At 72.8% G+C, this 57131-nt stretch carries 46 protein-coding genes and 1 pseudogene (1 of these 47 running past the window's edge); 19 read left to right on the forward strand and 28 right to left on the reverse strand.

All coding sequences use genetic code 11. The annotated features are described in order from the left end of the window. Both manB and E6U81_RS24620 read right to left on the reverse strand, forming a co-directional pair. A pseudogene (manB, locus tag E6U81_RS41195) lies at positions 1-139 on the reverse strand (phosphomannomutase/phosphoglucomutase); the annotation flags it as partial. A 77-nt stretch (positions 140-216) separates the two neighbouring features. Continuing rightward, positions 217-591 carry a DUF3499 domain-containing protein gene (locus tag E6U81_RS24620; protein ID WP_136232276.1) on the reverse strand — a complete coding sequence of 125 codons (375 nt, stop codon included), beginning with the start codon at positions 589-591 and terminating at the stop codon, positions 217-219. 186 nt (positions 592-777) lie between these two features. Between E6U81_RS24620 and E6U81_RS24625 the strand changes: the two genes are divergently transcribed. Beyond that, positions 778-1161: a metallopeptidase family protein gene (locus tag E6U81_RS24625; protein ID WP_030659882.1), complete on the forward strand. Its 384-nt coding sequence runs from the start codon at positions 778-780 to the stop codon at positions 1159-1161. A gap of 33 nt (positions 1162-1194) precedes the next feature. On the opposite strand, the gene E6U81_RS24630 is transcribed toward E6U81_RS24625, so the two are convergent. The 3 genes from E6U81_RS24630 to E6U81_RS24640 form a co-directional block, all read right to left on the reverse strand. Next, on the reverse strand, positions 1195-2679 hold the full coding sequence (locus E6U81_RS24630) for a DUF5719 family protein (RefSeq protein ID WP_136232277.1): 1485 nt from the start codon (positions 2677-2679) through the stop codon (positions 1195-1197). Beyond that, positions 2676-6323, reverse strand: a complete 3648-nt coding sequence (locus E6U81_RS24635) for a glycosyltransferase family 2 protein (RefSeq protein WP_136232278.1) — start codon at positions 6321-6323, stop codon at positions 2676-2678. Before E6U81_RS24635 ends, E6U81_RS24630 begins: the two co-directional genes overlap by 4 nt. A 238-nt stretch (positions 6324-6561) precedes the next feature. Next, positions 6562-6825, reverse strand: coding sequence for a WhiB family transcriptional regulator (locus E6U81_RS24640; protein ID WP_003983763.1), 264 nt, complete (start codon positions 6823-6825; stop codon positions 6562-6564). A 628-nt stretch (positions 6826-7453) separates the two neighbouring features. Here E6U81_RS24640 and E6U81_RS24645 point away from each other — a divergent pair. The 3 genes from E6U81_RS24645 to E6U81_RS24655 all read left to right on the forward strand — a co-directional run bounded on the left by E6U81_RS24645 (position 7454) and on the right by E6U81_RS24655 (position 10383). Continuing rightward, complete coding sequence (locus tag E6U81_RS24645) at positions 7454-7999, forward strand: cysteine dioxygenase family protein (RefSeq protein ID WP_136232279.1); 546 nt, start codon at positions 7454-7456, stop codon at positions 7997-7999. Between the two features lie 129 nt (positions 8000-8128). Beyond that, entirely contained in the window at positions 8129-9088 is a 960-nt protein-coding gene (gene cofD, locus E6U81_RS24650; RefSeq protein WP_136232280.1) for a 2-phospho-L-lactate transferase, read from the forward strand. Beyond that, on the forward strand, positions 9085-10383 hold the full coding sequence (locus E6U81_RS24655) for a coenzyme F420-0:L-glutamate ligase (protein ID WP_136232281.1): 1299 nt from the start codon (positions 9085-9087) through the stop codon (positions 10381-10383). Before cofD ends, E6U81_RS24655 begins: the two co-directional genes overlap by 4 nt. A gap of 507 nt (positions 10384-10890) precedes the next feature. Here E6U81_RS24655 and E6U81_RS24660 read toward each other — a convergent pair. Beyond that, positions 10891-11889, reverse strand: a complete 999-nt coding sequence (locus tag E6U81_RS24660; RefSeq protein ID WP_136232282.1) for a DNA-3-methyladenine glycosylase — start codon at positions 11887-11889, stop codon at positions 10891-10893. Positions 11890-11926: 37 nt separating this feature from the next. Beyond that, positions 11927-13312: an N-acetylmuramoyl-L-alanine amidase gene (locus E6U81_RS24665; protein ID WP_136232283.1), complete on the reverse strand. Its 1386-nt coding sequence runs from the start codon at positions 13310-13312 to the stop codon at positions 11927-11929. A 139-nt stretch (positions 13313-13451) separates the two neighbouring features. Between E6U81_RS24665 and E6U81_RS24670 the strand changes: the two genes are divergently transcribed. From E6U81_RS24670 to E6U81_RS24685, 4 genes are all read left to right on the forward strand, one after another. Next, on the forward strand, positions 13452-14201 hold the full coding sequence (locus E6U81_RS24670) for a TIGR03089 family protein (protein WP_136232284.1): 750 nt from the start codon (positions 13452-13454) through the stop codon (positions 14199-14201). A 174-nt stretch (positions 14202-14375) separates the two neighbouring features. After that, on the forward strand, positions 14376-15617 hold the full coding sequence (locus E6U81_RS24675) for an LCP family protein (RefSeq protein ID WP_136232285.1): 1242 nt from the start codon (positions 14376-14378) through the stop codon (positions 15615-15617). A gap of 223 nt (positions 15618-15840) precedes the next feature. Continuing rightward, positions 15841-17568: an LCP family protein gene (locus E6U81_RS24680; protein ID WP_136232286.1), complete on the forward strand. Its 1728-nt coding sequence runs from the start codon at positions 15841-15843 to the stop codon at positions 17566-17568. Positions 17569-17629: 61 nt separating this feature from the next. Next, positions 17630-19324 (forward strand): LCP family protein, encoded by a 1695-nt coding sequence (locus E6U81_RS24685; protein ID WP_240803998.1) that lies wholly within the window; start codon positions 17630-17632, stop codon positions 19322-19324. Between the two features lie 74 nt (positions 19325-19398). Here E6U81_RS24685 and E6U81_RS24690 read toward each other — a convergent pair whose 3' ends face one another. Next, positions 19399-20424 (reverse strand): glycosyltransferase family 2 protein, encoded by a 1026-nt coding sequence (locus tag E6U81_RS24690; RefSeq protein ID WP_136232287.1) that lies wholly within the window; start codon positions 20422-20424, stop codon positions 19399-19401. Positions 20425-20727: 303 nt separating this feature from the next. Between E6U81_RS24690 and E6U81_RS24695 the strand changes: the two genes are divergently transcribed. Next, positions 20728-22110 carry an LCP family protein gene (locus E6U81_RS24695; protein ID WP_136232371.1) on the forward strand — a complete coding sequence of 461 codons (1383 nt, stop codon included), beginning with the start codon at positions 20728-20730 and terminating at the stop codon, positions 22108-22110. 39 nt (positions 22111-22149) lie between these two features. Here the strand turns inward: E6U81_RS24695 and E6U81_RS24700 are convergent, their stop codons facing one another. Continuing rightward, positions 22150-22686, reverse strand: a complete 537-nt coding sequence (locus E6U81_RS24700) for an acyl-CoA thioesterase (RefSeq protein WP_136232288.1) — start codon at positions 22684-22686, stop codon at positions 22150-22152. A 106-nt stretch (positions 22687-22792) separates the two neighbouring features. Between E6U81_RS24700 and E6U81_RS24705 the strand changes: the two genes are divergently transcribed. After that, positions 22793-24115, forward strand: coding sequence for an LCP family protein (locus tag E6U81_RS24705; RefSeq protein ID WP_136232289.1), 1323 nt, complete (start codon positions 22793-22795; stop codon positions 24113-24115). A 54-nt stretch (positions 24116-24169) separates the two neighbouring features. Here E6U81_RS24705 and E6U81_RS24710 read toward each other — a convergent pair whose 3' ends face one another. Next, positions 24170-25252: an NDP-sugar synthase gene (locus E6U81_RS24710; protein ID WP_136232290.1), complete on the reverse strand. Its 1083-nt coding sequence runs from the start codon at positions 25250-25252 to the stop codon at positions 24170-24172. Positions 25253-25602: 350 nt separating this feature from the next. Continuing rightward, positions 25603-26760 carry an acyl-CoA dehydrogenase family protein gene (locus E6U81_RS24715; RefSeq protein WP_030387007.1) on the reverse strand — a complete coding sequence of 386 codons (1158 nt, stop codon included), beginning with the start codon at positions 26758-26760 and terminating at the stop codon, positions 25603-25605. A 203-nt stretch (positions 26761-26963) separates the two neighbouring features. Here E6U81_RS24715 and E6U81_RS24720 point away from each other — a divergent pair, with 203 nt between their 5' ends. Continuing rightward, positions 26964-28307, forward strand: a complete 1344-nt coding sequence (locus E6U81_RS24720; RefSeq protein WP_136232291.1) for a UDP-glucose/GDP-mannose dehydrogenase family protein — start codon at positions 26964-26966, stop codon at positions 28305-28307. Between the two features lie 133 nt (positions 28308-28440). Here E6U81_RS24720 and E6U81_RS24725 read toward each other — a convergent pair whose 3' ends face one another. From E6U81_RS24725 to E6U81_RS24740, 4 genes are all read right to left on the reverse strand, one after another. Next, positions 28441-29514, reverse strand: coding sequence for a membrane dipeptidase (locus E6U81_RS24725; protein ID WP_136232292.1), 1074 nt, complete (start codon positions 29512-29514; stop codon positions 28441-28443). A 152-nt stretch (positions 29515-29666) separates the two neighbouring features. Beyond that, positions 29667-30845, reverse strand: coding sequence for a dipeptidase (locus E6U81_RS24730; protein WP_136232293.1), 1179 nt, complete (start codon positions 30843-30845; stop codon positions 29667-29669). Further along, positions 30842-31378 (reverse strand): 5-(carboxyamino)imidazole ribonucleotide mutase, encoded by a 537-nt coding sequence (purE, locus tag E6U81_RS24735; RefSeq protein ID WP_031150900.1) that lies wholly within the window; start codon positions 31376-31378, stop codon positions 30842-30844. The genes E6U81_RS24730 and purE overlap by 4 nt, the downstream gene beginning before the upstream one ends. Further along, positions 31375-32565 (reverse strand): 5-(carboxyamino)imidazole ribonucleotide synthase, encoded by a 1191-nt coding sequence (locus E6U81_RS24740; protein WP_136232372.1) that lies wholly within the window; start codon positions 32563-32565, stop codon positions 31375-31377. Before E6U81_RS24740 ends, purE begins: the two co-directional genes overlap by 4 nt. Before the next feature lie 146 nt (positions 32566-32711). Between E6U81_RS24740 and E6U81_RS24745 the strand changes: the two genes are divergently transcribed. Next, positions 32712-33254 carry a GtrA family protein gene (locus E6U81_RS24745; RefSeq protein WP_240804000.1) on the forward strand — a complete coding sequence of 181 codons (543 nt, stop codon included), beginning with the start codon at positions 32712-32714 and terminating at the stop codon, positions 33252-33254. A gap of 20 nt (positions 33255-33274) precedes the next feature. Here the strand turns inward: E6U81_RS24745 and E6U81_RS24755 are convergent, their stop codons facing one another. Then, positions 33275-34540 (reverse strand): ATP-binding protein, encoded by a 1266-nt coding sequence (locus E6U81_RS24755; protein ID WP_136232294.1) that lies wholly within the window; start codon positions 34538-34540, stop codon positions 33275-33277. Between the two features lie 172 nt (positions 34541-34712). Beyond that, on the reverse strand, positions 34713-35390 hold the full coding sequence (locus tag E6U81_RS24760) for a response regulator transcription factor (RefSeq protein WP_136232295.1): 678 nt from the start codon (positions 35388-35390) through the stop codon (positions 34713-34715). A gap of 497 nt (positions 35391-35887) precedes the next feature. Between E6U81_RS24760 and E6U81_RS24765 the strand changes: the two genes are divergently transcribed. Beyond that, positions 35888-37408, forward strand: a complete 1521-nt coding sequence (locus tag E6U81_RS24765; RefSeq protein ID WP_136232296.1) for an oligopeptide:H+ symporter — start codon at positions 35888-35890, stop codon at positions 37406-37408. Positions 37409-37471: 63 nt separating this feature from the next. On the opposite strand, the gene E6U81_RS24770 is transcribed toward E6U81_RS24765, so the two are convergent. The 8 genes from E6U81_RS24770 to hutU form a co-directional block, all read right to left on the reverse strand. Beyond that, on the reverse strand, positions 37472-38788 hold the full coding sequence (locus E6U81_RS24770) for a hypothetical protein (RefSeq protein ID WP_240804002.1): 1317 nt from the start codon (positions 38786-38788) through the stop codon (positions 37472-37474). Then, positions 38785-39933 (reverse strand): hypothetical protein, encoded by a 1149-nt coding sequence (locus E6U81_RS24775; RefSeq protein ID WP_240804003.1) that lies wholly within the window; start codon positions 39931-39933, stop codon positions 38785-38787. The genes E6U81_RS24770 and E6U81_RS24775 overlap by 4 nt, the downstream gene beginning before the upstream one ends. Continuing rightward, a complete protein-coding gene (locus E6U81_RS24780; protein ID WP_136232297.1) occupies positions 39930-40970 on the reverse strand; it encodes a hypothetical protein in 1041 nt (346 codons plus the stop codon). Before E6U81_RS24780 ends, E6U81_RS24775 begins: the two co-directional genes overlap by 4 nt. Positions 40971-40987: 17 nt before the next feature. Then, positions 40988-41674: an LPXTG cell wall anchor domain-containing protein gene (locus E6U81_RS24785; protein WP_136232298.1), complete on the reverse strand. Its 687-nt coding sequence runs from the start codon at positions 41672-41674 to the stop codon at positions 40988-40990. A gap of 113 nt (positions 41675-41787) precedes the next feature. Then, positions 41788-42969 (reverse strand): imidazolonepropionase, encoded by a 1182-nt coding sequence (hutI, locus tag E6U81_RS24790; RefSeq protein ID WP_136232299.1) that lies wholly within the window; start codon positions 42967-42969, stop codon positions 41788-41790. Between the two features lie 211 nt (positions 42970-43180). After that, positions 43181-44521, reverse strand: coding sequence for a formimidoylglutamate deiminase (locus E6U81_RS24795; protein ID WP_136232300.1), 1341 nt, complete (start codon positions 44519-44521; stop codon positions 43181-43183). Beyond that, positions 44512-45702: an allantoate amidohydrolase gene (locus tag E6U81_RS24800; RefSeq protein WP_136232375.1), complete on the reverse strand. Its 1191-nt coding sequence runs from the start codon at positions 45700-45702 to the stop codon at positions 44512-44514. Before E6U81_RS24800 ends, E6U81_RS24795 begins: the two co-directional genes overlap by 10 nt. A gap of 11 nt (positions 45703-45713) precedes the next feature. After that, entirely contained in the window at positions 45714-47378 is a 1665-nt protein-coding gene (gene hutU, locus E6U81_RS24805; protein WP_136232301.1) for a urocanate hydratase, read from the reverse strand. A gap of 105 nt (positions 47379-47483) precedes the next feature. On the opposite strand from hutU, the gene E6U81_RS24810 reads away from it, so the two are divergent. Continuing rightward, on the forward strand, positions 47484-48836 hold the full coding sequence (locus E6U81_RS24810; RefSeq protein WP_136232302.1) for a diaminopimelate decarboxylase: 1353 nt from the start codon (positions 47484-47486) through the stop codon (positions 48834-48836). 5 nt (positions 48837-48841) lie between these two features. Here the strand turns inward: E6U81_RS24810 and E6U81_RS24815 are convergent, their stop codons facing one another. Then, on the reverse strand, positions 48842-49399 hold the full coding sequence (locus E6U81_RS24815; RefSeq protein ID WP_136232303.1) for a TetR family transcriptional regulator: 558 nt from the start codon (positions 49397-49399) through the stop codon (positions 48842-48844). A gap of 119 nt (positions 49400-49518) precedes the next feature. On the opposite strand from E6U81_RS24815, the gene E6U81_RS24820 reads away from it, so the two are divergent. Further along, positions 49519-50691: an FAD-dependent monooxygenase gene (locus E6U81_RS24820; RefSeq protein WP_136232304.1), complete on the forward strand. Its 1173-nt coding sequence runs from the start codon at positions 49519-49521 to the stop codon at positions 50689-50691. A gap of 3 nt (positions 50692-50694) precedes the next feature. Here the strand turns inward: E6U81_RS24820 and E6U81_RS24825 are convergent, their stop codons facing one another. Further along, positions 50695-51537 carry a MurR/RpiR family transcriptional regulator gene (locus tag E6U81_RS24825; protein WP_136232305.1) on the reverse strand — a complete coding sequence of 281 codons (843 nt, stop codon included), beginning with the start codon at positions 51535-51537 and terminating at the stop codon, positions 50695-50697. A gap of 142 nt (positions 51538-51679) precedes the next feature. Between E6U81_RS24825 and E6U81_RS24830 the strand changes: the two genes are divergently transcribed. Beyond that, positions 51680-52057 (forward strand): hypothetical protein, encoded by a 378-nt coding sequence (locus E6U81_RS24830; RefSeq protein WP_136232306.1) that lies wholly within the window; start codon positions 51680-51682, stop codon positions 52055-52057. Between the two features lie 349 nt (positions 52058-52406). Here the strand turns inward: E6U81_RS24830 and E6U81_RS24835 are convergent, their stop codons facing one another. Next, positions 52407-53789, reverse strand: coding sequence for a cystathionine beta-synthase (locus tag E6U81_RS24835; RefSeq protein ID WP_136232376.1), 1383 nt, complete (start codon positions 53787-53789; stop codon positions 52407-52409). A gap of 128 nt (positions 53790-53917) precedes the next feature. Here E6U81_RS24835 and E6U81_RS24840 point away from each other — a divergent pair, with 128 nt between their 5' ends. From E6U81_RS24840 to E6U81_RS24850, 3 genes are all read left to right on the forward strand, one after another. Then, a complete protein-coding gene (locus tag E6U81_RS24840) occupies positions 53918-54934 on the forward strand; it encodes an SGNH/GDSL hydrolase family protein (protein ID WP_136232307.1) in 1017 nt (338 codons plus the stop codon). 170 nt (positions 54935-55104) lie between these two features. Next, positions 55105-56325: an acetyl-CoA C-acetyltransferase gene (locus E6U81_RS24845; RefSeq protein ID WP_136232308.1), complete on the forward strand. Its 1221-nt coding sequence runs from the start codon at positions 55105-55107 to the stop codon at positions 56323-56325. 544 nt (positions 56326-56869) lie between these two features. After that, positions 56870-57131: the 5' portion of a hypothetical protein gene (locus E6U81_RS24850; protein WP_136232377.1), read on the forward strand. 554 nt of this gene lie beyond the right edge of the window; only the first 262 of its 816 coding nucleotides appear in the window; the start codon lies at positions 56870-56872; its stop codon lies beyond the right edge, outside the window.

Here is a 57131-nt window from a genome sequence, read left to right on the forward strand (position 1 = left end):
GCCCCACCACGATCGCCGAACCACCCACGACCTCGACGAAAGCACCACCGAACAGCTCCGCCAGCGACTCGTCCCACTCGTCCGGCACAACGCCACGCACGTCATACGCCTTGACGATGTTCGAAAGATCTGCGGCCACTGCCTGCCCTCCTGAGGTTCTGTGCGGTCCGGCCAACCTACCCTGAACCAGCAGCTGTCCCGCAGATGACCCGAGCGTCAGGAATCCGGCGATCTGAGGACGCGCAGGTGTCCGCGACGGGTCTCGCCGGTGGTCTGGCCGCCCTTGCCGGATCCGGCCTGCCCGGGGGCGCGGCCCGGCGGGCGCGCGGCTTCACGGACGGCGTTGGCCAGGGCTTCGAGGTCGTCGCCGCTGGGGCGCGACGGACCGGACCCGTCGGACAGACGGACGACCTCCCAGCCCCGCGGGGCTGTCAGGCGCTCCGAGTGCTCGGCGCACAGGTCGTAGCAGTGGGGTTCGGCGTATGTGGCGAGCGGGCCGAGAACTGCGGTCGAATCGGCGTAGACGTACGTCAGTGTCGCGACGGCAGGGCGGCCGCACGCGGTGCGCGAACAGCGACGTACAAGGCTCACGACGTTGGACGGTACCGCACTCTTGACCGGGCCGCGACGACTCCACCGCTGCTCACTCCCCCGTGTCGTGCTCGGAGCTACCCTGCGGGGGTGACGGACACCCCTCTGCCCCCCTGCCCCGCCGAGCCCCCCGCGGGGGTCCCCGTCGAGCCCAGAACGCGCCGGCGGGACCGGCACGGGCGCGGGATGCGCGGTCCGCTGGCCCCTCCGCAGGTGCCCCTGGCGGCGAGCCGGGCGGAGCTGTTCGGGGATCTCGTACGGGACTCCGTGGAGCGGCTGGAGCGGCGCTGGCCGCAGCTGTCCGAGGTGGAGTTCCTGGTGGGCGACGTGCCGGGGCCGCCGGGCGGTCCGGACGGCGGATGGAACGACGAGGCGGTGCCGCTCGGTGCGGTGTCGGAGTCCCGCCAGGGGCGGCCGGCCCGGATCGTGGTCTTCCGGCGGCCGGTGGAGATCCGTACGAAGACGCGCGACGAGAAGGCGATGCTGGTCCACGAGATCGTGGTGGAGCAGGTGGCGGAGCTGCTCGGCCTCACCCCGGAGACGGTGGACCCCCGCTACGGCCAGGACTGACGAACGGTCCGGCCACGGCGGGGGCCCCGATCGTCACCTGGTCAGGACGGAGAGGTCCTGGACGGCCCTGGGGACCGACACCGTGGAGTGGTCGTCCGAGAAGCCCTGGACGGTGAACATCGCGATGCCGTCGTTCGGGAGGGACAGGGTGCGGGCCGCGTGGACCGGGCCGCCCGAGAGGGTCTCGACGGTGAGGGCGTAGGAGCCCTTCCCGCCGGCGGGGGCCAGGGTCAGCGTCTGCGTGGTGCCCGCCTTGACCGTGACCTCCTGGGAGGCCGGCTCGCCGCCGCCGGTGCCCGGGGACGCCGTCACCTTGACCTTCGCCTCGGCGCCCGGGGCGGTCAGCGACAGCAGGGTGGTGTTCTCCTCGGGCCGGTTGTCGGCGACGGTCGCCCGGGCGCCGACCGGCCCGGTGGCCGGGACGAATCCGAGCTCCTGCTTGGCGCCGCTGCCGCGGACCACGCGTACCGCAGCGACCACCGGGGCGGCCTTCTTGGCGTCTGCCGGGGTCAGCAGCAGCGAGCCGGGCTCGCCGCGGGTCACGTCCTTGAGGTCCACGACCGCCGTCATGCCCGCCTTGACGTGCAGCTGCTCGTTGCCGGCCGGGCTGATGGCGCTGCCCGGTCCGGCCAGGCGCACCTTCAGGTCGGCGTCCTCCTCGCCGGGCACGAAGGCGACCAGCCGTACGGAGGTCGCGTCCGCGGGGATGCCGGGCAGCACCAGCGAGCCGGCCGGGTCGGTGGAGGCGGGCAGCCAGTCGGCGCCCACGTTCTCCTCGGAGACCTGCACGGAGGCGCCCACCCGGCCCGCGCGGGTCGTCACGTGGGCGGTGGCGTCGGCGAGCTGGGTGGCCGGGAGCAGGGAGGAGAGCAGGACGGTCTTGGTGGACTTGGGGTCGACGCGGATGTTCTCGCTGGTGCCCGCGTCGGGCTTGGCCAGGCCGTCGGGGCCGAAGAGCGCGATGTCGACGATGGCGGCCGCGTCGTCGGGGTTGGTGAGGTGGAGGTAGTCCTCGCGCCCCTTGGCGGTGCTGACCCCGGGGAACCAGAAGTCGGTGCCGGGCGCGGTGCAGCCGACGCCGAGGACGCCCCGGGCTCGGCCGACCGAGACCTTGGTGGTCAGCTGCGCCGTCCAGCCGGGGGCGAGGACGCCGTCGGCGCTGCCGGTGAGGGCGGGGGCGTCCGCCCCGTTGGCGGTGGCTCCGACGGGCTTGCCGGGCTCCTTGGGCTCCAGGACGGGTTTGGCGTCCTTGGTCGCGCCGAGCAGCCGGGCCGAGCCCTTGCCCTCCCCGGCGGGGGCGCCGGGCGTGTACGAGGTGTACGTGGTCTCGGCGATGTCCGAGGAGCTGGGGCTGGGGCACACCAGCAGGGACCGCTCCACGGGCATCCGGGCCGAGGCCGCCGCCTTGCCGTCGGAGGCCCCGCCCGCGGGGGCGGGCGCGGTGAGGGCGGCCACGCCGGTGAGGGCGGCCAGCGCCGCCGTCACGGCCGCCAGCGTCAGGGGTGCGCGCTGCTTCACTGCTGGGGGCTCCCGTCAGGACGCGGGTCGTGCTGTGCGTGGACGTCGTGGGGTGGGTACTGCTCGTACGACTCGTAGGGCTCGTACGGGTAGGGGTACTGCTGCTGGTGCTGCTGCTGCGGGTACGGGGTCTCGTAGGCCGGGCCGCCCTGCTGCTGGTCGTACCCGGGGTACTGCTCGTACGGGTACTGCTCCTGGGGCTGCTGGGGCTGCTGCTGGGGGTCGTACGGGTAGCCGCCCTGGTCGCCGTAGGCCGGGTAGGCGTACGGCTCCTCGCCGTACACCGGCTGCGCGGGGATCTGGGCGTAGGGGTCGGCGGCGGCCGCGGTCTCCACGGGGCCGGGTGCGGTGTCCGCCTCGGCCTCGGCGCGGAGCCTGCGGGCGCGGCGGCCCTCGCCGGCCTCGCCCGGACCGGGACGGGACGCGGACGCGGCCTCCTCCTCGGGCAGGTCGTCGTCGAGCTCGGCGCGCCGGCCGGGCAGGGCCATGACCAGCAGGACCAGGGCGAGCAGGCCCTGGGTCCAGTTCCAGGCGGTCCGCAGCAGGGAGGCCTCGTGGACGAGGTCGAGGCGGCCTCCCCCGGTGGGGAGTTCGAAGCCCTGGGCCCAGCCGTCGAGGGTCTTCGCCTTGAGCGGCTTGCCGTCGAGGGTGGCCTGCCAGCCTGCGTCGGCCCGGTCGGCGATGCGCAGGACGCGGCCCGCCTCGCCCGCGGGGATCTTGCCGTGGGCCTCGACCGGGCCCGCGGCGACCGGGATCGGGGCCTCGCCCTGCTTGGCGGAGACGATGACGGCGCGCGGCAGCCAGGGCTCGACGCCCCACAGCGCGGTGCCGTCCTGCTGGTGGCGCCGGCTCAGGCCGGGGGTGGCGTCGAGGACGCGGCGGATGTCCTCGGGGCCGCCGGGGCGGAACATCACGAAGCGGATGGCGTAGGCGCTGAGCTGGCTGGACTGGTCGGCTCCGGAGCCTGCGACGAGGTTGGAGACGACCTTGTCGAGCCGGGGGTCGTCGCCGGTCCGGGCGGTGATCTCGGCGTCGCCGAGGCGGCCGCCGGGGCCGCGGACGAGGCTGTAGGAGACCGTGGCGGGCCCGCCGAGGTCGAGGAGCAGGGTGCGGGTCTGGTTGTCGTCGCCGCCGGCGTCGGCGACGAAGGCCGGTACCTGCACCGGGTCGCGGCGCTGGAGCGGGCCGTCGGCGCCGGCGATCATCCAGGTGGCCGCGGCGATCAGCGGGCCCGCGGCGGCCGCGAGGGCGATGAGTGCGGCCAGCGGCTGGCGCCAGCCGAAGTTGCGGGCGGCGACCCGGTCCTTGGCGCCGTCCGCGCCGACCATGGCGGCGGCGAGGAGGGCGATTCCGTACACGAGGGTGGCCGGTCCGGCCCAGGCGGTCCGGTTGGCGAGGACCGCGAGGAGGAGGGCGGCCAGGGCGGTGGCCCAGGCGGTGCGGACGGCGAACTGCCGGTCGGCGCGGAGCAGGGCGGCCAGGGCGGCCAGGACGACGCCTGCGAGGAGCAGGCGGGCGCCGGTGCCGGGGCCGCCGGGGCTGATGCCGAGCAGGTCCAGTGCCCCCGCGGAGCCGGCTCCGTAGGGCAGCCCGGCCTCCTGGAGGAAACGGCCGGGGTGCGTGAGCAGGCCCAGGGACCAGGGGGCGAGGACGACGAGGGGGACGGCGAGGGTGGCCAGCAGCCGCAGGCCGTACGTCTTCCACTGCGCGCGGCGCAGGACGAGCGCGGCGGCGCCGAGAAGGGCGGCGAGCGGCCAGACGACCGGGGTGAAGGCGGTGGCCACGGTCAGCAGGAGCGTGTACGTCCACACCGCGCGCCAGCCGCCCCGCTGCTCGGGGGCTGCGGCGTCATCGCCGAGGCCGAAGGCCGCGATGGCGGAGCGGGCGATGAGCGGGAGGACGACGGCGAGGACGGCGGTGCCGAGGCGGCCGCCGGCGAGGGCGCCGGTGACGGCGGGGAGGAAGGCGTAGGCGGTGGCGGCCCAGGCGCGCAGCAGCCGGGATTCGACGAGCGGCCGGGAGGCGAAGTAGGCGGTGAGGCCGGCCAGCGGGACCGATCCGACGAGGAGGAGCGTCAGGGCGGCCTGCGTGGAGCCGAGGAGCAGGGTGGAGAAGGCGCCGAGGGCGGCGAGGTAGGGCGGGGCGGCGGCGGTGGAGCCGGTGCCCACGGGGTGCCAGCCGTCGGTGTGGATGCTCCACAGGTCGAGGCCGCCGGCGGGGGCCGGCAGGAGGGCGCCGCCCATGAGGGAACCGCCGCCGATCAGGGCGCGGCAGGCCGCGAGGGAGACCAGAAGGAGGAGTCCGAAGAGGAAGGGCGCGGGGTTGCGCGCGATCCGCTTGAGGCGTGCGAAGCGCTCGGTCTCCTGGTAGTCGCCGTCCTCGCCGGGCGCGCTCAGGATGCTGCCGCCGCCGTGCCGGCCGGCGGGGGCGGAGTCGGTGGCGCGGTCGCCGCCGAAGTAGCCGGCGAGCTGGTCGGCGTTGGCCCGCAGGGAGGCTCCCGGCGGGGGGAAGAGCGGGCGCAGTTCGGAGGCGGGGACGGCGGGGCGGCGGCGGGCCTTGCGGGCGGCGAGGAGGCGGCCGGGGCGCAGCAGGGTGGCGAGGAGGCCGGTGATCTCGTCGACGGCCTGGCCGGGGGCCTTGCCGATCAGGTAGGCGAGGGTGCGCAGCACGGTGCCGAACAGGACGCGCAGCAGGACGTAGGGCAGGGCGCGGCCGGAGCTGTTGGCGAGGATCGTGTAGACGGCGCCGGCCTTGTCGACGCGGTGCGGGCTGGCGCTGGTGCGGCCGGCGCAGTCGACGGTGCGGCGTTCGCGGGCGGAGGCCTCGGCGTGGCGCATGACGGCGTCGGGGGCGACGAGGACGGTGTGGCCGGCGCTCTGGGCGCGCCAGCACAGGTCGACGTCGTCGCGCATGAGGGGCAGGCGCCGGTCGAAGCCGCCGAGTTCGTCGTAGACGTCGCGGCGCACGAGCATGCCGGCGGTGGAGACGGACAGGACGGGGCGGACCTGGTCGTGCTGGCCCTGGTCCTGTTCGCGGCGGTCGAGGCCGGTCCAGCGGCGGCCGCTGCGGGCGATGGTGACGCCGGCTTCGAGGAGCTGCTTCTTGTCGTACCAGCCGCGGAGCTTGGGGCCGATGATCGCGGCGTCGGGGTTCTCGTCGGCGACGCGGAGCAGTTCGGTGAGGGCGTCCGGTTCGGGGGCGCTGTCGTCGTGGAGGAGCCAGAGCCACTGGACGGGTTCGCCGTGGGGCAGGTCGGGAAGGTCGTAGGCGTCGTCGCGCCAGGTGCGGCTGACGGGGTCCCAGCCGCTGGGGCGCTTGAGGTAGGGGAGGTCCTCGGGGGTCAGGGTGCCCGCGGTGCGGGCGGATTCGTCGACTGCGGTGCCGAATCCGGTGCGGCGGGCCAGGTGCAGGACGTGGTCGTCGCCGAGGGCCTCGGTGAGCAGTCGTGCGGACTCGTCGGCGCTGCCGGTGTCGGCGGCGACGTGGTTCTGCGCGGGGCGTTCCTGGCCGAGGAGGCCGGCGAGCGTCCGGGGCAGCCAGCGGGCGCCGTCGTGGGCGACGAGGACCGCGGTGACGACGTGCCGGGGGAACTCGGGTGTGACGGGCGCCTGGTAGGAGGCCGTCGACTGGCTGTGCAGGGACATCGCGGTACGGGCCCTCCGGCCGGGGGTCCGGGGGTGGTGTGCCCTCGGAGGCTGCTGGACAGCGCCCCACCCTAACGGCTGCCAAAGCAGCGGTCCGCCTCCTGCGGGGAAGGTGCAGGAGGCGGACCGTGTGTGGTGCTCTTCGTTCGGCTGTGCGTCGCGCTCGACGCGTTGCTCGGATATTCGGATATGTCGTGCGGGGTGCTGCGGGTGCCGGGTCGGTGGCGCTCCGGCGGTATCAGACGGCTGCCTTTTTCAGGCGCCGGCGCTCGCGCTCGGACAGGCCGCCCCAGATGCCGAATCGCTCGTCGTTGGCGAGGGCGTACTCAAGGCATTCGGAGCGGACTTCACAGGCGAGGCAGACCTTCTTGGCCTCCCGGGTGGAGCCGCCCTTCTCTGGAAAGAAGGATTCGGGGTCGGTCTGGGCGCACAGGGCGCGCTCCTGCCATCCGAGCTCCTCGTCCGCTTCCTCGACCAGCAGTTCCTGAAACAGCTCGGTCATGTGCGCCCCTCGCTCTGTTGGTGCGTCCCCGTGGTCACGTCGTCACTCATAGCTACGTAACGACACGAGTGAAATTACAAGTGCGTGGCTCCGGGGCAGTCAAGCCGAGATCTGCTATTGGGCCCCTTATTCACTCTGCGGAACCAAGCCTATGCAGAAAGTGTTCATATCGCCAAAAATCGTGACACATGCCATTGGCGTCATCAGATGTCACCTTCACTCGTAATCCACGCGTCGCCCCGAAGCGGGGTTGCGACCCACCCCGAAGAGCGGCGCAGATCACATTCAGGTCACGACATGGCGAGATCAGGTTTGAGTCCCGGCGCAGCGCCACCTCCCCTGCCGCGGACTGCACAAACCTTTCTCCGCACACAGTAACCGGATGAGGTGAAACTTTTCCCCCAAACCGGACATTGGGTTGACAGCTGGACCCTAAACCCGTTCTCCTAGTTCGCATGTCAGCGCCCGCAGCCACCACCCGGACCCCCATTCGTGGGTTCCTCTGCGCTGCCCAGGTTCGCTGTTGCTGTTGCAGCTGTTGATGCCCGTGGAGCCTCGGCTCCCCAGAGCTCCGGCCCACCCCCACAGCGACCGCCAGCACGACTGACATCCGTCGAGGTACACCCCGATGAACAGCACCACCACCGCTCCCGCCGCCGTCACCCCCACGGCCGTGACCGCGACCGTCGAGAGCGACCTGCAGATCGCCGGCGACATCCTCGCCGTCCAGCACCTCCTCCAGCCCGCCCGCGAACACCCGGCCACCGTCGCCGAATTCGTCGGCCTGGCCCGCTCCATCGCCGAGGACCGCGCCTCCTGGGAGCACCTCGTCCAGTACGACGCCACCACCCGCTGGTACCACCGGCTGCGCACCGGCCCCGGCTACGAGGTCTGGCTGCTCAGCTGGGTCCCCGGCCAGGGCAGCGGCCTGCACGACCACGGCGCCTCCTCCGGCGTCCTGACGGTCCTGGAGGGCGAGCTCACCGAGCACACCTCCCGCGGACGGCTCACCCACCGCGCCGGCGGCCAGCGCGTCTTCGCCCCCGGCTACGCCCACGAGGTCGTGAACGACACCCTCGACGGCGCGGTCAGCCTGCACGTCTACTTCCCCGGACTGACCGAGATGCCGATGCACAGCTGCTCCCCGGCCGAATCCGAGTCCGTCCCCGCCTGACCCCGACCGGCCTGCCACTCCCACCCGCCGCCCGACCACCACCCCTGTACGACAGCCTTCGGCCGACAGTCCCACCCGCCGCCCGACCACCACCCCTGTACGACAGCCTTCGGCTGACAGACTGTCTGCATGCGCATTGTTGTTCTGGCCGGCGGTATAGGCGGCGCCCGGTTCCTTCGCGGACTCAAGTCGGCGGTGCCCGACGCGGACATCACCGTCATCGGCAACACCGGTGACGACATTCACCTCTTCGGGCTCAAGGTCTGCCCCGACCTGGACACGGTGATGTACACCCTCGGCGGTGGCATCAACGAGGACCAGGGCTGGGGCCGCACCGACGAGTCCTTCACCGTCAAGGAGGAACTCGCCGCCTACGGGGTCGGCCCCACCTGGTTCGGACTCGGCGACCGCGACTTCGCCACCCATATCGTCCGCACGCAGATGCTCGGCGCCGGCTACCCGCTCAGCGCCGTCACCGAGGCCCTCTGCGACCGCTGGCAGCCCGGGGTGCGGCTGCTGCCCATGTCCGACGACCGGGTCGAGACCCACGTCGCGATCACCGAGGCCGGAACCGGCGAGCGCCGGGTCATCCACTTCCAGGAGTACTGGGTCCGGCTGCGCGCCTCGGTCGACGCGGAGGCCGTCGTACCCGTGGGGGCCGAGCAGGCCAAGCCCGCACCCGGCGTGCTGGAGGCCATCGCCGCGGCCGACGTGATCGTCTTCCCGCCGTCCAACCCCGTGGTGTCGGTCGGCACGATCCTCGCCGTGCCCGGCATCCGCGAGGCCATCGCCGCCGCCGACGCCCCCGTCGTCGGCCTGTCCCCCATCGTCGGCGGCGCACCCGTGCGCGGCATGGCCGACAAGGTGCTCGCCGCCGTGGGCGTCGAGTCCACGGCGGCCGCGGTCGCCCTGCACTACGGGACCGAGCTGCTCGACGGCTGGCTCGTCGACACCTCCGACGCGGCCGCCGTCGCCGAGGTGGAGGCCGCCGGGATCACCTGTCGCGCGGTGCCGCTGATGATGACCGACCCGGAGGCCACCGCCGAGATGGCCCGGGCCGCGCTGGAGCTGGCGGAGGCCTCTCGGTGACGGCGGCCCCCTCGTACGAGGTGCGGGCCGTCGACGGGATACCGGAGGTCAGGCCGGGCGACGACCTGGCGAAGCTGATCGCGACGGCCGCACCCGGTCTGCGCGACGGGGACGTCCTGCTCGTCACCTCGAAGATCGTCTCCAAGGCCGAGGGCCGGATCGTGCGGGCGGACTCGCGCGAGGCCGCCATCGACGCGGAGACCGTACGGGTGGTCGCGCGCCGGGGCCCCCTGCGCATCGTCGAGAACCGGCAGGGCCTGGTGATGGCCGCGGCCGGCGTGGACGCCTCCAACACCGCGCCCGGCACCGTGCTGTTGCTCCCGGAGGACCCGGACGCGTCGGCGGCCGCGATCCGCGCCGGGGTGCGCGACGCGCTCTCCGTGGACGTGGGCGTGGTCGTGACGGACACCTTCGGGCGGCCGTGGCGCAACGGGTTGACGGACGTCGCCATCGGCTCGGCCGGCGTGCGGGTCCTGGACGACCTGCGCGGCGCCACCGACGCCCACGGCAACCCGCTGAGCGCGACGGTGGTGGCGACGGCGGACGAGCTCGCCGCCGCCGGCGACCTGGTCAAGGGCAAGGCGGCCGGCCTGCCGGTGGCCGTCGTGCGCGGACTGGCGCACGTCCTGGGCGAGGGCGCGACGGCCCGGGACCTGGTGCGCACGCCGGTCGACGACATGTTCCGGCTGGGCACCTCGGAGGCTGTACGGGAAGCCGTCACGCAGCGCCGTACCGTACGGGCCTTCACGGCGGAGCCGGTGGACCCGGGCGCGGTGCGGCGGGCGGTGGCGGCGGCCGTGACGGCCCCGGCCCCGCACCACACCACGCCGTGGCGGTTCGTGCTGCTGGAGTCGGAGTCCTCGCGGGTGCGGCTGCTGGACGCGATGCGGGACGCGTGGATCGCGGACCTGCGCTCGGACGGCAAGTCCGAGGAGTCCATCGCGAAGCGGGTGCGGCGCGGGGACGTGCTGCGGGCCGCCCCGTACCTGGTGGTGCCGTGTCTGGTGACGGACGGGGCGCACCACTACGGGCACGCCCGGCGGGACGCCGCGGAGCGGGAGATGTTCGTGGTCGCCATGGGCGCGGGCGTACAGAACCTGCTGGTCGCGCTGGCCGGCGAGCGGCTGGGGTCGGCGTGGGTGTCCTCGACCATGTTCTGCCGGGACGTGGTGCGGGAGGTGCTGGAGCTGCCGCAGGACTGGGACCCGATGGGGACGGTGGCGGTCGGCCACGCGGCGGCGGCCCCGCCGCAGCGGCCGGCGCGCTCGGCGGAGGACTTCGTCGAGGTCCGCTGACGGCCGCCCGCGGCGAGCCCTGCGGACGGAGCCGGGGCGCGCTGCGGCGGGGCTCGGCCCCTGGACGGCGGGACCGTGCCGGGCCCCCCGCCTCAGGGGTCCGGGGCGGGCCTGGGCCGCTGACGCCGGACGCCTGCGGCGAGCCCCGCGGAACGCAGCCCGGCCCGGGCTGCGGCGGGCCGGGCCCTCGACGGCGGGGCCGTGCGGGCTGCGGCCTGCGGGGTCCGGCGGGGATCCGGGTACGCCTGCGGCGAGCGCCTCGCCCGACGGGCAGGGCCGCGCGGACCGCCCGACCGGGGACAGCTCGCCCGGCGGGGCGGCGCGGGCGGGCCTGGCCGTGCCGGGCCCGCGCCGCCCGGCACCGCACCTCATCCCCCGGACTCCGTCCCGGGGGACCCCCAGGTTGTCGGGGTACCCCAGTACGTCCAGTACGCGGGCGCCCCTCCGCCTTGCGATGCACGGCACCGGACGACGCGGGCCCGAAGGGCAAGATCCGAAAGAGACGGCCTAGAGGCGGCCGATGTCGCTGCGGTACATCCGCGGGGTCCGGCGGGGCGGGGTGCGGCCCGCGAGGAGGATGAGGCGGGCCGCCCGGTGGCGCTGGCCGGCGTACGGGGCGAGGAGCTCCAGCATCGCGGCGTCGTCGGCGTCCCGGTCGTCGGCGAGGGCGTAGCCGATGATGCCCGGCAGGTGCAGGTCGCCGGTGGTCACGGCGTCGGGGTGCCCGTTGCTGCGCTGGAGGGTCTCGGCGGAGGTCCACGGGCCGATGCCGGGGACGGCCTCCAGCCGTCGCGCGGCCTCGGGCAGGTCCATGGCCGCCGCTTCCTCCAGGCGGTTCGCGACGCGTACGGCCCGGACGATGGTGTCGGAGCGTTTGGCGTCGACACCGGCCCGGTGCCAGTCCCAGGACGGGATCATCGCCCAGGTGCGGGGGTCGGGCATGACGTGCAGGTTCAGCCCGTGGGGGCCGGGTGCGGGCTCGCCGTACTGCCGTACGAGGCGGCGCCAGGCGCGGTAGGCCTCGTCGGCGGTGACCTTCTGTTCCAGGACGGTGGGGATCAGGGACTCCAGCACCAGGCCGGTGCGCGTCAGGCGCAGGCCCGGGCGGCGGCGGTGGCTGGCGTGCACGAGGCGGTGGCGGGGGACGAACACCGCCGGGTCGTCGCCAGCGCCGAGCAGTGCCGGCAGGTGGTCGAGCAGCCATGCGGCGCCGGCGCCCCAGGCCTCGGCGTCGATCTCGGTCCCGGTCCGGGAGACCCGGAGGGTGGCGGGCCCGTCGGGGGTGCGGGTGGCGCGCCAGACGGAGCCGTCGGGCGTGGTGCGGAAGGTGGGGTCGGCGGGGCCTCGCCGGAGCGGGCCGAGGGTGAGGCCGAGGTCGACGGGGCCGTCGGGGGTCCACCGGCGCTCCACGGCCCCCGCGCCGGCGGCGCCCGCGCGGCCCGGCGGTACGTCGGTGCGGCCGCCGCGTACGGCGGTCCGGTTGAGGGGGTCGAAGCGGCCGGCCATGGGTCGAGCGTAGCCCGCCCCGGCCGGCCGCCGGAGGCTACGGGCGGCCCTGGAGCTTGGCCGAGGAGGTACGGGTCGTCGGGAGCTTGCCGTACAGCTGCTTGCCGGGGCACTCCGTCGCGAAGCCGTCCCGGTGGCCAGAGATGACGTTCATCGAGACGTTCCGGCCCTTCGGGTAGCGGTTGCCGCCGCCCGACTTGAGGGTGGCCTTGGCGCGCGGGTCGCGGCCGAAGAGGCCGAGCTTCCAGGCGGTGAGGCGGGCGACCGCGTCGACGGCGGCGGCCGGGGGCGCCGAGTTCGTGAAGGTGCCGAGCACCGCCACGCCCATGCTGTCCGTGTTGAAGCCCATGGTGTGGGCGCCGAGGACCGGCTTGGAGACGCCGCCCGCGCGGCCCTCGTAGACCGTGCCGCACTTGTCGACGGCGAAGTTGTAGCCGAAGTCGCGCCAGCCGCTGCTGACCACGTGGTAGCGGTACAGGCTGCGCAGCACCGCCGGGGCGTCCTTGCAGGCGTAGTTGTTGCCGGAGGCGCTGTGGTGGACGAACGCCGCCTTCACGGTGTTGGTGTAGGCGAAGGCCTTCTCGCGCAGGGACTCGTCCGCTCCCCAGCCCTTGCGGGTGACGATCCGCGGGCGCGGGCCGATGTACGGGGCGGCCGCCGCAGTGAGTTCGCCCTCGCTGGCGAAGACGGCGTCGGCGGTGGAGTCGGCCTTGTTCAGCTCGGTGATCTCGTTCGCGCCGAGCGCGGCGTGCGGCACGTTCGCCGCGGAGGCCTCGGCCATCTCCATGGTCAGGCCGGGCGCGACCATCTCGCCCTTGTCGTCGGCCGGGCCGCTGTTCTTGCCGTCCGAGGACCCCGCCGGCGCCGCCGCGCCCGGGTCGACGAGTTCGATGCGCATGCCAGAAGGCAGCCGGGAGCCCGCGCGGGTCGCCGGGGCGTCCAGTTCCGCCTGGACGCGGACCTCCACCCCGTCGGACTCGCCGACCCACAGAGGGGCGGTGGCGCCGCGGACCCGGCCGGAGTCGCGCTCCACCGCGTCGGGGTCGGCGGCGTGCTCGCTGTTGTGGACCTCGACGTCCTGCCAGTCGGACCAGGTGGCGGTGCGGACGGAGCGGGTACGGACCTGGACGCGGCCGTTGAGCTGGGTGGTGGCGTCGTCCCAGACGACACCGACCAGGGAGAACGTCGTGACCTCACGGGCGGCCAGGCCCTGCGTCTCGGGACCGCGGGGCGAGGCGCTCATTCCGGGGACGCCGGGGGTGCGGTCCGCCGCGGACCCGATGGGGACGAGCGGCAGCGACTGGGTGGACCCGGCCGGGGTGACGGGGACGGTTTCGGCGAGTGCTGGAGTCGGGAGCGCGAGGGGCAGGGCCAGTACGGCGGCCGTCGCGACGCCGATCGAGGAAGCAAGGAATCCACGCATGACAAGGATGGTGGGCACGCTGACCACGGCACGCCATCCGAGATCTGATGCTCCGTCCGCTGCGCCGCGGATACCCCTCCCCCGTACGGGGGAGCCGCGGACCCCCGTACGGGGGAGGGCCCCGCGTACCCTGTGCCGGGTGAACGCCATTGACCGCACCCCTGCCGACCTGCTGCGATCCGCGCTCGCCGCCGATCCGGGCCGCCCGCTCGTCACCTTCTACGACGACGCCACCGGCGAACGCGTCGAATTGTCCGTCGCGACCTTCGCCAATTGGGTGGCCAAGACCGCGAACCTGCTCCAGGGCGACCTGGGTGCCGAGCCCGGGGACCGGCTCGCGCTGCTGCTCCCCGCGCACTGGCAGAGCGCCGTGTGGCTGCTGGCCTGCGACTCGGTCGGGGTCGTGGCCTCGGTGGGCGGGCACCCGGGCGACGCGGATCTCGTCGTCAGCGGTCCGGACACGCTGGAGCAGGCGCTGGAGTGCGGCGGCGAGCGGGTGGCGCTGGCCCTGCGGCCGCTGGGCGGGCGCTTCCCGCAGCCGCCGACGGGGTTCGCCGACTACGCGGTGGAGGTGCCGGGGCAGGGCGACCGCTTCGCCCCCTTCGTGCCGGTGCAGCCCGAGGGCCCCGCCCTGATCGTCGGCGGCGAGGAGCTCTCGCACACGGCGCTGGTCGCCCGGGCCCGCGAGGACGCGGCGAAGCTCGGCCTCGGCGAGGGGTCGCGGGTGCTGACCGGGCTCGGCTACGACACCTGGGAGGGGCTCTCCGCCGGGCTCTACGCCGCGCTGGCCGCGGGGGCGTCCGTGGTGCTCTGCCGGAACCTGGACCGGCTGTCCCCGGAAGCGCTGGCCCAGCGGACCGAGAGCGAGCGCGTCACCCACACGGTCTGAAACCGGGGCGCGGCCCGTCACCCACACTGATCAACCTCGGGAACGGCCGATCTGTCACCCGCATGGCCCTAGACACGACCCCGCCCCCGGGCTGCTCCGGCGCCCCGGGGGGAGGATCGGCAATGGCCGTGCTCACCCGTACGGCTGCTCGCAGCGGCGAGGGGACGCACGCCAGTGACGGACAGCTCAGGCATACCGGGCGGCAGCGATGCGGCCGGAGGCGAGCGACGGCCTCCGCGGGACCGCAGGCGCAGGCTGCTGCGCTGGATCGGCCTCGGGCTGACCCTGCTGGTCCTGGTGGGGGCGGCCACCGGCTGGTGGCTCTACAACAAGCTCGACGGGAACATCACCGAGGACACCTCGGCCGCGGCCGAGCTGGAGCGCTACGAGCGCGAACGCCCGGCGCACCTCGCCACGGGCGCCCAGAACATCCTGCTGATCGGCTCCGACTCGCGCTCGGGCCGGGGCAACGCCGGCTACGGGGAGGACAAGGGCACGCAGCGCTCGGACACCACGATCCTGCTGCACCTGCCGCAGGACCGCCGGAGCGCGACCGCGGTGTCGATACCCCGGGACCTGATGACGGAGATCCCCTCCTGCCTGCAGCCGGACGGGTCCCGCACCGCCACCTCCTTCGCCCAGTTCAACTGGGCGTTCGAGTGGGGCGGGGCGGCCTGCACGATCCGGACCGTGGAGAAGCTCACGGGCATCCGGATCGATCACCACATGGTCATCGACTTCAGCGGGTTCAAGCGGATGGTCGACGCCGTCGGCGGGGTGGAGGTGTGCCTCAAGGAGCCCGTCGACGACGTGCAGGCCAAGGTGAAGCTGCCCCCCGGCCTGCAGACCCTGCGGGGCGAGCAGGCACTGGGGTTCGTCCGCGCCCGGCACAGCCTGGGCAACGGCAGCGACACCGAACGGATGGAACGGCAGCAGCAGTTCCTCGGATCCCTCGTCAAGAAGGTGCAGAGCAACGGGGTACTGCTGAACCCGACACGCCTGTACCCCCTGTTGGACGCCGCCACCTCTTCGCTGACCACCGACCCCGGGCTGGCGTCGCTGCGCAACATGTACGAACTCGTACGGGGCGTACGGGGCATACCGACCGATCGCATCACGTTCCTGACCGTCCCGCGCCGGCCCTACGCACCCAACCCCAACCGGGACGAGCTGGTGGAACCCGACGCGGAACGGCTGTTCCGGCAGCTGCGGGAGGACCGGCCGGTGACGGTGACCCCGCCGGAGGAGACGTCTTCGGCGGCGGTGCGCACCCCCGGGGCCGCCTCCCCGACCCCCTCCGCGACCACCACTGATGCGGTTCCGGAAGGGAATTCGGCCGGTGAGGGAACCTCGACCCCCTCCGCGCCCATCCCTACCTTCACAGGAACGACCGCAGGGAACACCGGGTGCCGGTAAAGCAATCCCAAAAGCCGGTGACCGAACCGAGTGGGATGGGCGCTTCACCCCGTTATAAGGGGAGTGGAATTTGTCACCACCATGGTTTGCGGCCGAACAGGACGGATAAGGTGAGCGATCCGGTGCCCGGCCGGACCGGAGACCGGGTACCAGCAGCCGGATCGTTGACCGTGCGCCTTGGGGAGGCGCGTCGCGAGGCACCCGACGGAGGATTCGAGCAACCGTGGATGCGCAAAGCCGTGGGCGGGCGGAAGAGATCGACCCCGCAGACCAGTGGGTGCTCAATCCCCGCACCGGCCACTACGAGCTGCAACTGAACGACTCCGCAGCGCAAGAGCGGCCCAGGGTCGCCGCGCCCCGCAGATCTTCGTCGGCACCGGCAGCTCCCACCGCCCCCTCACCCGGCGTGCCGGGGCCCCGCCGCGGCGACGCCCCGCCCGGGGGCCGCAGGGGCGGCCGCTCACGCAAGGGCGGCGGCGGTGGCGGACGCCGCAAGAAGGCCCTGCTGATCACCAGCGGGACGCTGGCGCTGCTGCTGGTCGGCGGCGCCGCGGCGGCGTACCTCTACTACGACCACCTGAACGGCAACCTCAGCGTCACCGACATCGCGGGCGCGGGCACCGGCGGGTTCAAGAAGGACCAGGCCATCAACATCCTGGTCATCGGCACCGACAAGCGCAGCGGTGCGGGCAACGAGGGCTACGGCGACAAGGACAGCGTCGGCCACGCCGACACCACGATCCTGTTCCACATCGCCAAGGACCGCTCCAACGCCACCGCGCTGTCCATCCCCCGCGACCTGATCACCACCATCCCGGACTGCCCGACGAAGCAGCCGGACGGCACGACGAAGACGGTGCGCGGCGCGAAGGGCGTGCGCTTCAACACCAGCCTGGGCCAGGAGGGCCGTGACGCCGGCTGCACCATGCGCACGGTGAAGGAGCTCACCGGCATAGAGGTCGACAACTTCATGATGGTCGACTTCAACGCGGTGAAGACCCTGAGCACCGCGGTCGGCGGCGTGCCCGTGTGCCTGGAGAAGGCCGTCGACGACGAGGACTCCAAGCTCAAGCTCCCCCAGGGCGAGCACCGGCTGGAGGGCGAGCAGGCACTGGCCTTCGTACGCACCCGGCACGCCTTCGGCAACGAGAGCGACCTGGACCGCATCAAGACCCAGCAGCAGTTCCTGGGTTCGATGATGCGCGAGATGAAGTCCAAGGAGACGCTGACCAGTCCGAAGAAGTTCTTCTCGCTCGCCGAGGCGGCCACCAAGTCGCTGACGGTGGACCAGGGGCTGGGCTCCATCGACAAACTCACCGACCTCGCGGGCGAGTTGAAGGACATCGACCTCAAGAACATCACCTTCACCACGCTGCCGGTGCTCGACAACCCGGCCGAGAAGGTCAAGGCGACCGTCGTGGTCGACCAGAGATTGGCCGACCCGCTGCTGCAGATGATCCGGGGGGACGTCTCGCTCACGGAGGTCGAGAAGAAGGAGCAGGCCGCGAAGGAGGCGGCCGACGCCGACGCGAAGGCCAAACAGGACGCACTGCTCCAGGGCAACCGGGCACCCGCGGGGGACGTGCGGGTGGCCGTCTACAACGGCGGCGGGCCCAAGGGCGCAGCCTCCGCCACGCTGGGCTGGCTGCAGAACACCAAGGGGATGTCCAAGGCCAGCAACCAGGGCAACGCCCCGTCGAAGGTGGACGCCACCCAGCTGGAGTACGCGCCCAACCAGGCCGACCAGGCCCGTGCGCTCGCGGACGCCCTGGGGCTGCCGGCCACCGCGCTGAAGATGGGGACGACGGACGCGGCGGCGAAGACCCCGATGAAGCTGACGCTGGGTCCGGACTTCCAGAAGCCGGGCACCCCGCTGTCGCCGCCGCCGCCGCAGGAACTGCCCAAGGACGTCCAGCAGGCCCAGGCCGACAAGGCCGTCTGCGCCAAGTAGCGGCACGTGCCGGGTCACGCCGGCACACCAACGACCGAGAAGGACCTTGAGGGGGATACGCGTGAGGCACAGCGACGTGCGGGAGGAGGGGGCGAGCGCCCAGGCCGACGGGGACATACCCGGCGCCGGGGCGGGCGCGCCCGGCACGGTGCCCCGCCCGAGGGGCGGCTCCAGGTCGGCCCGCAGGGCCGGTGGCGCGCGTCCCCCCAGGCGGGGCCGCAGGCGCGTACTGCGCTGGGTCTCCTCCGTGCTGTCCCTGCTCATACTCGGGACGGCGGCGGCCGGCTACCTCTACTACCGGCACCTGAACGGCAGCATCCAGACGGACGCGCTGAACCTCGGTGAGAACAAGCTGGGCGGTTCCAAGCCCAACGCATTCGGTCAGACCCCCCTGAACATCCTGCTCATCGGTTCCGACGCGCGCAACGACGCGGAGAACCAGGCCCTCGGCGGGGCCACGGACACCTTCGACGGCCCGCCGCTCGCGGACGTCCAGATGCTGCTGCACCTGTCCGCGGACCGCAGCAACATGTCCGTGGTCTCGATGCCGCGCGACACGATGCTGATGATGCCCAAGTGCACCGAGCCGGGCGGCAAGGTGCACCCGGCCAGCAAGGGCCTCGTCCAGACGAACGAGTCGATCCAGCGCGGCGGACCCGGTTGCACGGTCGCCGCCTGGTCCGAGCTGACCAAGATCCCCATCGATCACTTCATGATGATCGACTTCAAGGGCGTGGTCCGGATGGCCGACGCCATCGGCGGCGTCCCGGTCTGCGTCGAGCAGAACGTGCACTCCCGCACCCGGGACGGCAAGGGCTCCGGCCTGAAGCTGCCCAAGGGCACGAGCGTCATCCAGGGCGAGACGGCCCTGCAGTGGCTGCGCACCCGCTACGGCTTCGAGGACGGCACCGACATCGGCCGTACCCACGCCCAGCACCAGTACATGAACTCGATGGCCCGGGAGTTCCGCAAGAACGCCAAGCTCAGCAACCCGGTCAAGCTCAACAGCCTGGCCCAGGCGGCGATCGAGGCCATGGTCGTGGACACCGGCCTGAACAAGATCGACAAGCTGTTCGACCTCAGCATGGAGCTGAAGAAGGTCCCGCCGGGCCGGATCACCATGACCACCATGCCGTGGATCTACAGCACCAAGCCCGGCCTGGACGGTCGGGTCGAGCCCAAGCCGGGCGAGGCCGAGGACCTGTTCCGGATGGTCCGCGAGGACATCGCCCTGGACGGGCAGGGTGCGGCCTCCGCGACCCCGGGCGCACCGGCCTCGCCGTCCGCCCCCGCCCAGCAGCAGCCGACGACGGCCCCGACGGCCGCCGCCACGGCCGCGCCGCCCGCGAGGATCGCGGTCAGCGTCCGCAACTCGACCGGGGGCAAGGACGGCACCGAGGCCAAGGTGAAGGGCCGCGCGAGCGAGGTCGCCGCCCTGCTGACCGGCAAGGGCTTCACCAAGGTCGTCGCCGACAGCCAGACGGGCGCGGAGGACACCTCGGTGATCCGCTACGCCACCGACGCCCAGGCGGCCGACGCGGCCGCCGTGGCCACCGCCCTCGGCCTGCCCGCCGGCTCGGTGCAGAAGTCCGACCAGGTCGCCGGCATCGTCGTGTTCGTCGGCAAGGACTGGCGGAGCGGCGGCACGCCGACCCCGCCGCCGCCCGCCCCGACCAAGGCGCCGGACTCCGCCCACGCGCTCAACGGCGACAACGACCAGGCCTGCATGCCGATCCAGCCCGGCTTCACCTGGTAGCAGGCGCACGGAAGGGGCCCGGCCCGGAGACTGCGCTCGTACGCAGCTTCCGGGCCGGGCCCCTTCCGTACGTCTCAGACCTGGGGGACGCCGGGCACCACGGCCGGGCGGCGGCTCGCGATGAGCTTGTTCGCCAGGGCGCGCGGGCTGGTCAGGAAGCCGAAGCCCCAGGACAGGTGCATGGTCGCCAGGGCGACGGGGATCTGCGCCCGGGCCGCCGGCGACAGTCCCCTGCCCGCGGGGACGGAGCCCACGGCGATCGCCGCGAGGTAGCCGGCCGGGACGGCGAAGCCCAGCGGGCTGACGGTGACGCCCACGGCCACGCCCGCGGCGATCGCGCAGACGAGGGTCGGCGGGGCCAGGTAGCGCATGTTGATGGAGCCCGAGTGGTAGCGGGCCACCACGTGCCGCCAGCGCCCGTAGTCCTTGTACTGCTTGGCGAGAGCCTTGACGGAGCGTCGCGGGCGGTACTGGACCCGCAGCTCGGGCGAGAACCAGATCAGCCCGCCGGCTTCGCGGATGCGGAAGTTCAGCTCCCAGTCCTGGGCGCGGATGAACTCCTCGTTGTATCCGCCCTGCTGTTCCAGCGCCTCCCGGCGGAAGACGCCGAGATAGACGGTCTCGGCCGGGCCGGCCTGCCCGCCCGTGTGGAAGGGGGCGTTGCCGACTCCGATCCTGGACGTCATCGCGGCGGCGACGGCCTCTTCCCAGGCGTTCTCGCCTTCGGCGTGCATGATCCCGCCGACGTTCTGCGCACCGGTCTCCTCCAGAAGGCGGACGGCGGTGGCGATGTAGTTCGGCGAGAGCATGCCGTGGCCGTCGACGCGTACCACGATCGGGTGACGCGAGGCCTTGATGGCGGCGTTGAGCGCCGCCGGGGTCCGGCCGGTGGGGTTCGGGACGGTGTGGACTCGGGGATCCTCGGCGACCAGTTCGGCGGCGATCTCGTCGGTGCGGTCCGTGGACGGCCCGAGTGCGATCACCACCTCCATCTCGCCCGCATACTCCTGTTCCAGGATGTGGCGGACGGACTCGCGGAGGTAGTGCTCCTCATTGAGCACCGGCATGATCACCGAGACTGCGGGCTGCTGGGCGGGCATGTGGTCCTTCAAGGTCGGGTATCGGTGTCACGTTACCGCGTACGGGGGAACCGGGTGCGCGCCGAGTGATCGGTACGGACAGCGGCTGATCGTATGGGCCTACTGTTCTGTCGAATCGGCCGGCTGCGCTGCATGAGGGCCGGCCCGTCCTTCGACCGGTATCCCTGTGCTCCCGCGGAGGTGTCCACCGTGCCCCAGCCGCACCGTCCCATCCGTCCGACCGGGCCGCCCCGGCCGCAGCGCGTGCGGCGCGGCGGCGGAGGCGGACCGGCCCGGCACCGGGAGGGGCGGCCCCGCTGGGGGGTGCGGATCGCGGCCGGGCTGTCGGTGGCGGTGCTGGGCTCCGGGGCCGTCGGGCACGCCGTGATGACCGGCCTGGACACCGGGATCGAGCGGGTGGACCCGTTCAAGGACATGAAGAACCGCCCGCAGGCCGGACACGGCATCAACTTCCTGCTGGTGGGCACCGACGGCCGGGAGAAGATCAGCCCCGAGGAGAAGCGGGAGTACCGCCTGGGCGGGGCGCCCTGCCACTGCACGGACACGATCATGCTGGTGCACCTGTCGGCGGACAAGGAGCGGGCGAGCGTCGTCAGCCTGCCCCGCGACAGCTACGCCGAGGTGCCCGCGCACCGCGACCTCGTCAGCGGGAAGGCGCACAAGGCGCACCCCGTGAGGCTGAACGCGGCCTACTCGGAGGGCGGGCCCAACCTCACCGTGCGGACGGTCGAGAACATGACCCGGGTGAAGATCGACCACTATCTGGAGGTCGACTTCACCAGCTTCATGAAGACGGTCGACGCGATGGGCGGCGTGGAGATCTGCACCGCCAAGACCATGCGCGACCCGAACACCGGCCTCGACCTGCTGCCCGGCACCCATCGGCTGACCGGCGGCCAGGCCCTGCAGTACGTGCGCTCGCGCCACGTCGACGGCGCCTCCGACCTCGGCCGGATGCAGCGCCAGCAGCGGTTCGTGGCCGCCCTGATCAAGCAGGCGACCGGCGGCGGGGTGCTGCTGAACCCCGTCAAGTTCAAGGAGCTCAGTTCCACCCTGCTCGGCTCGGTCCGCGCCGACAAGGGGTTCGGATCGGAGCAGATGCTGGCCCTCGGGCAGGCGATGCGGGACTTCACCCCCTCCTCCTCCGAGTTCGCCTCGGTGCCCATCGGCAGCCCTTCGTTCCGCGTCAAGGGCATCGGGTCCACGGTGAAGTGGGACGAGCCGAAGGCGGCCAAGCTCTTCGAGGCGCTGCGCGAGGACCGGCCGCTGGCCCCGGCCCGGCCGGGGAAGGCCGCCGCAGGCCGGCCCACGGCGGTGCCGGTGGACGTGCCCCCCGCGCAGGTCCGGGTCCAGGTGGAGAACGGGACCCGGATCGACGGGCTGGGCGGGCGCGTCGACTCCGCGCTGCGCGCCACCGGCTTCGACACCACGCGGGCCCCGGGCAACGGCGCGAGCCGCGACGTCAAGCGCACGGTGATCACGTACGACCCCCGCTGGGACCGCTCCGCGCGGTCGGTGGCGACCGCCCTGCCGGGCAGTGAGCTGCGGGCGGTCGCGGGGCAGGGCCGGACCGTCACGGTGATCGCGGGTGCCGACTACCGCAAGGTGGTGCCGGTGCGCGCGGAGGACCCGTACCAGGGCGCCTTCGGGGTCGTCAGCGGCGACCAGGTGGTCTGCGGCGGCTGAGGACCCGTACGGGTGGTACGGGCCCCCGCGCGGGTCGGCTCAGTCGTCGAAGCCCTGGGCGGCGCGCTCCTCGCGCAGGGCCATGATGGCCTGGCGGCGGGCGAGCCGGTGGGTGCGGCGGATCTGGGCCTCCTGGTAGCGCCGCTCGTCCTGCTCCGTCTCCGGGAGCACCGGCGGGACCTGGCGGGGCTTGCCCTCGGAGTCCACCGCGGTGAAGACGAGGTAGGCGCTGCCGACCTGGGTGGCGGGGGTGGACTCGTTCCACCGCTCGGCGAGGACGCGTACGCCGATCTCCATGGAGGAGCGGCCGGTCCAGTTGCACTGTGCCTTCACGTGGACGAGGTCACCCACGCGCACGGGCGCGAGGAAGGCCATCTCGTCCATGGAGGCGGTGACGGCCGCACCGCCGGAGTGACGGCCCGCCACGGCGCCGGCGGCGTCGTCGACCAGCTTCATGATGACGCCACCGTGCACCGTTCCCAGGAGGTTGGTGTCGTTGGCGGTCATGATGTGGCTGAGGGTCGTCCGGGAGGCGGCGGTCGGCTTCCCGGGCAGCTCGGCCGGTATCTGTGTCATACGGACACCTTAGTTGGGTCGCGGAGGCATCAGCTCTGCAACAGCACCGGTACGGAACCTCCCCCGGGCTGTCGGAGGCACCGCCCGGGCAGGCATCCTTGGGCGCATGAATGACTGGCCAGAAGGTCGTGACGACGCCTACGGACGCGGCAGCGCGCGTCCGCAGCCCGAAGGTGTGCAGCGGATGCGGCACATCCAGCGGCAGCCCCAGCAGCCGCCGCGGCCCCCGCAGCCCGTGCAGCCGCCGCGGCCGCAGCGCCCGGCGGGGCCCGTGCCCGCGCCCGGCGTCCCCCCGCAGCAGGCGGGCGGCCACGACACGTACGGCGGTTACGACAGCGGCTACAACACCGGCCAGGTCTACGGCGCGCCCTCGGGCGGCGCCCCGGGCCGGCCGCAGGGTCCCGGCGGGCCGTCGGGCCCCGGCGGCCCCGGACGGGCGCCCGGTCCGGCCCCGGACTGGCGCAGGCGCATCAAGGTCGGCTCGATCGTCCTGGTCTCGGCGCTCCTTGTGACGTCCGTCTCCACCTACTTCTGGGCCGACTCCAAGGTGCGCCGCGAGGTCGACCTCTCCAAGGTCATCGAACGGCCGAAGGAGGGCGACTGCACGACGTACCTGATCGTGGGCTCGGACAGCCGTGAGGGCATGTCCGACGAGGAGAAGAAGAAGCTCCACACGGGCTCGGCCGAGGGCAAGCGGACCGACTCGATGATGATCCTGGCGAAGTGCTCCAGCGGGAACACCATGATCTCGCTGCCGCGCGACTCGGACGTGGAGATCCCCTCCTTCGTCGGCTCCCAGTCCGGCAAGAAGTTCCCCGCGCAGGGGCGGCGGGTCAAGCTGAACGCGGCGTACGCGGAGGACGGCCCCGAGCTGCTGGTGCGGACGGTGGAACACAACACGGGCCTGCGCATCGACCACTACGCGGAGATCGGCTTCGCCGGCTTCGCGAACATCGTGGACGCACTGGGCGGTGTGGAGCTGAACATCGAGGAGGGCTTCAAGGACGAGAAGTCGGGCGCCGACTTCAAGGCGGGCAAGCAGACCCTCAACGGCGAGCAGTCGCTGGCCTTCGTGCGGACCCGCTACGCCTTCGCCGAGTCCGACCTGCAGCGCACGAAGAACCAGCAGAAGTTCCTGTCGGCGCTGGCCAGCCAGGCCGCGACCCCCTCGACGATCCTGAACCCGTTCTCGCTCTACCCGATGCTGGGCGCGGGCCTGGACACGCTCATCGTGGACAAGGACATGGGCCTGTACGACATGGGCCAGATGTTCTTCGCGATGAAGGGCGTCAACGGCGGTGACGGCGTGTCGATGAACATGCCGATCTCCGGGCAGCGCGGCGGCAACCTCGTCTGGGACAAGGCGAAGGTGCAGCAGCTGGTGAAGCAGATCCAGAACGACGAGAAGGTCACCGTCCGCGGCAACTGACCGCGGCGGCGGCCTTCGCGCCGCCCGCGGTCCCGCCGCCTCCCCGGCCCGGGTTCAGGCGTCCGGGGAGAAGCGGATGGCGGCGGCGGGCAGTTCCGCCTCGCACCACACCCGGGCGCCGGCCCGCAGTTCGTTGTCGGCGCCCACGCGGGCGCCGTCGCCGACGACGGTGCCGTCCAGCACGGTGCGCGCGCCCACGCGGGCGCGGGCGCCGATCAGGCTGGCGTTCACCTGGGCGTCGGGTCCGATGACCGCGTCGTCGAGCACGATGGAGCCCTGGACGACCGCGCCGGCCTCGATCCGGGCGCCGGCACCGACGACGGTGCCGCCCGAGAGCTTGGCTCCGGCGGCGACCTGCGCGCCGGGCAGCACCAGGGACTCGCCCCGGCGGCCGGGTACGGCCGGGGAGGGGACGACGCCGCGGACGAGGTCGGCGGAGGCCTGGATGATGGACTCGGGCTTGCCGAGGTCCATCCAGTAGGTGTTCTCGGTGACTCCGTGCAGGGTGGCCCCGGAGGCGAGCAGGCCCGGGAAGGTCTCGCGCTCGACGGAGACCGGGCGGCCGGCCGGGATGGAGTCGATGACGCTGCGGCGGAAGACGTAGCAGCCGGCGTTGATCTGGTCGGTGATGATCTCTTCGGGCGTCTGCGGCTTCTCGGTGAAGGCCAGCACGCGACCGTCGGGGTCGGTGGGGACGAGACCGAAGGCGCGCGGGTCCTCGACCCGCACCAGGTGCAGGGAGACGTCGGCGTCGGCCGCCTCGTGCGCGTCCACGAGGCCGCGGATGTCCAGGCCGGTGAGGATGTCGCCGTTGAAGACGAGGACGGAGGAGTCGGGGCCGCCGGTCAGGCGCTGCCCGGCGTTGCGGATGGCGCCGCCGGTCCCGAGGGGCTCGTCCTCGACCACGTACTCCAGGCTGAGGCCGAAGTCGGAACCGTCCCCGAAGTAGGGCTCGAAGACCTCGGCGAGGTAGCAGGTGGCCATGACGATGTGCGTGACACCGGCGGCGGCGGCCCTGGCTATCTGGTGGGCGAGGAACGGGACGCCTGCCGTGGGGACCATCGGCTTGGGCGTGTTCACCGTCACGGGACGCAGTCGTGTCCCCTGTCCGCCGACCAGCAGGATCGCTTCCGTCATTGCGTTCTCCCCAACCGATTCCGGCGTACGAAGGTCCAAATTTAGCCCATCCGGGGAGGCCCGGAGGCCGGTGCCGGATGTGTCGACCGGCGCGTGCACCGTACGGGTACTGCGCTCGGTATGTCATGAAATGACCGGGCGTTCGCGCCGCGAGGAGGCGAACGGATCGGCAGGGCGGGGCAGTTGTGTGCCGGGCCGCCGGAGGCCCTGCCCGCCGCACCCGTCCCGTACCGGGACGAACCCGGCGGCCGGGCGCCGGGCCGGCGACCCGCCGTCGGCCGATCCCGTACAGGACGACCCCCGGCCGGGGCCGGGGGTCGTCCTGGTTCGCGCGGGCCGGAGCCTTGCGGCTAGGGCAGGTTGCGGGCCATGACGATCCGCTGGACCTGGTTCGTGCCCTCGTAGATCTGCGTGATCTTGGCATCGCGCATCATGCGCTCGACCGGGTAGTCACGGGTGTAGCCGTAACCGCCGAGGAGCTGGACGGCGTCCGTGGTGACCTCCATGGCCACGTCGGAGGCGAAGCACTTGGCCGCGGCGCCGAAGAAGGTCAGGTCGCCGTCGACGCGCTCGGACTTGGCAGCGGCCGAGTAGGTGAGCTGGCGGGCGGCCTCGATCTTCATGGCCATGTCCGCGAGCATGAACTGCACGCCCTGGAAGTCGCCGATCGGCTTGCCGAACTGCTTGCGCTCCTGGACGTAGCCCTTGGCGTAGTCCAGGGCGCCCTGCGCGATGCCGAGCGCCTGGGCGGCGATCGTGATGCGGGTGTGGTCGAGGGTCTTCATCGCGGTGGCGAAGCCGGTGCCCTCGGCGCCGATCATGCGGTCGGCGGGGATCCGGACGTTGTCGAGGTAGACCTCGCGCGTCGGGGAGCCCTTGATGCCGAGCTTCTTCTCCGGGGCGCCGAAGGAGACGCCCTCGTCGGACTTCTCGACGACGAAGGCGCTGATGCCCTTGGAGCGCTTCTCCGGGTCGGTGACGGCCATGACCGTGTAGTACTCGGAGACGCCCGCGTTGGTGATCCAGCGCTTGACGCCGTTGAGCACCCAGAAGTCCCCGTCGCGCACGGCGCGGGTCTTCATGCCGGCGGCGTCGGAGCCCGCGTCCGGCTCGGAGAGGGCGTAGGAGAACATCGCGTCGCCCTTGGCGAGCGGGCCGAGGTACTTGGCCTTGAGCTCCTCGGAGCCGGAGAGGATCACCGGGAGGGAGCCGAGCTTGTTCACGGCCGGGATCAGGGAGGAGGAGGCGCAGACGCGGGCCACTTCCTCGATCACGATCACGGTGGCGAGGGCGTCGGCGCCCGCACCGCCGTAGGTCTCGGGCACGTGGACGGCGTGCAGGTCACTGGCGACCAGCGCGTCGAGGGCCTCCTGCGGGAAGCGGGACTCCTCGTCGACCGCGGCCGCGAACGGCAGGATCTTCGCCTCGGCGAGCGAGCGGACCGACTCGCGGAGCATGTCGTGCTCCTCGGCCGGGCGGTACAGGTCGAAGTCGGCAGAACCCGCCAAGATCTCTCACTCCCCAGTGATGACACGCGATACGTGATGCTAACTACCGTTAAGTAACCCAAGCTTAGTGTCCCGGTCACGGATGGCGATATGGACGGGCCACGTGAGCTGCGTGACAGCGAGGGTGCTCCTGGGGAACGTCCCCGCGTGTCGGCCCGACTATGCTCAGTGGCCGCAAACGGCCCCGCACCTCTGGAGCACCCATGGCCCCCCTCAGGATCACTGTGATCGGCACCGGCTACCTCGGCGCGACCCACGCCGCGGCGATGGCGGAGCTGGGCTTCGAGGTGCTGGGCCTGGACGTGGTGCCCGAGAAGATCGAGATGCTGGCCGCGGGCCGGGTGCCGATGTACGAGCCCGGGCTGGAGGAACTGCTGGCCAAGCACGTGGCCGGGCTGCCGGGCTCGACCGGCCGGCTGCGGTTCACCACCTCCTACGAGGAGGTCGGCGCCTTCGGCGACATCCACTTCGTCTGCGTGAACACCCCGCAGAAGCACGGCGAGTACGCCTGCGACATGTCCTACGTCGACTCCGCGATGGCCTCGCTGGCCCCGCACCTGACGCGGCCGGTGCTGGTCGTCGGCAAGTCCACGGTGCCGGTGGGCTCGGCGCAGCGGCTGGCGGAGACGCTGGTGGAGCTGTCCCCGGCGGGCGACGGCGTGGAGCTGGCATGGAACCCGGAGTTCCTGCGGGAGGGCTTCGCCGTGCAGGACACCCTGCACCCCGACCGGATCGTGATCGGCGTCCGGGGCGAGCGCGGCGAGAAGCTGCTGCGCGAGGTCTACGAGACCCCCATGTCCGAGGGGTCGCCGCTGGTCGTCACGGACTACCCGACCTCCGAGCTCGTCAAGACCGCCGCCAACTCCTTCCTCGCCACCAAGATCTCCTTCATCAACGCGATGGCGGAGGTCTGCGAGGCCGCCGGCGGTGACGTGGTCAAGCTGGCCGAGGCCATCGGCCACGACGAGCGGATCGGCGCGAAGTTCCTGCGGGCCGGAATCGGCTTCGGCGGCGGCTGCCTGCCCAAGGACATCCGGGCCTTCATGGCGCGCGCGGGCGAGCTCGGCGCGGACCAGGCGCTGACCTTCCTGCGCGAGGTCGACTCCATCAACATGCGGCGGCGCGGGCACATGGTCGAGCTCGCCCGCGAGGCCGTGGGCGGGTCCTTCCTCGGCAAGCGGGTGGCCGTCCTCGGCGCCACCTTCAAGCCGGACTCGGACGACGTACGGGACTCGCCCGCCCTGAACGTGGCGGGCCAGATCCACCTGCAGGGCGGTCAGGTCACCGTCTACGACCCCAAGGGCATGGACAACGCCCGGCGGGTCTTCCCGACCCTCGGGTACGCCGACTCCGCGCTCGCGGCGGCCCGCGGCGCGGAGGTGGTCCTGCACCTCACCGAGTGGCGCGAGTTCCGCGACCTCGACCCGGCGGAGCTCGCCTCCGTCGTGACCGACCGGCTCGTGCTGGACGGCCGCAACGCGCTGGACCCGGTGCGGTGGCGTGACGCCGGCTGGACGTACCGGGCGATGGGGCGGCCCCGGGCCTGACCCCTGCGGGGTGCTCGGCCGCTGAAAGACCCGGGCTCCGCCCGGCGCGGCTGCGTGTCGGCCGCGTGCCCGGGTGCGGCGCGGTTGCGGGGGCGCTGCCCCCGAGCCGCCCCCGAGCCCCCGCGCCTCAAACTCAGGCGAGGCCCGGGCGGCGGCGGGCGGTGAATTCGGCGTCGCGGACCACGCGGAGGGCGTTGCCCCAGGTCAGGAGGGCGAGGTCGGTTTCGGGCCAGCCGCGGTCCAGGAGCTCCGCGATCAGTCGCGGGTAGCCCGAGGGGTCGGTCAGGCCGGTCGGGCGGGGGCCCGGCGGCTCGGCGCCGAAGGTCGCCCCGAGGCCGACGCCCTCCGGGCCCGCGACCGCCCGCACGTGGTCGAGGTGGTCCGCCACCGCGTGCAGGGAGTCCCCGGTGCGCGCGGTGTCGAAGGTGACCATCGCGAGGCCGTTCGCCTCGCGCAGCGCGACCAGCACCTCGTCCGGCACGTTCCCCGGATGCGGGTTCAGCGCGGCGGCCGCCGTGTTCGAGATGATCACCGGGGCCTTCGAGGCGCCGGCGAGCTGCCGGGCGACCGTCGGCTCGCAGCCCGTGAGGTCCAGCAGGACGGCCAGCCGGTTCGCCTCGTGCACCACCTCGTGGCCGAAGGCCGTCAGCGTCCCCTGCGCCCAGGGCGCTCCCGCGGGCGCGAGGACCCGTACGCCCAGCGCGTGGAACGCGCGCAGCGCGCCCAGCGAGTCGGTCAGTGTCCGGCCCGGTACCGGGCCGAGGAACGAGGCGATCCGGCCGCGGTTGCGGGCGTCCGCCATGTCGTCGGCGCTGAGCGCGAGGCGGAGGCTCTCGGGGTAGCGGCGGACCAGCGTCAGTGCCGCGTCGATCTGGTCCAGAGTGTCGGAGACCAGCCGGTCACCGGTCGCGTCCTCGTGGGGCCGGGCCTGCGGCGGCACGAGCAGGGACCAGAACTGGGCCCCCACTCCCCCGGCGCGCAGGCGCGGGATGTCCGTGTCGACGCCCGAGTCGGGGGTTTCGATGTCGTGGTACGGGCTCTGGCGCAGGGTCCAGACCAGGGTGTTGCACCCGTCGGCGACGGGGTGGACGGACAGCAGCGCGGCGGCCCGTTCGAGGGCGCTCGCCTTCGTCTCGGGTCCGGCTGGGGCCTGGAGGTCCTGGGCCCCGATGCCCACGGAGTGGGGTTCATCCTGCAGGTCGGCCATGGCGTTCGCTCCGGTCTCGGCGGCAGCAGGGAGAGCTGGTGCCACCGTGACACGTGCCGCGGCGCAGCCGCCCGGCAGGTGTGGCGTTCGAGTGAACCGCGGTCACACCGCGTCACCACACCCACCGGACCGGCGCTTCCGCAGTGCCCGACCTAGATCACCGCGTTCGACGGGCCCCGGGTCGCCGACACCTCGCGTGCCACCGCTTCCGCGTCACGCAGCGCGCGGACCGCGTTGGACCAGGTCAGCTTGGCCAGGTCCGCCGTGGACCAGCCGCGCGCCAGGAGTTCCGCGACCAGGTTCGGGTAGCCCGCCACGTCGTCCAGGCCGGACGGGGTGAAGGCCGTGCCGTCGTAGTCCCCGCCGATGCCGATGTGGTCGACCCCGGCGACCTCCCGCATGTGGTCCAGGTGGTCGGCCACCGTGGCGGCCGTGGCCACCGGCCGCGGGCGGCCGGCCTCGAACGCCCGGTGCAGGGCCATCGCCTCGGGGGTGGTGTCGAGGTGGTGGAATCCGTGCGCCCGCAGGTTCTCGTCCGCGGCCAGGGTCCACTCCACCGCCGCCGGCAGGATGAACTTCGGGACGAAGGTGGCCATCGCCACCCCGCCGTTGGCCGGCAGCAGCGCCAGCACGTCGTCGGGGATGTTGCGCGGGTGGTCGCAGACCGCCCGCGCCGAGGAGTGCGAGAAGACCACCGGCGCGACCGACACGGCGATGGCGTCCCGCATCGTCGTCGCCGCGACATGGCTGAGGTCCACCAGCATGCCGACACGGTTCATCTCGCGGACGACCTCGCGGCCGAAGTCGGTCAGACCGCCGTGCCGGGGCTCGTCCGTCGCCGAGTCCGCCCAGTCGATGGTGTCGTTGTGCGTGAGCGTCATGTACCGCACGCCCAGCAGGTGCAGGGCGCGCAGCGTGGCGAGCGAGTTGTTGATGGAGTGGCCGCCCTCGGCACCCATCAGCGAGGCGATCCGGCCGGTGGCGCGGGCCTGCTCCATGTCGTCCGCCGTCAGCGCCCGCACGAGGTCGCCGGGGTAGCGGTCGATCAGCTGGGCGACGGCGTCGATCTGCTCCAGGGTGGCGCTGACCGCCTCGTCGCCCGCGAAGTCGGAGCGCACGTACACGGACCAGAACTGGGCCCCGACACCCCCGGCGCGCAGCCGGGGGATGTCGGTGTGCAGGTGTGCGGACTGGTCGCCCGCGATGTCCCGCTGTGCCAGGTCGTAGCGCACCTGCTGGCGCAGCGCCCAGGGCAGGTCGTTGTGACCGTCCACGACGGGGTGCTCGGCCAGCAGCTCGCGCGCCTGCGCCAGACGCTGCGCCGCGCTCACTTGCCGAACCCGAAGGACTCCGCGTTCGCGACCTTCGTACGCAGCCGCTTGCCCTTCTCGGTGGCCTGGTCGTTGAGCTCCTGCTGGAAGTCGCGCATCCGGGCCAGCAGCTCCGTGTCGTGGGCGGCCAGCATCCGTACGGCCAGCAGGCCGGCGTTGCGCGCCCCGGCGACCGAGACCGTGGCGACGGGAACCCCCGCCGGCATCTGGACGATCGACATCAGGGAGTCCATGCCGTCGAGGTACTTCAGCGGCACGGGCACGCCGATGACCGGCAGCGGGGTGACCGAGGCGAGCATGCCGGGCAGGTGGGCGGCTCCGCCCGCGCCCGCGATGATCGCCTTCAGGCCGCGTCCGGCGGCCTGCTCCCCGTACTCGATCATCTCGCGCGGCATCCGGTGGGCGGAGACGACGTCGACCTCGTAGGGGATCTCGAACTCGTCGAGGGCCTGGGCGGCCGCCTCCATCACGGGCCAGTCCGAGTCGGACCCCATGACGATGCCGATGACAGGTCCTGCGGCGGTGGTGCTCATTCCGTGACCGTTCCTCTGAGGTAGTCGGCGGCGTGGCGTGCGCGCTCCAGCACATCGTCCAGGTCGTCGCCGTAGGTGTTGACGTGGCCGACCTTGCGACCGTGTTTCACGTCCTTGCCGTACATGTGGATCTTCAGCTGGGGGTCGTGGGCCATGCAGTGCAGGTAGGCCGTGTACATGTCGGGGTAGTCCCCGCCCAGCACGTTCGCCATGACGGTCCACTTGGCGCGGGGGCGGGGGTCGCCCAGCGGAAGGTCCAGGACCGCGCGCACGTGGTTGGCGAACTGGGAGGTCACGGCCCCGTCCTGGGTCCAGTGACCGCTGTTGTGCGGACGCATCGCCAGTTCGTTGACGAGGATCCGGCCGTCGGTGGTCTCGAACAGCTCCACGGCCAGGTGGCCGGTCACGCCGAGTTCCTGCGCGATGCGCAGGGCGAGGGCCTGGGCCTCGCCCGCCAGTTCCTCGGAGAGGTCCGGGGCGGGAGCGATCACCGTGTCGCAGACCCCGTCCACCTGGCGGGACTCGACGACGGGGTAGGCGACCGCCTGCCCGTGCGGGGAGCGGACGATGTTCGCCGCGAGCTCGCGGACGAAGTCCACCTTCTCCTCGGCGAGGACCGGGACGCCCGCCTTGAACGGGGCCTCGGCGTCCTGCGGGGTGCGGACGAACCACACCCCCTTGCCGTCGTAGCCGCCGCGCACGGTCTTGAGGATGACGGGGAACCCGCCGACCTCGTCCGCGAAGGCGGTCACGTCGTCCGGATCGCTCACGATCCGGTGGCGGGGGCTGGGTGCGCCGATCTCGTCGAGCTTGGCGCGCATCACCCCCTTGTCCTGGGCGTGTACCAAGGCGTCGGGCCCCGGGCGGACGGGGATGCCGTCCGCTTCCAGGGCCCGCAGGTGCTCCGTGGGTACATGCTCGTGGTCGAAGGTGATCACGTCACAGCCGCGCGCGAAGGCGCGCAACGTCTCCAGGTCGCGATAGTCGCCGATGACGACATCGCTCACGACCTGGGCCGCCGAGTCCTGTGGTGTGTCACTGAGGAGCTTGAATCTGATGCCGAGGGGGATACCCGCCTCGTGGGTCATGCGGGCGAGCTGACCGCCGCCGACCATGCCGACTACCGGGAACGTCACCTCTCCAGGGTATCCGCCGGTATTCGGCCATCGGGACCCGCATGGACACAGGCCTGGCGCGATCCGCCGGTGTGCCGTGCGTCGCAGGGTGCGGGAAGGCACAGACGGAGCACAGGGGGGAGACTTAGCATGGGTGGGTTGACGGAGTACACCGGACGCCCCGTGCGGGGGCGGTGACCGACGGGACTGGCCTACTGATGACCACGCAGCGCGGATCGGTCCTCGAACGCGTACGCGGCCTCGTGCGCGAGGTGGCCAAGTTCGGGGCGGTCGGCGGCCTGGGGGTCCTGGTCAACCTGGGTGTCTTCAACCTGATCCGCCACACCACTGATCTGCAGGTGGTCCGGGCGAGCGTGATAGCCACCGTCGTGGCCATCGCCACGAACTACCTCGGCTTCCGCTACTTCGCCTACCGGGACCGCGCCCAGAGCGGCCGCACCCGCGAGATGGCCCTCTTCGCCGGCTTCAGCGCCATCGGCCTGGTCATCGAGAACGGCGTGCTCTACACCGCCACCTACGGCTTCGGCTGGGACGGCCCGCTCGCGAGCAACGTCTTCAAGTTCATCGGCATCGGCACGGCCACCGTCTTCCGCTTCTGGTCGTACCGGACCTGGGTCTTCAAGGCCCTGCCGCCGGTCGCCGCGCCCGAGGCCACCGAACCGGTGCCGGAGCCGGCGCCGCTGCCCCGGCCGGAGCGCAGGCCCGAGCCGCTGCCGGAGCCCGAGCCCGCGAACAACTAGGGCGTGGCCCGGGCCGTGTCCTAGCGGACGGTCTTCTCCTGCTCGGCCGGCGCCGGGGCCGTACGGCTGAGGAACAGCGCGAACACCGGGGGCTGCGTCTGGAGCAGCTCCAGACGGCCGCCGTCCGCCTCCGCGAGGTCGCGGGCGACCGCGAGGCCGATCCCGGTGGAGTTCCGGCCGCTGATGGCCCGCTCGAAGATCCGGTTGCCGAGGTCGGGCGGGACGCCGGGCCCCTCGTCCGTGACCTCCAGCACCGCCTGGTTGCCGATCACCCTGGTGCGCAGGGCGACGGTGCCGCCGCCGTGCATGAGGGCGTTCTCCACGAGGGTGGCCAGGACCTGGGAGACCGCGCCGGGGGTGCCGACGGCCCGTACGCCCTGCTTCCCGGAGCGCACGATGGCCCGGCCCGCGCTGCGGTAGGCGGGCCGCCACTCCTCCACCTGCTGTTTGACGACCTCGTCGAGGTCGAAGGGGACCGCGGAGCCCGTGCGCGGGTCCCGCGAGTTCGTGAGCAGCCGCTGCACGACGTCCGTGAGGCGCTCCACCTGGGTCAGGGCGATCGTCGCTTCTTCCCGTACGGTCTCCAGGTCGTCGGTGACCGTGATCTCCTCCAGCCGCATGGACAGCGCCGTGAGCGGGGTGCGCAGCTGGTGGGAGGCGTCGGCGGCGAGGCGCCGCTCGGCGGTGAGCATCCGGCCGATCCGTTCGGCGCTGGAGTCCAGCACGTCCGCGACCCGGTCCAGCTCGGGAACCCCGTACCGCTTGTGCCGGGGCCGAGGGTCGCCCGAGCCGAGCCGCTCGGCGGTCTCGGCGAGGTCGGTGAGCGGGGAGGCGAGCCGGTTCGCCTGCCGTACGGCGAGCAGTACGGCCGCCACGACGGCCAGCAGGGCCACCGCGCCGACCACGGCCAGGGTCCGCACGACCTCCCTGGTCACGGTGGAGCGGGCCTCCTCCACGACGACGATCTCGCCCTGCTCGCCGCGCGCCGTGCCGCGCACGACGCTGTCGGGGATCGACGCGCCCACCTCCACGGCCGGCTGCCCGGGGATCGTGATCCGGGCGTAGTGCCCGGCGTCGAGCAGTTCGGCGAGGGCGGAGGGGTCGGTCTGCTTCTTCTCCAGGACGTTCGCCTCGACGACGCTGACCAGCCGCAGCGCCTCGGACTCGACGCGGTCCTGGGCACTGCTGGTGATGGTCCGGGTCTCCACGATGACGAGGGACACCCCGAAGACGGCGATCACCACGAGCACCACGGCGAGCGTGGACTGGATGAGGCGGCGGCGCATGGGCTGGGGCCTTTCGTCCGGATCAGGCCGGATCAGGGAGCGGGGTCCGGTGTGCTCGATCGGAAGGCGGAGGAGGGAGACAACGCGGAGCCTTGGCGACCGACGACAACGCGGCGAGCGGGCGCACCGGACCCCGCGAGCCCGGCCTGATCCGGAAGAAAGGCCCTGAGGGTCAGCTCTTCTCGAAGCGGAAGCCGACGCCGCGGACGGTTGCGATGTAGCGGGGGTTGGCGGCGTCGTCGCCCAGCTTCTTGCGCAGCCAGGAGATGTGCATGTCGAGGGTCTTGGTGGAGGACCACCATGTGGTGTCCCACACCTCGCGCATGAGCTGGTCGCGGGTGACGACGCGGCCGGCGTCGCGCACCAGGACGCGCAGCAGGTCGAACTCCTTGGCCGTGAGCTGGAGCTCCTCCTCGCCCATCCAGGCGCGGTGCGACTCGACGTCGATGCGCACGCCGTGGGTGGCGGGGGGCTGGGCGGTCTCGGTGGCGCCGCGCCGGAGCAGGGCCCGGACCCGGGCGAGGAGTTCGGCCAGGCGGAAGGGCTTGGTCACGTAGTCGTCGGCGCCCGCGTCCAGGCCGACGACCGTGTCGACCTCGTCCGCGCGGGCTGTGAGGACGAGGATCGGGAAGCCGTGGCCCTCGGCGCGCAGCCTGCGGGCGACTTCGAGTCCGTCCATGCCCGGCAGTCCCAGGTCGAGGACGACGAGGTCGACGCCTCCTTGGAGCCCCGCGTCCAGGGCGGTGGGGCCGTCCTCCCGGACCTCGACCTCGTACCCCTCCCGGCGCAGGGCGCGGGCCAGGGGTTCCGAGATGGATGCGTCGTCCTCGGCGAGCAGTACACGCGTCATGTGGGTGATGGTAGTCCGCGGCGACTGATTCGAGAGGCCTGCCTGCAGACCCCTTCCGATCTGGCTTTATGGACTACTAAGCGCCTTCGAATATGGTCGAACGGTTCCCGACTCACCTTGTGATCCATCTCTCAAGTCCTTTCATATGCCGCAGTGTCGTGTCGTATGGTGGCGAGACGCCTGATGCAATACCTCAGGGACCTTTGTGCCGAAAAACAGCGCAAAGGTCTCTATTTCTGTCCTGAACCGGACGGGCAGTCTTATCGAGGACTGACCCGGCCGACCTTGACGACAGTGAATGACCTGTTGGCCGGGCCCCTCGCGTGATGGTGCGCGGGTGGGCGTGGATCCCGGTTGCGGATTCCCTTCACCCCCTCTTGGGAGGGGGCGAGACCCCGAGGCGTGGGGCGGGACTCCGCTCGCCGGTGCCGGCCACCCCCCACCGGGCGCGGATGAGCTCACGAAGCCGAAGCGTCCCGAGCAAGCAAGGATCGACCATGGCTTCCAGCCTGACGACGGCCTCACCGAGCCCCGCTCACGAGAAGACCGTCCTCGGCCACCCGATCGGCCTGGCCACGCTGTTCATGACCGAGATGTGGGAGCGCTTCTCCTACTACGGCATGCGTGCGCTTCTCGTTCTGTACTTGGTCTCCGGCGGCGTCGACGCCGCGACCGGCAGCCAGGGCGGTGGCCTCGGCTTCACCGCGGCGACGGCCACGGCGATCTACTCCGTGTACGTGGCCATGGTCTACCTGATGGCCATGCCCGGCGGCTGGTTCGGTGACCGTGTCTGGGGCGCCCGCAAGACGGTCGCCATCGCCAGCTTCGTGATCATGGCGGGCCACGTGGCGCTCGCCGTCCCCGGCCAGCTCGCGTTCTTCGTCGGCCTGCTGCTGGTCGCGGTCGGCTCCGGTCTGCTGAAGGCCAACATCTCCACGATGGTCGGCCACCTGTACAAGGACGCGGACGACCCGCGCCGTGACAGTGGCTTCACGATCTTCTACATCGGCATCAACGTGGGTGCCTTCGCGGCGCCGATCGCCATCGGCACCATCGGCGAGACGATCAACTGGCACCTGGGCTTCTTCCTCGCCGCCGTCGGCATGGGCGTCGGCCTGGTCATCTTCCTGCTCGCCGGCCGCACCCTGAGCCCGAAGAGCAGCATCGTCCCGAACCCGCTGAGCCCGGCCGAGCGCAAGGCCGTGATCACCAAGGCCCTCGCCGTCCTCGCCGTCGTCGCCGTCTTCTACGGCGCCGTGGTCGCGGCGGACATGTTCACCATCAAGTGGGCGCTGTACCCGATCACGATCGCCGGTCTGGTCATCCCGGTCGCCGTCCTGACCCGCATCAAGCGGGACAAGGACCTGACCCCCGGCGAGCAGACCCGGATGAGCGCCTACATCTGGTTCTTCGTGGCCGCCGCCGTCTTCTGGATGATCTACGACCAGGGCGGTTCGACCCTCTCGCTGTTCGGTGACAAGAGCTCCGAGCGCAGCCTGCTCGGCTGGGAAGTCCCGACCACCATCTTCCAGTCGCTGAACCCGCTCTTCGTGGTGGCCCTGGCCCCGGTCTTCGCCGCCGCGTGGGTGGCGCTGGCCCGCCGCAACCGCGAGCCCAGCACGATCGTGAAGTTCTCGGTGGCCCTGGTCATCGTCGGCGCCTCGTTCTTCGTCTTCGCCATCCCGCTGAGCCAGACGGCCGGCAACGACACCAAGGTCACCATGTGGTGGCTGGTGCTCATCTTCCTGATGCACACGCTCGCCGAGCTGTGCCTCTCCCCGGTCGGCCTGTCGGTCACCACGAAGATGGCGCCGCAGAAGTACGGCTCCCAGATGATGGGCGTCTGGTTCCTGGCCGTCACCGCCGGTGACTGCATCACCGGTCTGCTCGGCCTGGCCGAGGTCCAGATGAACGGTGTCGGCGTGATCCTCTTCCAGGCGTTCGCCGCCGTGCTCGCCGGTGTCGCGATCTTCATGTACCGCAAGAAGGTCAACGCCCTGATGGGTGGCATGAACTGACCCGTTCCGCTCCGGCGGAGGAACGGCCCGGCACACCGGAAGGTGTGCCGGGCCGTTCCCGTGTCAGCGGGTGCCGCGCAAGCGGCGCCACGGGGTGAAGGTGAACACGGCGCCGCCGAGCAGGATCACCGTGCCGGCGACGAGGGCGAGGGCCTTGATGCCGCCCTCGTCCTCCGCGCCGGTGTCGGCGAGGCCGCCGCCCGAGGTGGTGCTGCCGCTGGTGCTGGTGGAGGAGCCGGAGCCGCCGGGCTGGGCGGTGGTGTCCAGTTCCAGCGACACGCCGCTGCTCGTCGCCTTGCAGGGGACGTTGATCGGTGTGGAGCCGGGGGCCATCGTGACGTCGATCGTCAGCTGGTCCGGGCTGAGCGTCACCTTGCCGGACTTGCCGGGCTTGTAGGTGCCGGTCATGTCGCTGAGGCTGACCGGGGCCTTGTCCGGTATCGGCTCGGCGTTGGCCGGGCCGGAGACCTTGACCGTGCCGCTGTCCGCCCCGCCGAGCTTGACGTCCATCGAGGGCTTGAGGGCTCCGGCCGGCAGGGCCATGGGCGCCGCCATCGCGCCCTTGGCGGTCTTGACGGTGAGGTCGTAGCTGCCGCCGTTCTTCTTGGCGTTGATCGTGACCGGGGTCTTGATGCCGCCCGGGACGACCGCTCCGCAGTCGAAGGACACCTCGACGGCCTTGCCGGGGAAGTCGGTCTGGCCGCCTCCGCCGCCGCTGCCGCCCGAGGCGGTGGATCCGCCCGTGGTGGTGCCGCCGGTCGTGGTGCCGCCGGTCGTCGTGCCGCCCGTGGCCGTACCGCCGGTCGTCGTACCGCCCGTCGTCGTACCGCCGCTGGAGCCGCCCGACACGTCGATGACGGCCCCGCCCTTGACCTCGCCGACCGGCGCGCACTTGGTGACGAAGGTGCCGAAGGAGAAGGACACGGCGACGTCGTACTTGCCGGGCGTCAGGGTGATCTTGCCGGCCTTGGTGAGCTTCAGCTTGCCCTTCATCGTGGACATCTGCATGGGGGCCTTCTTGGGGATCGGCGGGTTCTTCTTCTCCCCGACGACCTTCAGCTCCCCGCCACCGCCGCCCACGGTGATCCAGCCGGTGGGCTGGACGGAGTCCTGCGGGATGTCCATCAGGTCCGTGTTGTTCGAGGCGGGCTTGACCGTCTCCCAGAACACGTCGACCTCGTCGCCGACCTTGGCCGTGGCCGGCGCGGTGACCTTGGCCGTGGTCTCGCCCTCCACCGGGGAGCCCCCGCCGGCCGGCGGCACGCACTTGACCTTGAACGTGGCCTCGGCGGCCTGGGCGGTAGGAGCCGTGATGGCGAGGCCCGCGCCGCCGAGCAGCAGCGCGACCAGGGCCGCGCTCACCCTCCGTCGGTTCTTCACGATGGTCCTTTCGTCGTCGAACGGTTCTCAGACGGTGCGGACGTCTGTGGTGCTGTCTCCGGCGCGCTGTCCGGGGTGAACCACGGCAGGACCGCCGTGGTGGTAGCAGGGGGCTCCGCCGGCCGCTCCGTACGGGCGGCCGGCGCGGCCGGGCGCGGGGTGGGAAGCCGGGGCAGCCGGGCGGTGACGGCCGCCGCGGCCTCGGCGGGCCGTACGCCCCGGTGGCGTCCGGCTCCGTGCCCGGTGCGCGGCCGGACCCTGTCGACGACGGCCATGCCGGTGCGGAAGACCGCGGCGGGGATCACCACGAGGAGCAGGCCCCAGAAGAGCAGCACCCCGTAGGGGCGGGCCACGCCCCAGGGCTGGGTGGCCACGACCGTCTCGCCGTACTTCAGGGAGACGGTGTAGTCGCCGTGGGCGCCCGCGGGCAGGGTGACGTCGAGTGCGACCTCCGCCTTGCCGCCGGGCGGGATGGTTCCCTTCCAGCGGGCCTCCTCCCACAGCGGGGCGAACACGCCGTGGGCGGTGCCGAGCTGGAAGACGGGGTCCTTGACGGGGGCCGTGCCGAGGTTGCCGACGGTGACCTTGAATTTCCGGGCGGGCGGGGCGCCGAACCAGGTCAGGACCCCGTCCCCGCCCTTCAGCCGGACCCCGGTGAGCAGCGCGAGGCGGCCCGTGCCGGATTCGGCGGGCAGCTCGGCCACCGGATGGTCGGTGATCTTCAGGGGGACGGCGACAGTGGACCGGTCGCCGTTGACGGAGGTGACGTTGACGATGCAGGGGCAGGGCTTCGGCGGCGCCGCGACCGGCAGCCGGGCCGCGAAGCGCCCGTCCTCCGCGACGGAGACGGCCGCCCCGTCGGCGTTGGCGCAGCTGTTGGTGCCGCCGATCATGTTCTGCCCGCAGACGAGCAGCATCACCAGGGTCTTGGCCCGCCAGCCGGTGCCCGTGACGGTGATCTCGGTGCCCTTGGCGGCCTCCTGGAGGGAGAGGGCCGCGGTGGGTCTGCCCTCGTCCGCGGCGGACGGGACCGCGGGCAGGAGTGCGAGGGCACACGCCGCCAGCCCCACCAGGAGGGACCGGGCGGCACCGCCGAACGTCCCGCCGAACATGCCGCCGACCTTGCCGCCGACCTTGGCGCTCACCTGGAGGCTCCCGTCAGTTCGTGTTCCGGTGCAGGGCTCGTCGCTCCGGGCCCGCCGGAGGGTCCGCCGTAGGCCCCGCCGCCCGTCGGCCCCCGCCGCAGGCGCCGGCCGCGTACGAGGAACAGCGCGGCGAACGCCGTCCCGCCGAGGCCGAGCAGGCCGAGGCCCGTCCGGCCGGCGGCCCGCCACGGCACGAACCAGGCGGAGGCGGACGCTGCGGCCCCGGCGCCGCCGGGAGCGGTCACGGTGACGGTGACGCGGACCCGGTCGAGGACCGGGGCGCCGGGCCAGGGCTCGGTCAGCTCGACCCGCTGGCCGGGGAGCAGTTCGACCGGCACGGCCCGCGGGCCGCGGCCCGGGACCTCGCCGAAGGCGCCCTCGGCGCGGATGTCCAGCTCGGGGGCGAGGGCGACGTTGCCGCGGTTGACCAGGGTGTAGGCGACGACCGCGGCCGCGCCCCGGCCCCGTACGGCGACGTCCTCGACGGTGAGGGCGGCCAGGGTGGGGCCGCTGACCCGCAGATGGACGCGTACGCCGGCCTCCCGGCCCGCCTCGGTGGCGATCACGGCGGCGGGATGGTCGCCGGGCGGTGACCCCGGAGGCACGGTGACGGTGAAGGGGACCACCGCGCGGGTGCGGGGCGGGATCTTCACGGTGGCACCGGCGCCGAAGCTGAACCAGGCACCGGCGCCGCCCCCGCCGGGGGCGGGAGCGGGAGCGGGGGCGGCCGGGCGCACCGCGAAGGCGCCGTCGGCGGTGTTGTGGGCGGCGGCCCCGCGCAGGGTGACGGTGCGTTCCCGGTCGGTGGTGTTGGTCAGGGCGAGGCGGTCCTCCAGCACGGCGGCGGGGGCGCCCTCCAGGTAGAAGTACGGACGGGCGCCGCCGGGCCGGGCCGCGGCCGTTCCGGCGGCGGGTTCGGCGGTCCAGCCCGGTTCGTCGGCGGCCGCGGGGGCGGCGGGCAGCGTGTGCAGCGCCGCCGCCGCGAGCAGGACCAGGAGGAGGCGGACGTCGCGCCTGGGGGTGTGGAGCACGGGCATGGCCGGAGGCGCTCCGTTCAGGACGGGGCCTGCCGGCCGCGCCGGGTCAGCCAGAGCACACCGGCCGCGCCGGTGAGCAGCACGGTGCCGCCGAGGGTGCCGAGGGCGAGGGCGGAGTCGGTGGGTCCGGTCTGCGGGAGGGTCTCGGGCGGCGCGTTGCCGCCGGACGGGGCGCCGGATCCGCCGGACCCGCCGGCGGCGGTGACGTCCAGTTCCAGGGAGGGCCCCGGGCCGTTGCCGGGGGTGCAGGTGGTCGTGGTACCCATCGCCTTGATGGTGAGCACGCCCGCGGTGAAGGTGACCTTGCCGCTCTTCTTGGGCGTGTAGGTGCCCGAGAGGTCGGTGATCTTGATGGGGGTGTCGGGCGGCACGGCCTCGGGGTTGGACGCGCCGGAGACCGGTACGGAGGCCTTCTCGGCTCCGCCGACGACGATGACGGCGCTGGGGCTCATCGCGCCCTTGCCGAGCTCGATGGGGCTGGACGAGACGCCCTTCTGGAAGGACATCGTCAGCTTGTAGCCGTCGCCCTCCTTGACAGCCTTGATGTCGATGGGCGAAACGGCCGACTTGTCCCCGATCGGGGTCTTGCAGTCGTAGGCCACGTCGACGACCGCGGCGTGGGCTGTGGGGGCGGTGAGCAGCACCGCCGATCCGGCCAGCGCGGAGGCCAGCGCGAGCGCGGTGGAGCGTTTGCGGTCGGACACCTTCGTCTTCCCCTCGGGCCACAAATACCTGACGACATATCAGATCGGTGGCTCAAGGTACGCCCGGGGACTTACGGAGGGAAGACAAAGGACAGGCCCGAATTGACCGTTCGTCAGTAGGCGCGGACACCCTTGCGCCACACCGCGGAAACGAGCGGTACGCCCGGCCGGTAGGCCAGGTGGACATGGCTGGGGGCGTCCAGCAGGGCCAGGTCGGCGCGGGCTCCCGGGGTCAGGACGCCGATGTCGTCGCGGCGCAGGGCGCGGGCGCCGCCGGCGGTGGCCGACCAGAGGGCCTCGTCGGGGGTCATCCGCATGTCGCGGACGGCGAGCGCGATGCAGAACGGCATGGAGCTCGTGTAGGAGGAGCCGGGGTTGCAGTCCGTGGACAGCGCGACGGTGGCGCCCGCGTCGATCAGGCGCCGGGCGTCGGGCCACTGGGCGCGCGTGGAGAACTCGGCGCCGGGCAGCAACGTGGCGACGGTGGTACCGGCGGCCTGGGCGAGGGCGTCGACGTCGGCGTCGGTGAGGTGGGTGCAGTGGTCGGCGGAGGCGGCCTCCAGCTCGACGGCGAGCTGTACGCCGGGGCCGTGGGAGAGCTGGTTGGCGTGGACGCGCGGGATCAGCCCGGCGGCGGCGCCGGCGGTGAGGATCGCGCGGGCCTGGTCGCCGTCGAAGGCGCCCTTCTCGCAGAAGACGTCCACCCAGCGGGCGTACGGGGCGCAGGCCGCCAGCATCTCGCCGGTGACGAGGTCGACGTAGCCGGCCGGGTCCTCGGCGTAGTCCGGGGAGACGATGTGCGCGCCGAGGTAGGTGACCTCGTCGGTGTGTGCGGCGGCGATGCGCAGGGCCCGGGCCTCGTCGGCGACGGTGAGGCCGTAGCCGGACTTGGTCTCGAAGGTGGTGGTGCCCTGGCGGCGGGCCTCGTCGAGGTGGCGGACGAGGTTCGCCTCCAGCTCGGCGTCGGAGGCGGCGCGGGTGGCGGCGACGGTGGTGCGGATGCCGCCGGCGGAGTAGGCGCGGCCCGACATGCGGGCGTTGAACTCCTGGGTGCGGTCGCCGGCGAAGACGAGGTGGCTGTGGCTGTCGACGAAGCCGGGGATCAGGGCCCGGCCGGCCGCGTCGACCGCGGTGTCGGCGGCGGGAGCCTTGTCGGCGGGGCCGACCCAGGCGACCGTGTCGCCGTCGATGACGACTGCGGCGTTCTCGATCAGGCCGAGGGGGCTGCCGTCGCCGAGGGCGGGGTCGTTGGTGACGAGGCTGCCGATGTTGGTGATGGCGGTGGTGGTGGTCACTGGGTTCCTCTCAGAGCTGCTTGTCCCCCACCCCGCCCTTTCTCCGCTTCCCGGAGCTCCGCCCCGGACCCCGCGCCTCGATCTCCCCCAGCTACCGCTGGGAGGTGCCCCCGGGCGAGGCTGGATTTCCAGCCGTCCGGCGGTTGAGGACCGGGTCCGGGGCGGAGCCCGGTTTCGGGAAGGGGCGGGGTGGGGGAAGGACCCGCCGCGGTCAGGCGCGCAGGGCTGCGATGGACTCGGACAGGGCCGTCGGGACGTCCCCGACCAGAATGTGGTGGCCGTCGCGGACGATGTGGCGGCCGCCGACCACCGTGTGGCGGATGTCGGCGGACGTCGCGGCGAAGACGGCCGTCTCGGCGCCGAGCCGCGGCAGCGGGCCGGCCGTGCGGACGGTGTCCAGGGCGACGGTGGTGAAGTCCGCGAGGGCGCCCGCCTCCAGGCGGCCCGCGTCCGGCAGTCCGAGGGCGGCGTGGCCGTCCTCGGTGGCGGCGGTGAGCAGCGCGTTGGCCGTCCAGTGCCCCCGCGTACGGCTGCGCAGGCGCTCGTTCAGCTCCATCGCGCGGGCCTCTTCGAGCAGGTCGATGACGGCGTGGCTGTCGCTGCCCAGCGACAGCGGGCTGCCCGCCCGCTGGAGCCGGGTGGCCGGGCCGATGCCGTCGGCGAGGTCGCGTTCGGTGGTGGGGCACATGCAGGTGCCGGTGCCGGTTCCGCCGAGCAGGGCGATGTCCGCGTCCGTGAGGTGCGTGTTGTGGACGCCGGTGGTGCGCGGGCCGAGCACCCCGTGGTCGGCCAGCAGCTGGCTCGGGGTGCGGCCGTGGGCGGCGTGGCAGGCGTCGTTCTCGGCGGTCTGCTCGGACAGGTGGACGTGCAGCGGCGCCCGGCGCTCCTCGGCCCAGCCGGCGACGGTGGCCAGCTGGTCCGCGGGCACGGCCCGCACCGAGTGGACGGCCGCCCCGATCAGGGCGTGCCCGCGGGGCTTGAGGGCGCTGACGCGTTCGGCCCAGGCGTCGGCGGTGCCGTCCGAGAAGCGCTGCTGGTGGGCGTTCGGGGCCTCGCCGAATCCGGACGAGAGGTAGGCCGTGTCGAGGAGGGTGATGCGGATGCCGGCCGCGGCGGCGGCCTCGATCAGGGCCTCGCCCATGGCGTTGGGGTCGGCGTACGGGGTGCCGCCGGGCGCGTGGTGGACGTAGTGGAACTCGCCGACGTTGGTGATGCCGGCCAGGGCCATCTCGGCGTACACGGCGCGGGCGAGGGTGAAGTAGCTGTCGGGGGTGAGGTTCTGGGCGATCTCGTACATGAGCTCGCGCCAGGTCCAGAAGGTGCCGGAGCCGATCTGGACGGTGCCGCGCAGGGCCCGGTGGAAGGCGTGGCTGTGCGCGTTGGCCAGGCCCGGGACCGTCAGGCCGCGCAGGACCTCCGCGCCGGGCGGCGGCGTGTCGACGCCGGTGCGCAGGGCGCCGATCCGTCCGTCTCCGGTGACCTCCAGGGCGACGCCCGGCTCGACATGTGTGCCGAGCCAGGCGTGCTCCAGCCAGTACGTCGTCAGCGACATGCCAGGCCTTCCAGTACGTCGGCGAGGGCGAGGACGCCGGCCACGCAGTCGTCCTCGGCGGCGAACTCCCGCGGGGAGTGGGAGACGCCGGTCGGGTTCCGTACGAACAGCATCGCGGTCGGGACGGCGGCGGAGAGGATTCCGGCGTCGTGTCCCGCCCCGGTGCCGAGGACGGGGACGGCCCCGCCCAGGATCCGGTTCATCTCGTCGCGCAGGGCGTGCTCGAACTCGACGACCGGGGTGAAGGACTCGCGGACGATCCCGAGGTCGATGCCGTCCTGGTCGGCGCGCTCGCGGGCGGCCTTCTCGATGGCGGTGACGACGGTGTCGAGGGTGGCCTGGTCGGCGGCGCGGGAGTCGAGCCAGCCGCGCACCAGCGACGGGATGGCGTTGACGCCGTTGGGCTCGACGGAGATCTTCCCGAAGGTGGCGACGGCGCCGGCGAGGGCCGCCTCCGTACGGGCGGCCAGCACGGTCGCCGCGTACGTCAGCATCGGATCGCGCCGGTCCACGAGGCGGGTGGTGCCCGCGTGGTTGGCCTCGCCGCGGAAGTCGAACCGCCAGCGGCCGTGCGGCCAGATCGCCGAGGCGATGCCGACCCGGTCCCCGGACAGGTCCAGGGCGCGGCCCTGTTCGACGTGCAGCTCGACGAAGGCGCCGATCCGGGCGAGCCGTTCGGGGTCGGCCCCGATGGCCTCGGGGTCGTATCCGGCCGCCTCCATGGCCTGGGGCAGGCTGACGCCGTCGGCGTCCCGCAGCTCGTACGCCTTCTCCTTGGTCAGCTGCCCGGCGGCGAGCCGGGAGCCGACGCAGGCGAGCCCGAAGCGGGCGCCCTCCTCGTCACCGAAGTTGGTGATGGCCAGCGGCCTGGAGAACTCCGCGCCCCTCCTGCGGAGTTCGTCCAGGGCCGCGAAGGAGGACACCACCCCGAGGGGGCCGTCGAAGGCCCCGCCGTCGGGGACGGAGTCCAGGTGCGAGCCGGTGACCACGGCGTCCCCGGCGAGGGGGTCGCCCAGCCAGGCCCACTGGTTGCCGTTGCGGTCGGTCTCGTACGTGAGCCCGCGCGCCTCGGCCTGCTCCTGGAACCAGGTCCGGCAGTCGGCGTCGGCCCCGCTCCAGGCGTACCGGCGGTAGCCGCCGGTGCCGGCGTCGCGGCCGATGGGCGCGAGCTCCGCCCACATCTCGTGGAAGGTCACGCGTCGTCGCCCTCACGCATGGGGACGCGGACGCCGCGCTCGTCGGCGACCGACTCGGCGATGTCGTAGCCGGCGTCGACGTGGCGGATGACGCCCATGCCCGGGTCGTTGGTGAGCACGCGGCGGATCTTCTCGCCGGCCAGCGGGGTGCCGTCGGCGACGGTGACCTGGCCCGCGTGGATGGAGCGGCCCATGCCGACGCCGCCGCCGTGGTGGATGGAGACCCAGGAGGCGCCGGAGGCCACGTTGACCATGGCGTTGAGCAGCGGCCAGTCGGCGATCGCGTCGGAGCCGTCGAGCATGGCCTCGGTCTCGCGGTACGGGGAGGCCACCGAGCCGCAGTCGAGGTGGTCGCGGCCGATCGCCAGGGGCGCGGCGAGGGTGCCGTCGGCCACCATGTCGTTGAAGCGCTCGCCGGCCTTGTCGCGCTCGCCGTAGCCGAGCCAGCAGATGCGCGCGGGCAGGCCCTGGAAGTGGACGCGCTCGCCGGCCATCTTGATCCAGCGGTGCAGGGACTCGTTCTCCGGGAAGAGTTCGAGCATCGCCTTGTCGGTCTTGTGGATGTCGGAGGCCTCGCCGGACAGGGCGGCCCAGCGGAAGGGGCCCTTGCCCTCACAGAACAGCGGGCGGATGTAGGCCGGGACGAAGCCGGGGAAGGCGAAGGCGCGGTCGTAGCCGGCCAGCTGGGCCTCGCCGCGGATGGAGTTGCCGTAGTCGAAGACCTCGGCGCCGGCGTCCATGAAGCCGACCATGGCCTCGACGTGCTTGGCCATGGACTCGCGGGCGCGGGTGGTGAAGCCGGCCGGGTCCTTGGCCGCGTAGGAGGCCATGTCGTCGAAGTCGACGCCGACGGGCAGGTACGCGAGCGGGTCGTGGGCGGAGGTCTGGTCCGTCACGATGTCGATCGGTGCGCCCTCGGCGAGCATCTGCGGGAGCAGCTCGGCGGCGTTGCCGAGGAGGCCGATGGAGAGCGGCTTGCGGGCGTCGCGGGCCTCGACGGCCAGCTGCAGGGCGTGGCGCAGGTTGTCGGCCCTGACGTCCAGGTAGCGGTGCTCGATGCGGCGGTCGATGGCGCGCGGGTCGACGTCGATGCAGATCGCGACGCCGTCGTTCATCGTGACGGCCAGCGGCTGGGCGCCGCCCATGCCGCCGAGGCCGGCGGTGAGGGTGATGGTGCCGGCGAGGGTGCCGCCGAACTTCTTCGCAGCGACGGCGGCGAAGGTCTCGTAGGTGCCCTGGAGGATGCCCTGCGTGCCGATGTAGATCCACGAGCCGGCGGTCATCTGGCCGTACATGGTCAGGCCCAGGTGCTCCAGGCGGCGGAACTCCTCCCAGTTGGCCCAGTCGCCGACCAGGTTGGAGTTGGCGAGCAGCACGCGCGGCGCCCACTCGTGCGTCTGCATCACGCCGACGGGGCGGCCGGACTGGACGAGCATCGTCTCGTCCTGCTTGAGGGTCTGCAGGGTGCGGACCATCGCGTCGTACGAGCGCCAGTCGCGGGCGGCCTTGCCGGTGCCGCCGTAGACGACGAGCTTGTCCGGGTGCTCGGCGACCTCGGGGTCGAGGTTGTTCTGGAGCATCCGCAGCGCGGCCTCCTGCTGCCATCCCAGGGTGCTGAGCTCGGTGCCGCGCGCGGCGCGTACGGGGCGGGGTCCTGACATGGCGGGTGCCTCCTCCGATGTTGTTAATTCCATTCACATACTCGCCCTCTGAATAGATTCAGTCAACAGCTGCGGTCGGCCCCGTCGGATGATGGGATGGCGGGTATGGCCGCAACCACGGAGGGCGAGGGCGCCGCCGAGCGCCGGGATCTGGTCGTACGGGCAGCCGTCGCGCAGGGGCTGGTGGGCGGGACCGACTCCTCGGAGCCCCTGGTCTGCCTGCTGGACACCGACGGGATCCGGGCCTCCGCGGCGGCCCTGACCGCCGCCTTCGCCGGCGCCCTGGCGCCCGGCACGCCCGTCCTGCACGCCTTCGCCGTGAAGGCCGCCCCGCTCGTGCCGGTGCTGCGGCTGCTCGCGGACGCCGGGCTCGGCTGCGAGGTGGCGAGCCCCGGCGAGCTGGCGCTGGCCCGGGCCGCCGGGGTCCCCGCGACCCGGACCGTCCTGGACTCCCCCGCCAAGACCACCGCCGAACTGCGCGAGGCGCTGGCGGCGGGCATCGCCGTCAACGCCGACAACCGCCAGGAGCTGGAACGCCTCGACGCGCTCGTCGCCGCGGCGCCCACCGCGTCCCCGATCGGCGTGCGGATCAACCCGCAGACCGGCGCGGGCGCCATCGACGCGCTGTCCACGGCGACGTCCACCTCGAAGTTCGGCGTCGCCCTGCGCGATCCGGGCGCGCGCGAGTGGCTCGTACGGGCCTTCCTGGACCGGCCGTGGCTGACCCGGCTGCACATCCACTCGGGCTCCCAGGGCGTCCCCCTGGAGCTGATCGCGCAGGGCGTACGGGAACTGCACGCGCTGGCCGAGGAGATCAACGCGGCGGCCGGGCGGCGCCGGATCGACACCCTCGACATCGGCGGCGGGCTGCCGGTCAACTTCGCCTCCGACGAGGCGACCCCCACCTACGCCGGGTACGTGTCCGCCCTGCGCGAGGCGGTCCCGTCGCTCTTCGACGGCAGTTACGGCCTGGTCACCGAGTTCGGCCGGTCCCTGCTGGCCAAGCACGGCCTGGTGCTGGCGCGGGTCGAGTACACCAAGAGCAGCGGCTCCCGGCCGATCGCGCTCACGCACGCCGGCGTCCAGCTGGCGACCCGCACCGCCTACGCGCCGGCGGCCTGGCCGGTGCGGATCCTGCCCTACGACGCGAAAGGCGTCCCGAAGGCCGGCGATCCGGTGGCCCAGGACGTCGCGGGGCCGGCCTGCTTCGCGGGGGACCTGCTCGCCACGGCCCGGGAGCTGCCGCCGCTCGCCCCCGGCGACCTCATCGGCGTACCGGACACCGGCGCGTACTTCTTCACGGCCCACTACGGCTACAACAGCCTGCCGCGCCCGGCGGTCCACGGCTTCACCGTGACCCCGCGGGGCAGCGTCCGCTTCAGCCTCGCCCGGCCCGCGCAGTCCCCCGCGGACATCGTGGCGGAGGCGGGCGGCGGCTTCGGCGACGCGTTGCTGTAGCCGGCTCAGCCCGCCAGGGTGGCCGCCAGCGCCGGGGCCAGGCCCGCGACCAGGTCGTCCGGGCTCAGCGCGGTGACCGCGGGCAGCCGCAGCAGGTAGCGGGTCAGGGCCAGGCCCAGCAGCTGGGCGGAGACGAGGCCGGCAGCGCGGGCCGCCCGCTCGTGGCCGAGGGCCGCCGCCAGCGCCGGGGCGACCTGCGCCGCGAACACCTCCCGCATCCGGTCCGCGGCCTGCTCGTTGGTGACGGCCGAGCGCAGCAGCACCAGCAGGGCGTCGTCGGCCGGATCGCCCTCCCACCGCTCGACGAAGTGGCGCACGAGGGCGGCGGGAAGCTCCCCGGCCGGCATGGCACCCAGGTCGGGCAGGCGCAGGTCCACCGCCAGCGCGGCGTCGAAGAGCTGCTCCTTGCTGCCGAAGTACCGCATGACCATCGACGGGTCGATCTCCGCATCCGCGGCCACCGCCCGGATGGTCGTGCGTTCGTACCCCTGGGCGGCGAACCGCTCGCGCGCCGCGCGCAGGATCACGGCCCTGGTCCGGTCGGATGAGCGTCGCTCCGTCATGTCAACAACCGTAGGCCAACATGCGTATGCCAACAAGCGTTGACATACATGCACGGCAGGCGCACCATGATGCCAACAGCCGTTGGCCAACAATCGTTGGCACGCCGGAGGAGGTCACGATGACCAGCACCGCCGCACTCCCGCTCCCCGCCCGCACCGAGGTCGCCATCGTCGGCGCCGGCCCCACCGGACTCGCCCTCGCCGTGACCCTGGCGGGGGCCGGCATCGACTTCGTGCTCCTCGACCGGCAGGCCGAGGGCGCCAACACTTCCCGCGCCGCCGTCGTGCACGCCCGCACCCTGGAGGTCCTCGACGCGCTCGACCCGAGCGGCGCACTGACCGCGGACCTCGTCGGCCGCGGCGTCCCCGTCTCCCGCTTCCGGATCCGCGACGGCGCCCGCCCGCTCGCGGCCGTCGACTTCGACCGCCTGCCCACAGCCCACCCGTACGCGCTGATGGTGCCCCAGTACGAGACCGAAGCCGTCCTGCTGCGCCGCCTTCGGGCGCTCGGCGGCGACGTCCACCGCCCGTACGAGGTGGCCGGCGTCGCCCAGGACGCGGACGGGGCCACCCTCACCACCGCCACCGGCGAGACACTGCGCGCCGCGCACGTCGTGGGCGCCGACGGGATGCACAGCACGGTCCGCACGGCAGCCGGCATCGCCTTCGAGGGCAGCGCCTACGAGGAGTCCTTCGTCCTGGCCGACGTGGGCCTGGACTGGGCCCCGGGCCCGCGCGAGGTCTCCCTCGTCTTCGGCGCCGCCGGGCTCATGGTGGTCGCGCCGCTGCCCGGGGGCACCGCCGGCGCCTCCAGGCGCTACCGGATCGTCGCCACCGTCGCCGAGGCCCCCGCCGAACCGGACCTCGCGTTCGTCCGGCGCCTGCTGGACGAACGCGTCCCCGGCCAGGCAGCCGTCCGCGAACTGATCTGGTCCTCCCGGTTCCGGATCCACCACCGCGTAGCCGACCGCTACCGCGCGGGCCGCCTGCTGCTCGCCGGGGACGCCGCCCACGTGCACAGTCCGGCCGGCGGCCAGGGCATGAACACCGGCATCCAGGACGGCTACGCCCTGGGCCGCGCCCTGGCCGGCGGCGACCTCGACGGCTACGAGGCCGCGCGCCGCCCCGTCGCCCTGCGCGTGGTGGCCCTCACCGACCGGATGACCCGGGTCGCGACCACCCGGAACAGGGCACTGCGCGCCGTGCGCAACACCCTGCTGCCCGCCCTCGCCCGCATCCCGGCGCTGCGCACGCGCCTGGCCACCGAGCTGGCGGAGCTCAACTACCGCTGAGGCTCAATCCACGAACAGCCCGCGGGCCGCCGCCCGGGTGTCGAAGGCCTCCAGGCGGGCCTGCGCGTCCGGCAGAGCGTCCGCCATCGCCTCCAGCAGCACCCGGCCCAGCAGCATCGGCGCGCACGCCGTGTCGAAGGCCAGGCCGGTGCCGACCGGGGCGGGGATCAGCAGGTCGGAGTGGCGGGCCACCGGGGCGAAGGCCGAGTCCGCGACCGTCACCACGGTCAGGCCGGCCTTCCGCGCACGGTCCAGCGTGTCCACGACCTCCCGCGGGTGCCGGGGCAGCGCGAAGCACAGCAGCGCCGTGGCGCCCTCGTAGCGGGCCGCGTCGATGCGGTCCTCCATCATCGAGCCGCCCTCGTCGAGCAGCCGTACGTCCGGATGCACCTTGGCCGCGAAGTACGCGAAACCGCGCGCCTGCGAGGACGCCGCCCGCAGCCCGAGCACCGGCAGCGGGGTCGAGGCGGCGAGCAGCCGCCCCGCCTCCTCGACCGGCGCGGGGTCGGCGAGCATCTCGGCGAGCTGCCGCAGGTTCTCGATCTCGCCCAGGACGGCCTGCTGGTACTCGTTGTACGAGTCCTCCCCGACCGCGGCGGCCCGCTCGGCCGGAGCCACCTCGCGCAGGTGCTTGCGCAGCGCGGGATAGCCGTCGAAGCCGAGTGCCACGGCGAACCGGGTCACCGACGGCTGGCTCACCCCGGCCAGCTCGGCGAGCTCGACGCTCGACAGGAACGGCACCTCCGCCGCCCCGCGCACCATGCAGTGCGCGATCCGCCGCTGGGTCGGCGTCAGCCGGTGCCCCTCGAACAGCGCCTGGAGCCGCGCCGCCGGGCTGTCGCTCATGCCGTCCCCCTCCGTCCCGGTGATTTATTCAGTCACGGAGCACTCTGCATGCGGTTATGCAGCGGGGCAAGCCGGTGCCCGCGATGCGGATACGGGGGCTAGCCCCAGTGCCGGGGCCTGCGGCGCTTCCTACGGTGGGGGCATGGACGCCCACGCCCAAGAGCTGAAGAAGGAACTCGACGCGACGCTGAAGGCCCGGCGGGATCTGGGTCCGGAGTACGAGGCCGCGCTGGTGGACTCGTTCGTCGAGAAGGTCGACACCCAGGTCCGGCGCCGGCTCGCCGAGGAACGCCTGGCCGCGGCCCGCGGGGAGGGCCCGTACGCCGGCCCGGCGGACGGGAACTTCGGCGAGCGCTTCGGCTTCGCGATCATCACGCTGGTCCTGGCGGTCCCGCTGTCGGCCATCGCGGCCGTGCAGACGGGCTTCAAGGGGCTCGTGGTGGCCTGGGCGGGCATCGTGGGGGTGAACTTCATCCACGCCGCCCGTCTGCGGCGCGCTCGGCCGGATTCCCTCGACTGACCGTCGCACCCGAAGACCGTATGCGCGGGGACCGCCGCACCCTCGCGGGCGAGGGGCGGGACGACGGCGGTCCCCGCACAGGACACGGCCGGGTCAGGGCCGTCCGCGTCCATGGCGTTCGCCGGTCCGGGAGCCGCTCCGGAGGTGTGCGAACACCGTCGGTGGTGCCGGCCCGGTCCGGTTTCCCGGGCTCCTTGCCGACAACCACCACTGTGCCGGAGCCGTGTTAAGGCCGTGCTGCTGTCACGTGTCCGGCCCGTACCGTTTGCGCTACGGCCGGAAAACGCGGGTGCCCGGGGCGGGCGCCGGGCCGTGGGCCCGCGCGCCCCGTCCCCGGGCGGGCAGCGGGCTACTTCGCGGTCTTCGCCAGGAAGGCGAGGAGGTCCTGGCGGCTCACCACACCGGTGGGCTTGCCCTCGACCAGCACGATCGCCGCGTCGGCCTCGCCGAGCACCGTCATCAGTTCGGACACCGGCTCGCCGGAGCCGACCTGCGGCAGCGGGGAGCTCATGTGCTTCTCCAGCGGGTCGGTGAGCGAGGCGCGCTGTGCGAACAGCGCCGCGAGCAGCTCCTTCTCGACCACGGAGCCGATGACCTCGGCGGCCATCACGTCGGGGTGGCCGGCGCCCGGCTTGACGATCGGCATCTGGGAGACGCCGTACTCGCGCAGGACCTCGATGGCCTCGCCGACGGTCTCCTCGGGGTGCATGTGGACGAGGGAGGGGATGCCGCCCTCCTTGTCGTTCAGCACGTCGCCGATGCGGGCGGCCGGTCCGGCCTCCTCCAGGAAGCCGTGTCCGGCCATCCACTCGTCGCTGAAGATCTTGCTGAGGTAGCCGCGGCCGCTGTCCGGCAGCAGGACGACGACCACGTCGTCCGGGCCGAGGCCCTCGGCGGCCTTGAGCGCGGCCACGACGGCCATGCCGCAGGAGCCGCCGACGAGCAGGCCCTCCTCCTTGGCGAGGCGGCGGGTCATCTGGAAGGAGTCCTTGTCGGACACCGCGATGATCTCGTCCGTCACGTTCGGGTCGTAGGCGGTCGGCCAGAAGTCCTCGCCGACACCCTCGACGAGGTACGGGCGGCCGGAGCCGCCGGAGTAGACCGAGCCCTCGGGGTCGGCGCCGATGACCTTGACCTTCCCACCGGACACCTCCTTGAGGTAGTTGCCCGTACCCGAGATCGTGCCGCCCGTGCCGACGCCGGCGACGAAGTGGGTGATCTTCCCGTCCGTCTGCTCCCACAGCTCGGGACCGGTGGTCTCGTAGTGCGAACGGGGGTTGTTCGGGTTGCTGTACTGGTCGGGCTTCCAGGCGCCGGGCTCGCGTGCGAGGCGGTCGGACACGTTGTAGTACGAGTCCGGGTGCTCGGGGTCGACGGCGGTCGGGCAGACCACGACCTCGGCGCCGTACGCGCGCATGACGTTGATCTTGTCCATGGACACCTTGTCAGGGCAGACGAAGATGCACTTGTAGCCCTTCTGCTGGGCCACGATGGCGAGTCCTACACCCGTGTTGCCGCTGGTCGGCTCCACGATGGTGCCACCGGGCTTGAGGGCTCCGCTCTGCTCGGCGGCCTCGATCATCCGTACGGCGATCCGGTCCTTCACGGATCCACCGGGATTGAAGTACTCGACCTTCGCAAGGACGGTGGCCTGCAGGCCTTCGGTCACACGGTTGAGCTTCACCAGCGGGGTGTTGCCGACGAGGCTGATCATCGAGTCGTGGAATTGCACCATGTTCTCCAAGGAGGGGACTCCACGGGTTCTCCGGGAGGTCCGGCCAGGGTATGCGGAAAGGGATTGACCGACCGCTCGTACGGGGCAGGTAGGGGTCAATGAGACGCGAGGAGGTGGCCTGAAGGATGTCCAGGGCGAGAACAGCCCGCCGGATCGCGGCGGGGGCAGCGTACGGCGGAGGCGGCCTCGGACTCGTCGGGGCCGCCGCGGTCGGGCTGGTACTGGCGGAGGTGCAGTTCGCCAAGCGCACGGTGGGCACCGGGCTGGGCGAGCCGCCGCGCGCGGACGGGCTGTACGGGAGCGAGTTCGGCGGCGTGGAACAGAGCCCGGGCCCGCTGCGGCTGGGCATGCTGGGCGATTCCACGGCCGCCGGGCTCGGGGTGCGCCGGGCCCGGCAGACTCCCGCGGCGCTGCTGGCCTCGGGGCTCGCGGCGGTCGCGGAGCGGCCGGTGGAGCTGCGCAACGTGGCTCTGTCGGGTGCCATGTCGGACGATCTGGACCGCCAGGTGGGGCTGCTGCTGGACCGGGACGCGCCGCCGCCCGACGTCTGCGTGATCATGATCGGCGCGAACGACGTGACGCGCCGGATGCCGCCGACCCAGTCGGTGCGGCTGCTGACGTCGGCGGTGCGCCGACTGCGCCTGGCGGGTGCCGAGGTCGTCGTGGGCACCTGCCCGGACCTGGGCACGATCGAGCCGGTGTACCAGCCGCTGCGCTGGCTCGCGCGCCGCGTGTCACGGCAGCTGGCCGCCGCGCAGACCATAGGGGTGGTCGCACTGGGCGCCCGTACGGTCTCGATGGGGGACCTGCTGGGCCCCGAGTTCGCCGCGAACCCGCGCGAGATGTTCGGCCCGGACTCCTACCACCCGTCGGCGGAGGGGTACGCGACGGCCGCCATGGCCGTGCTGCCGACGCTGTGCGCCGCGCTGGGCCTGTGGCCGGAGTCGGACCGCCTGGACGTGTCGCGGGACGAGGACATGCTGCCGGTGGCCAAGGCCGCGTCGGCCGCGGCGGGCCAGGCGGGTACGGAGGTCACGGCGGCCCGCGGCCCCTGGGTCCTGCTCAAGCACCGCCGGCGGCGGCGGGTGCCGGGCGAGGACCCGGCCCCCGCGGCCCCGGACACGGCGGAGCTCGCCCCGTAGCCGCACGGGTCCTGCGGTCCACGGCCGGGGAGGCGCACCCTTGGGGTGTGGCCCCCGGCCGGCCGGGCCGGTGGGAGCGACCGGCATCACACCCCCAGGCCGGTGACCTCGACCGTACGGGGCGGTAACTTCGCATCCGGTCCCGCAACGACGCACCCCTTGGAGTCCCGATGCCCGAAGCCGTCATCGTTTCCACCGCCCGCTCTCCCATCGGGCGCGCCTTCAAGGGATCCCTCAAGGACGTCCGCCCGGACGACCTGACCGCGACGATCATCCAGACCGCCCTCGCCAAGGTCCCCGAGCTGGACCCGCGCGAGATCGACGACCTGATGCTGGGCTGCGGCCTGCCGGGCGGCGAGCAGGGCAACAACCTGGCCCGCATCGTGGCCGTGCAGATGGGCATGGACTTCCTCCCGGGCACGACCATCACCCGCTACTGCTCCTCCTCGCTGCAGACCTCGCGCATGGCCCTGCACGCCATCAAGGCGGGCGAGGGCGACGTGTTCATCTCCGCGGGCGTGGAGACGGTGTCGCGCTTCGCGAAGGGCAACTCGGACTCCTGGCCGGACACCCACAACCCGCTCTTCGGCGACGCGGAGGCCCGTACGGCCGCCGTCGCCGAGAGCGAGGGCTCGTCCTGGCGCGACCCGCGCGAGGACGGTCTCGTCCCCGACGCGTACATCTCGATGGGCCAGACCGCGGAGAACCTGGCCCGCCTCAAGGGGGTGACCCGCCAGGACATGGACGAGTTCGGCGTCCGCTCCCAGAACCTGGCCGAGCAGGCCATCAAGAACGGCTTCTGGGCCCGCGAGATCACCCCGATCACCACCCCGGACGGCACGGTCGTCTCCACCGACGACGGCCCGCGCGCCGGCGTGACCCTGGAGGGCGTGCAGGGCCTCAAGCCCGTCTTCCGCCCCGACGGCCTGGTGACGGCCGGCAACTGCTGTCCGCTGAACGACGGCGCCGCCGCGCTGGTCATCATGAGCGACACCAAGGCCCGCGAGCTGGGTCTGACCCCGCTGGCCCGGATCGTCTCCACCGGTGTCACCGGCCTCTCCCCCGAGATCATGGGCCTGGGCCCGGTCGAGGCGTCGAAGCAGGCCCTGAAGCGGGCCGGCCTGACGGTCGGCGACATCGACCTCTTCGAGATCAACGAGGCCTTCGCGGCCCAGGTCATCCCGTCGTACCGGGACCTGGAGATCCCCCTTGAGAAGCTGAACGTCAACGGCGGGGCCATCGCCGTGGGTCACCCCTTCGGGATGACCGGCGCCCGCCTGACCGGCACGCTGATCAACAGCCTGCAGTTCCACGACAAGCAGTTCGGCCTGGAGACGATGTGCGTGGGCGGCGGCCAGGGCATGGCGATGGTCATCGAGCGGCTGAGCTGAGCCGTAGCGGAGGGTAGGGGTCGGCCCGAGGAACGAGGGCCGGCACCTGCCCGCAGCGGTGGCGAAGCCCAGCGCGACCAAGAAGCAGAGCGGCTGAGCTGAGCCGTAGCGGAGGGTAGGGGTCGGCCCGAGGAACGAGGGCCGGCACCTGCCCGCAGCGGTGGCGAAGCCCAGCGCGACCAAGAAGCAGAGCGGCTGAGCTGAGCCGGCTCGATGGCGCCGGAACCCCTCTCGTACGTAGCCGAAAGTAGGGCTCCGATCACTGGATCATGGGCGGGGCCAGGCGCCGCACGGACCCTTGGCCCGTACTGACGCCGGTTCTAATCCCGTCGCGGCCGACCTGTGACCGAATCTCCCCCAGGATGTGACCTATGTCCTGGGGGATCGGTGTTTATGCAGGTCAGAACCTGCGCAGAGGTGCAAGGTGTGACGAAAGCCCTGTCCATTTCGTGACGTAATGCACTGCACGCCATTCCCAGGCCGGGACACTCTGATGTAGGAAGTCGGGGGATCGAATCACCTCAGGAGTTAGTCAGTGAGCGCCATGTCTCTTGCCCTGCTGCTGACCACGGCCGCTGCCACGGCCGTGGGCGCTGCTGCTCTGCACGCCGTCCACGGTCTGCGCAAGCAGGTCGCCGCCCTGCGCAGTGAGCTGGCGGTGCCGGTCCACGCCCGTGGCACGACCGTCCCGCACGCCCGCCACGCCGCCGAGTCCCCCGCCGCGGAGATACGAGCCGCCGTGGCCGAGGCCCTGGCCGAGGAGCGCGAGCGGGAGCTCGCCGAGGCGCGCGCCTTCTGGGCCGCGC

The organism is Streptomyces sp. A0592 (assembly GCF_004795115.1).
Taxonomy (GTDB): Bacteria; Actinomycetota; Actinomycetes; order Streptomycetales; family Streptomycetaceae; genus Streptomyces; species Streptomyces erythrochromogenes.

Excerpts from the sequence above, each read along its gene's own strand:
- E6U81_RS24625 (WP_030659882.1), top strand. The coding sequence starts at position 778 with ATGCGCGGTCCGCTGGCCCCTCCGCAGGTGCCCCTGGCGGCGAGCCGG.
- E6U81_RS24635 (WP_136232278.1), bottom strand. The coding sequence starts at position 6,323 with ATGTCCCTGCACAGCCAGTCGACGGCCTCCTACCAGGCGCCCGTCACA.
- E6U81_RS24640 (WP_003983763.1), bottom strand. The coding sequence starts at position 6,825 with ATGACCGAGCTGTTTCAGGAACTGCTGGTCGAGGAAGCGGACGAGGAG.
- E6U81_RS24645 (WP_136232279.1), top strand. The coding sequence starts at position 7,454 with ATGAACAGCACCACCACCGCTCCCGCCGCCGTCACCCCCACGGCCGTG.
- cofD (WP_136232280.1), top strand. The coding sequence starts at position 8,129 with ATGCGCATTGTTGTTCTGGCCGGCGGTATAGGCGGCGCCCGGTTCCTT.
- E6U81_RS24660 (WP_136232282.1), bottom strand. The coding sequence starts at position 11,889 with ATGGCCGGCCGCTTCGACCCCCTCAACCGGACCGCCGTACGCGGCGGC.
- E6U81_RS24665 (WP_136232283.1), bottom strand. The coding sequence starts at position 13,312 with ATGCGTGGATTCCTTGCTTCCTCGATCGGCGTCGCGACGGCCGCCGTA.
- E6U81_RS24690 (WP_136232287.1), bottom strand. The coding sequence starts at position 20,424 with ATGCCCGCCCAGCAGCCCGCAGTCTCGGTGATCATGCCGGTGCTCAAT.
- E6U81_RS24700 (WP_136232288.1), bottom strand. The coding sequence starts at position 22,686 with ATGACACAGATACCGGCCGAGCTGCCCGGGAAGCCGACCGCCGCCTCC.
- E6U81_RS24705 (WP_136232289.1), top strand. The coding sequence starts at position 22,793 with ATGAATGACTGGCCAGAAGGTCGTGACGACGCCTACGGACGCGGCAGC.
- E6U81_RS24710 (WP_136232290.1), bottom strand. The coding sequence starts at position 25,252 with ATGACGGAAGCGATCCTGCTGGTCGGCGGACAGGGGACACGACTGCGT.
- E6U81_RS24720 (WP_136232291.1), top strand. The coding sequence starts at position 26,964 with ATGGCCCCCCTCAGGATCACTGTGATCGGCACCGGCTACCTCGGCGCG.
- E6U81_RS24725 (WP_136232292.1), bottom strand. The coding sequence starts at position 29,514 with ATGGCCGACCTGCAGGATGAACCCCACTCCGTGGGCATCGGGGCCCAG.
- purE (WP_031150900.1), bottom strand. The coding sequence starts at position 31,378 with ATGAGCACCACCGCCGCAGGACCTGTCATCGGCATCGTCATGGGGTCC.
- E6U81_RS24745 (WP_240804000.1), top strand. The coding sequence starts at position 32,712 with ATGACCACGCAGCGCGGATCGGTCCTCGAACGCGTACGCGGCCTCGTG.
- E6U81_RS24755 (WP_136232294.1), bottom strand. The coding sequence starts at position 34,540 with ATGCGCCGCCGCCTCATCCAGTCCACGCTCGCCGTGGTGCTCGTGGTG.
- E6U81_RS24760 (WP_136232295.1), bottom strand. The coding sequence starts at position 35,390 with ATGACGCGTGTACTGCTCGCCGAGGACGACGCATCCATCTCGGAACCC.
- E6U81_RS24765 (WP_136232296.1), top strand. The coding sequence starts at position 35,888 with ATGGCTTCCAGCCTGACGACGGCCTCACCGAGCCCCGCTCACGAGAAG.
- E6U81_RS24780 (WP_136232297.1), bottom strand. The coding sequence starts at position 40,970 with ATGCCCGTGCTCCACACCCCCAGGCGCGACGTCCGCCTCCTCCTGGTC.
- E6U81_RS24795 (WP_136232300.1), bottom strand. The coding sequence starts at position 44,521 with ATGTCGCTGACGACGTACTGGCTGGAGCACGCCTGGCTCGGCACACAT.
- E6U81_RS24800 (WP_136232375.1), bottom strand. The coding sequence starts at position 45,702 with ATGTGGGCGGAGCTCGCGCCCATCGGCCGCGACGCCGGCACCGGCGGC.
- hutU (WP_136232301.1), bottom strand. The coding sequence starts at position 47,378 with ATGTCAGGACCCCGCCCCGTACGCGCCGCGCGCGGCACCGAGCTCAGC.
- E6U81_RS24810 (WP_136232302.1), top strand. The coding sequence starts at position 47,484 with ATGGCCGCAACCACGGAGGGCGAGGGCGCCGCCGAGCGCCGGGATCTG.
- E6U81_RS24815 (WP_136232303.1), bottom strand. The coding sequence starts at position 49,399 with ATGACGGAGCGACGCTCATCCGACCGGACCAGGGCCGTGATCCTGCGC.
- E6U81_RS24820 (WP_136232304.1), top strand. The coding sequence starts at position 49,519 with ATGACCAGCACCGCCGCACTCCCGCTCCCCGCCCGCACCGAGGTCGCC.
- E6U81_RS24825 (WP_136232305.1), bottom strand. The coding sequence starts at position 51,537 with ATGAGCGACAGCCCGGCGGCGCGGCTCCAGGCGCTGTTCGAGGGGCAC.
- E6U81_RS24830 (WP_136232306.1), top strand. The coding sequence starts at position 51,680 with ATGGACGCCCACGCCCAAGAGCTGAAGAAGGAACTCGACGCGACGCTG.
- E6U81_RS24840 (WP_136232307.1), top strand. The coding sequence starts at position 53,918 with ATGTCCAGGGCGAGAACAGCCCGCCGGATCGCGGCGGGGGCAGCGTAC.
- E6U81_RS24845 (WP_136232308.1), top strand. The coding sequence starts at position 55,105 with ATGCCCGAAGCCGTCATCGTTTCCACCGCCCGCTCTCCCATCGGGCGC.